This is a genomic window from Micromonospora sp. NPDC049114 (genome assembly GCF_040648635.1).
In the GTDB taxonomy this organism is placed as follows: Bacteria; Actinomycetota; Actinomycetes; order Mycobacteriales; family Micromonosporaceae; genus Micromonospora.
Genome location: NZ_JBEZEA010000001.1, coordinates 1544575 through 1600165, shown reverse-complemented (window position 1 = coordinate 1600165; position 55591 = coordinate 1544575). Strand labels below are relative to the sequence as shown.

At 72.2% G+C, this 55591-nt stretch carries 56 protein-coding genes and 1 pseudogene (2 of these 57 running past the window's edge); 34 read left to right on the top strand and 23 right to left on the bottom strand.

The features are described 5' to 3' along the window. The 4 genes from AB0B39_RS07650 to AB0B39_RS07635 all read left to right on the top strand — a co-directional run. Positions 1 to 387, top strand: partial view of a glycerophosphodiester phosphodiesterase family protein gene (locus AB0B39_RS07650; protein ID WP_357573755.1) — the 3' portion only. Its footprint begins 402 nt before the window's first position; the window shows 387 of its 789 coding nt (coding positions 403-789); the start codon falls outside the window, past its left edge; it ends in the stop codon at positions 385 to 387. A gap of 159 nt (positions 388 to 546) precedes the next feature. Then, positions 547 to 2001 carry an ATP-binding protein gene (locus AB0B39_RS07645; RefSeq protein ID WP_357573754.1) on the top strand — a complete coding sequence of 485 codons (1455 nt, stop codon included), beginning with the start codon at positions 547 to 549 and terminating at the stop codon, positions 1999 to 2001. Positions 2002 to 2062: 61 nt separating this feature from the next. Further along, positions 2063 to 2497, top strand: a complete 435-nt coding sequence (locus AB0B39_RS07640; RefSeq protein ID WP_234582698.1) for an ATP-binding protein — start codon at positions 2063 to 2065, stop codon at positions 2495 to 2497. A gap of 62 nt (positions 2498 to 2559) precedes the next feature. Beyond that, positions 2560 to 3447, top strand: coding sequence for a DUF5926 family protein (locus tag AB0B39_RS07635; RefSeq protein WP_357573753.1), 888 nt, complete (start codon positions 2560 to 2562; stop codon positions 3445 to 3447). Between the two features lie 18 nt (positions 3448 to 3465). On the opposite strand, the gene AB0B39_RS07630 is transcribed toward AB0B39_RS07635, so the two are convergent. Next, a complete protein-coding gene (locus AB0B39_RS07630; protein ID WP_234582637.1) occupies positions 3466 to 4683 on the bottom strand; it encodes an arginine deiminase in 1218 nt (405 codons plus the stop codon). 167 nt (positions 4684 to 4850) lie between these two features. Between AB0B39_RS07630 and AB0B39_RS07625 the strand changes: the two genes are divergently transcribed. The 5 genes from AB0B39_RS07625 to pheA all read left to right on the top strand — a co-directional run bounded on the left by AB0B39_RS07625 (position 4851) and on the right by pheA (position 8340). Then, on the top strand, positions 4851 to 5591 hold the full coding sequence (locus AB0B39_RS07625) for a hypothetical protein (protein ID WP_234582638.1): 741 nt from the start codon (positions 4851 to 4853) through the stop codon (positions 5589 to 5591). Positions 5592 to 5759: 168 nt separating this feature from the next. Beyond that, entirely contained in the window at positions 5760 to 6218 is a 459-nt protein-coding gene (locus AB0B39_RS07620; RefSeq protein WP_357573752.1) for a hypothetical protein, read from the top strand. Between the two features lie 75 nt (positions 6219 to 6293). After that, entirely contained in the window at positions 6294 to 6683 is a 390-nt protein-coding gene (locus tag AB0B39_RS07615; protein WP_357573751.1) for an ACT domain-containing protein, read from the top strand. A 66-nt stretch (positions 6684 to 6749) separates the two neighbouring features. Next, complete coding sequence (locus AB0B39_RS07610) at positions 6750 to 7373, top strand: hypothetical protein (RefSeq protein ID WP_357491810.1); 624 nt, start codon at positions 6750 to 6752, stop codon at positions 7371 to 7373. A gap of 10 nt (positions 7374 to 7383) precedes the next feature. Beyond that, on the top strand, positions 7384 to 8340 hold the full coding sequence (gene pheA, locus AB0B39_RS07605) for a prephenate dehydratase (protein ID WP_357573750.1): 957 nt from the start codon (positions 7384 to 7386) through the stop codon (positions 8338 to 8340). A 73-nt stretch (positions 8341 to 8413) separates the two neighbouring features. On the opposite strand, the gene AB0B39_RS07600 is transcribed toward pheA, so the two are convergent. From AB0B39_RS07600 to AB0B39_RS07590, 3 genes are all read right to left on the bottom strand, one after another. Continuing rightward, positions 8414 to 9136, bottom strand: coding sequence for an AIM24 family protein (locus AB0B39_RS07600; protein WP_234582643.1), 723 nt, complete (start codon positions 9134 to 9136; stop codon positions 8414 to 8416). A 175-nt stretch (positions 9137 to 9311) separates the two neighbouring features. Next, the gene (locus AB0B39_RS07595; RefSeq protein WP_234582699.1) at positions 9312 to 9659 is read right to left on the bottom strand and encodes a metallopeptidase family protein; all 348 of its coding nucleotides are present in this window, start codon (positions 9657 to 9659) and stop codon (positions 9312 to 9314) included. 273 nt (positions 9660 to 9932) lie between these two features. After that, positions 9933 to 10364, bottom strand: coding sequence for an OsmC family protein (locus AB0B39_RS07590; protein ID WP_007453754.1), 432 nt, complete (start codon positions 10362 to 10364; stop codon positions 9933 to 9935). A gap of 174 nt (positions 10365 to 10538) precedes the next feature. On the opposite strand from AB0B39_RS07590, the gene AB0B39_RS07585 reads away from it, so the two are divergent. The 3 genes from AB0B39_RS07585 (at position 10539) to AB0B39_RS07575 (ending at position 13156) form a co-directional block, all read left to right on the top strand. After that, entirely contained in the window at positions 10539 to 11264 is a 726-nt protein-coding gene (locus tag AB0B39_RS07585) for a hypothetical protein (RefSeq protein ID WP_357491806.1), read from the top strand. Between the two features lie 258 nt (positions 11265 to 11522). Then, complete coding sequence (locus tag AB0B39_RS07580) at positions 11523 to 12344, top strand: HAD family hydrolase (protein WP_357491804.1); 822 nt, start codon at positions 11523 to 11525, stop codon at positions 12342 to 12344. Beyond that, positions 12344 to 13156 (top strand): HAD family hydrolase, encoded by an 813-nt coding sequence (locus AB0B39_RS07575; protein ID WP_357491802.1) that lies wholly within the window; start codon positions 12344 to 12346, stop codon positions 13154 to 13156. Before AB0B39_RS07580 ends, AB0B39_RS07575 begins: the two co-directional genes overlap by 1 nt. Positions 13157 to 13165: 9 nt before the next feature. Here the strand turns inward: AB0B39_RS07575 and AB0B39_RS07570 are convergent, their stop codons facing one another. Then, positions 13166 to 13768, bottom strand: a complete 603-nt coding sequence (locus AB0B39_RS07570) for a bacterial proteasome activator family protein (protein ID WP_234582647.1) — start codon at positions 13766 to 13768, stop codon at positions 13166 to 13168. An 84-nt stretch (positions 13769 to 13852) separates the two neighbouring features. On the opposite strand from AB0B39_RS07570, the gene AB0B39_RS07565 reads away from it, so the two are divergent. Together AB0B39_RS07565 and AB0B39_RS07560 are read left to right on the top strand one after the other, a co-directional pair. Then, the gene (locus AB0B39_RS07565) at positions 13853 to 14650 is read left to right on the top strand and encodes an alpha/beta hydrolase (RefSeq protein ID WP_357573749.1); all 798 of its coding nucleotides are present in this window, start codon (positions 13853 to 13855) and stop codon (positions 14648 to 14650) included. 79 nt (positions 14651 to 14729) lie between these two features. Then, on the top strand, positions 14730 to 15917 hold the full coding sequence (locus AB0B39_RS07560; RefSeq protein WP_357491798.1) for an ABC transporter substrate-binding protein: 1188 nt from the start codon (positions 14730 to 14732) through the stop codon (positions 15915 to 15917). A gap of 75 nt (positions 15918 to 15992) precedes the next feature. Here the strand turns inward: AB0B39_RS07560 and ddaH are convergent, their stop codons facing one another. Continuing rightward, a complete protein-coding gene (gene ddaH, locus AB0B39_RS07555; protein WP_357491796.1) occupies positions 15993 to 16826 on the bottom strand; it encodes a dimethylargininase in 834 nt (277 codons plus the stop codon). Between the two features lie 59 nt (positions 16827 to 16885). Here ddaH and AB0B39_RS07550 point away from each other — a divergent pair, with 59 nt between their 5' ends. Next, positions 16886 to 17347, top strand: coding sequence for an Lrp/AsnC family transcriptional regulator (locus AB0B39_RS07550; protein ID WP_234582651.1), 462 nt, complete (start codon positions 16886 to 16888; stop codon positions 17345 to 17347). A 60-nt stretch (positions 17348 to 17407) separates the two neighbouring features. Continuing rightward, positions 17408 to 18364, top strand: a complete 957-nt coding sequence (locus AB0B39_RS07545; protein WP_357573748.1) for a zinc-binding dehydrogenase — start codon at positions 17408 to 17410, stop codon at positions 18362 to 18364. On the opposite strand, the gene AB0B39_RS07540 is transcribed toward AB0B39_RS07545, so the two are convergent. The 3 genes from AB0B39_RS07540 to AB0B39_RS07530 are packed head-to-tail and all read right to left on the bottom strand — an operon-like array spanning position 18361 to position 20456. Beyond that, positions 18361 to 19464, bottom strand: coding sequence for a hypothetical protein (locus tag AB0B39_RS07540; protein ID WP_357573747.1), 1104 nt, complete (start codon positions 19462 to 19464; stop codon positions 18361 to 18363). The two genes, AB0B39_RS07545 and AB0B39_RS07540, sit on opposite strands and share 4 nt — an antisense overlap. A 51-nt stretch (positions 19465 to 19515) precedes the next feature. Continuing rightward, positions 19516 to 19857: a DUF6457 domain-containing protein gene (locus tag AB0B39_RS07535; protein ID WP_357573746.1), complete on the bottom strand. Its 342-nt coding sequence runs from the start codon at positions 19855 to 19857 to the stop codon at positions 19516 to 19518. Continuing rightward, the gene (locus AB0B39_RS07530; RefSeq protein ID WP_357573745.1) at positions 19854 to 20456 is read right to left on the bottom strand and encodes an NTP transferase domain-containing protein; all 603 of its coding nucleotides are present in this window, start codon (positions 20454 to 20456) and stop codon (positions 19854 to 19856) included. Before AB0B39_RS07530 ends, AB0B39_RS07535 begins: the two co-directional genes overlap by 4 nt. 105 nt (positions 20457 to 20561) lie before the next feature. Between AB0B39_RS07530 and fdhD the strand changes: the two genes are divergently transcribed. Beyond that, a complete protein-coding gene (gene fdhD / locus AB0B39_RS07525; protein WP_357573744.1) occupies positions 20562 to 21428 on the top strand; it encodes a formate dehydrogenase accessory sulfurtransferase FdhD in 867 nt (288 codons plus the stop codon). A gap of 85 nt (positions 21429 to 21513) precedes the next feature. Here fdhD and AB0B39_RS07520 read toward each other — a convergent pair whose 3' ends face one another. Both AB0B39_RS07520 and AB0B39_RS07515 read right to left on the bottom strand, forming a co-directional pair. Continuing rightward, a complete protein-coding gene (locus AB0B39_RS07520; protein ID WP_234582657.1) occupies positions 21514 to 21750 on the bottom strand; it encodes a flavin reductase in 237 nt (78 codons plus the stop codon). After that, entirely contained in the window at positions 21747 to 22040 is a 294-nt protein-coding gene (locus AB0B39_RS07515) for a hypothetical protein (RefSeq protein ID WP_357573743.1), read from the bottom strand. The genes AB0B39_RS07520 and AB0B39_RS07515 overlap by 4 nt, the downstream gene beginning before the upstream one ends. Positions 22041 to 22237: 197 nt before the next feature. On the opposite strand from AB0B39_RS07515, the gene AB0B39_RS07510 reads away from it, so the two are divergent. Next, positions 22238 to 22987, top strand: coding sequence for a DUF5753 domain-containing protein (locus tag AB0B39_RS07510; RefSeq protein WP_357573793.1), 750 nt, complete (start codon positions 22238 to 22240; stop codon positions 22985 to 22987). Then, the gene (locus AB0B39_RS07505) at positions 22984 to 23178 is read left to right on the top strand and encodes a DUF397 domain-containing protein (RefSeq protein ID WP_357573742.1); all 195 of its coding nucleotides are present in this window, start codon (positions 22984 to 22986) and stop codon (positions 23176 to 23178) included. The genes AB0B39_RS07510 and AB0B39_RS07505 overlap by 4 nt, the downstream gene beginning before the upstream one ends. 208 nt (positions 23179 to 23386) lie before the next feature. On the opposite strand, the gene AB0B39_RS07500 is transcribed toward AB0B39_RS07505, so the two are convergent. The 3 genes from AB0B39_RS07500 to AB0B39_RS07490 form a co-directional block, all read right to left on the bottom strand. Then, complete coding sequence (locus AB0B39_RS07500; protein ID WP_357573741.1) at positions 23387 to 23785, bottom strand: hypothetical protein; 399 nt, start codon at positions 23783 to 23785, stop codon at positions 23387 to 23389. Continuing rightward, complete coding sequence (locus AB0B39_RS07495; protein ID WP_357573740.1) at positions 23782 to 24033, bottom strand: hypothetical protein; 252 nt, start codon at positions 24031 to 24033, stop codon at positions 23782 to 23784. The genes AB0B39_RS07500 and AB0B39_RS07495 overlap by 4 nt, the downstream gene beginning before the upstream one ends. A 61-nt stretch (positions 24034 to 24094) precedes the next feature. Beyond that, complete coding sequence (locus tag AB0B39_RS07490) at positions 24095 to 25141, bottom strand: DUF4192 domain-containing protein (protein ID WP_357573739.1); 1047 nt, start codon at positions 25139 to 25141, stop codon at positions 24095 to 24097. Between the two features lie 152 nt (positions 25142 to 25293). On the opposite strand from AB0B39_RS07490, the gene AB0B39_RS07485 reads away from it, so the two are divergent. The 5 genes from AB0B39_RS07485 (at position 25294) to AB0B39_RS07465 (ending at position 31996) form a co-directional block, all read left to right on the top strand. Continuing rightward, positions 25294 to 26208, top strand: coding sequence for a fructosamine kinase family protein (locus tag AB0B39_RS07485; protein WP_357573738.1), 915 nt, complete (start codon positions 25294 to 25296; stop codon positions 26206 to 26208). After that, complete coding sequence (gene moaA / locus AB0B39_RS07480; RefSeq protein WP_357573737.1) at positions 26205 to 27218, top strand: GTP 3',8-cyclase MoaA; 1014 nt, start codon at positions 26205 to 26207, stop codon at positions 27216 to 27218. Before AB0B39_RS07485 ends, moaA begins: the two co-directional genes overlap by 4 nt. Positions 27219 to 27221: 3 nt before the next feature. Next, entirely contained in the window at positions 27222 to 27476 is a 255-nt protein-coding gene (locus tag AB0B39_RS07475) for a MoaD/ThiS family protein (RefSeq protein ID WP_234582666.1), read from the top strand. A 13-nt stretch (positions 27477 to 27489) separates the two neighbouring features. Next, complete coding sequence (locus AB0B39_RS07470) at positions 27490 to 28740, top strand: metallophosphoesterase (protein ID WP_357573736.1); 1251 nt, start codon at positions 27490 to 27492, stop codon at positions 28738 to 28740. Between the two features lie 61 nt (positions 28741 to 28801). Continuing rightward, positions 28802 to 31996: a UvrD-helicase domain-containing protein gene (locus AB0B39_RS07465; protein WP_357573735.1), complete on the top strand. Its 3195-nt coding sequence runs from the start codon at positions 28802 to 28804 to the stop codon at positions 31994 to 31996. A gap of 33 nt (positions 31997 to 32029) precedes the next feature. Here the strand turns inward: AB0B39_RS07465 and AB0B39_RS07460 are convergent, their stop codons facing one another. Beyond that, positions 32030 to 32665: a prepilin peptidase gene (locus tag AB0B39_RS07460; protein WP_357573734.1), complete on the bottom strand. Its 636-nt coding sequence runs from the start codon at positions 32663 to 32665 to the stop codon at positions 32030 to 32032. Between the two features lie 109 nt (positions 32666 to 32774). Continuing rightward, entirely contained in the window at positions 32775 to 33752 is a 978-nt protein-coding gene (locus AB0B39_RS07455) for an EamA family transporter (RefSeq protein WP_357573733.1), read from the bottom strand. A gap of 489 nt (positions 33753 to 34241) precedes the next feature. Here AB0B39_RS07455 and AB0B39_RS07450 point away from each other — a divergent pair. The 3 genes and pseudogenes from AB0B39_RS07450 to AB0B39_RS07440 all read left to right on the top strand — a co-directional run. Continuing rightward, a pseudogene (locus tag AB0B39_RS07450) lies at positions 34242 to 34712 on the top strand (flagellar basal body protein FliL); the annotation flags it as partial. Positions 34713 to 35045: 333 nt separating this feature from the next. Beyond that, positions 35046 to 35501, top strand: a complete 456-nt coding sequence (locus AB0B39_RS07445) for a hypothetical protein (RefSeq protein ID WP_357573792.1) — start codon at positions 35046 to 35048, stop codon at positions 35499 to 35501. Positions 35502 to 35634: 133 nt separating this feature from the next. Beyond that, a complete protein-coding gene (locus AB0B39_RS07440) occupies positions 35635 to 36876 on the top strand; it encodes an ATP-binding protein (protein WP_357573732.1) in 1242 nt (413 codons plus the stop codon). A gap of 21 nt (positions 36877 to 36897) precedes the next feature. Here AB0B39_RS07440 and AB0B39_RS07435 read toward each other — a convergent pair whose 3' ends face one another. Beyond that, complete coding sequence (locus AB0B39_RS07435) at positions 36898 to 37446, bottom strand: N-acetyltransferase (protein ID WP_357573731.1); 549 nt, start codon at positions 37444 to 37446, stop codon at positions 36898 to 36900. Positions 37447 to 37580: 134 nt separating this feature from the next. On the opposite strand from AB0B39_RS07435, the gene AB0B39_RS07430 reads away from it, so the two are divergent. Then, the gene (locus AB0B39_RS07430) at positions 37581 to 38126 is read left to right on the top strand and encodes a DoxX family protein (protein WP_234582674.1); all 546 of its coding nucleotides are present in this window, start codon (positions 37581 to 37583) and stop codon (positions 38124 to 38126) included. A gap of 215 nt (positions 38127 to 38341) precedes the next feature. Further along, a complete protein-coding gene (locus AB0B39_RS07425) occupies positions 38342 to 39787 on the top strand; it encodes a glycosyltransferase 87 family protein (protein WP_357573730.1) in 1446 nt (481 codons plus the stop codon). Between the two features lie 4 nt (positions 39788 to 39791). Here AB0B39_RS07425 and AB0B39_RS07420 read toward each other — a convergent pair whose 3' ends face one another. From AB0B39_RS07420 to AB0B39_RS07400, 5 genes are all read right to left on the bottom strand, one after another. Further along, a complete protein-coding gene (locus AB0B39_RS07420; protein ID WP_357573729.1) occupies positions 39792 to 40220 on the bottom strand; it encodes a molybdenum cofactor biosynthesis protein MoaE in 429 nt (142 codons plus the stop codon). Further along, complete coding sequence (locus tag AB0B39_RS07415) at positions 40217 to 41473, bottom strand: molybdopterin molybdotransferase MoeA (protein WP_357573728.1); 1257 nt, start codon at positions 41471 to 41473, stop codon at positions 40217 to 40219. Before AB0B39_RS07415 ends, AB0B39_RS07420 begins: the two co-directional genes overlap by 4 nt. Positions 41474 to 41547: 74 nt before the next feature. Then, entirely contained in the window at positions 41548 to 42018 is a 471-nt protein-coding gene (locus AB0B39_RS07410) for a MogA/MoaB family molybdenum cofactor biosynthesis protein (protein ID WP_357573727.1), read from the bottom strand. Then, positions 42015 to 42506, bottom strand: a complete 492-nt coding sequence (gene moaC, locus AB0B39_RS07405; RefSeq protein WP_234582679.1) for a cyclic pyranopterin monophosphate synthase MoaC — start codon at positions 42504 to 42506, stop codon at positions 42015 to 42017. Before moaC ends, AB0B39_RS07410 begins: the two co-directional genes overlap by 4 nt. A gap of 260 nt (positions 42507 to 42766) precedes the next feature. Next, entirely contained in the window at positions 42767 to 45859 is a 3093-nt protein-coding gene (locus AB0B39_RS07400) for a BTAD domain-containing putative transcriptional regulator (protein ID WP_357573726.1), read from the bottom strand. Positions 45860 to 46391: 532 nt separating this feature from the next. On the opposite strand from AB0B39_RS07400, the gene AB0B39_RS07395 reads away from it, so the two are divergent. From AB0B39_RS07395 to AB0B39_RS07375, 5 genes are all read left to right on the top strand, one after another. Continuing rightward, a complete protein-coding gene (locus AB0B39_RS07395; protein ID WP_357573725.1) occupies positions 46392 to 48920 on the top strand; it encodes a bifunctional diguanylate cyclase/phosphodiesterase in 2529 nt (842 codons plus the stop codon). A gap of 99 nt (positions 48921 to 49019) precedes the next feature. Next, positions 49020 to 50360, top strand: coding sequence for a glycosyltransferase 87 family protein (locus AB0B39_RS07390; protein WP_357573724.1), 1341 nt, complete (start codon positions 49020 to 49022; stop codon positions 50358 to 50360). Positions 50361 to 50401: 41 nt separating this feature from the next. After that, positions 50402 to 51034, top strand: coding sequence for a phosphoribosyltransferase family protein (locus tag AB0B39_RS07385; RefSeq protein ID WP_357573723.1), 633 nt, complete (start codon positions 50402 to 50404; stop codon positions 51032 to 51034). A gap of 22 nt (positions 51035 to 51056) precedes the next feature. After that, entirely contained in the window at positions 51057 to 51440 is a 384-nt protein-coding gene (locus tag AB0B39_RS07380) for a zf-TFIIB domain-containing protein (protein WP_234582683.1), read from the top strand. Positions 51441 to 51552: 112 nt separating this feature from the next. Beyond that, positions 51553 to 52230, top strand: a complete 678-nt coding sequence (locus tag AB0B39_RS07375; protein ID WP_234582684.1) for a maleylpyruvate isomerase N-terminal domain-containing protein — start codon at positions 51553 to 51555, stop codon at positions 52228 to 52230. 15 nt (positions 52231 to 52245) lie between these two features. Here the strand turns inward: AB0B39_RS07375 and AB0B39_RS07370 are convergent, their stop codons facing one another. Beyond that, positions 52246 to 55591, bottom strand: partial view of a replicative DNA helicase gene (locus AB0B39_RS07370; protein WP_357573791.1) — the 3' portion only. Its footprint extends 626 nt past the window's final position; 3346 of the gene's 3972 nt are visible here — the last part of the coding sequence; its start codon lies beyond the right edge, outside the window; it ends in the stop codon at positions 52246 to 52248.

Here is a 55591-nt window from a genome sequence, read left to right as displayed (position 1 = left end):
CGGCGGCTGGTCGACCTGCTGCGGCGGTACGGGCTGGCCGACCCTGCGCCGGACGACCCGGTCCAGGTCACCGTCATGTCGTTCTCCCCGCTGGCGGTGCGACGGGTCCGGGAGCTGGCCCCCGCGCTGCCCACGGTGCTGTTGCTGGAGGTGCTGCCGCCCTGGCTGCGGCTGGGCCGACTGCCGTTCGGCACCCGCATCGCCGGGCCGGGCATCGGCCTGGTCCGGGCCCGACCGCGCCTGCTGCCCGCGCTGCGCGCCGCCGGCAACCAGGTGTACGTCTGGACGGTCAACGAGCCGGCCGACCTGGAGCTGGTGCTGGCCGAGGAGGTGGACGGGATCATCACCGACCGACCAGCGCACGTCCTGGCCCGCCGGGACCGCTGAACGGCCCTCGACGCCGAGCTGGCCGTGCAGCGTGCCGACCCCCGGCAGCGCCGGCACCTTACGCCTGCGCGACAACGCCGAGCTGGCCGTTCAGCGCGCCGACCGCCTGCGCGAGAACCGGGGGTGCCGAAAGCCGGACCGGCGGGGCAGACTCGGCACATGCCGGAGCGTATCGATTTTCCCGCTCTCCTCGCCGGCCAGGCCGCCGTGATCGAGATGATCAATTCTGGGGACGCGGGCCTACCGGTCCTCACCCAGCTCCTTCTGGTGACCCAACCGGCGCTCGGCGCGACCGGAATGGCGTTCGTCGAGTTCGGCCCGACCGGCGGCCGGGTGATCGCGGCCACCGGCGCGGCGGAGTGGGCGCTCGGCCGACCGCTCGCGGTGGACGACCCGGACACCGTCTGCCTGCTCTCCGGGCCACGGGTGAGCCAGGTCCGGGTGACCGAGCTCAACGGCAAGCTCGCCGCCGAGCTGGCCGGCAGCGGCTTGCGGCGGATGGTGGTGTCCCGGGCCGAGATCGGCGGTCACACCGTCGGCAGCCTGCACGCCCTCTACCCGGGCGACGACGACCCGGGCGCCGAGCAGCAGGGGGTGCTCGCCTACCTCGCCTCGTGCATCGCGCACATGTACGGCGACCAGAGCGGGCTGCCGGTGCACGGCGACGGGCCGGTGGTGGCGGCGCTCGCCGACGGGTTGGCGGTGGTCGACCGCGACGGCCACGTCCGGCTCTGGAACCCGGCCGCCGCCCAGGTCACCGGCCGGACAGCGGAGCAGGCGCTGAGCGGCCCGCTACCGTTCCCGTTGCCGCCTTCCGGCCAGGTCCGTGACCACCGGCTGCCGGACGGACGCTGGCTGCGCATCACCTCCGGCGACCTGCCCGGCCCGGGCGCGCTGCGGGTGGTCACCTTCCGCGACATCACCGACCAGCAGCGCCGCGATCACGACCGGGAGCTGTTCGTCGCGGTCACCAGCCACGAGCTGCGTACGCCGGTCACCGTCATCAAGGGGTACGCGGACACCCTCACCGACCACTGGGAGTCGCTGACCGAGGGCGACCGGCGACAGGCCGCCCGGGTGATCGGGCAGCGCGCCAACGAGCTGGCCCGGCTGGTCGACCGGCTGCTCTCCTCGGCGGCCGAGGCGGGGCCGGGGGACGACCCACCGACCCCGTTCGACCTCGGTGAGGCGCTGCGCGCCGCCACCGTGGACCTGCCGGCGGATCTGCGGCACCGGCTGACGCTGCGCCTCCCGGCCGACCTGCCCAAGGCGCTCGGCCACCGGCCCAGCCTGGCCACCGTGCTGACCGAGCTGGCGACCAACGCCGGCAAGTACTCACCGCCGGGCTCCCCCATCGAGATCACCGCCGGGGTGGACGGCCAGTTGGTCGCGTTCCGGGTCAAAGATCGGGGCATCGGCATCCGGCCGGAGCACGTGGAGCGGGCGTTCGACAGGTTCTGGCAGGGCGAGTCCGGCGACCGGCGCGGCTACCCGGGAGCGGGGCTCGGCCTCTATCTCGTCCGCCGGATCGTTGAACAACAGAATGGATGGGTATCCCTACGTCCGAGGACCGACGGCGGTACGGTCGCAGAGGTGCGGCTACCGCGCGGTTGACCGACGGTGGCGCGACGTGGAGGCGACGGTGGCAGCGGCAGTGAGGGATCGGGCGTGGTGCGTGGTGGTTCCCCACCACCCCGCCGGCGCACGGCTGGCACGACACCGGCTCGCCGGCGACCTGGCTGACGTCGTGGCCCCGGCGCTTCTCGCGGATCTGATCGCGGTGCTCGCCGAGCTGGTGGGCAACTCGGTCCGGCACGCCCGACCGCTGCCCGGCGGCGTGGTCCGGGTGGCGTGGCGGCTGCGGCCCTCGGCCGAGGGCCCCCGGATCCAGTTGCGGGTGACCGACGGCGGCGCGGGCACCAGCCCGCGGATCCGCACGGCCAACCCGGACGCCGCGGACGGGCGGGGTCTGCACATCGTGGCCGGCCTGGCGACCCGCTGGGGCGTCGAGCGGGACGGCATGGGCCAGCGCGTGTGGGCGGAGTTCGATCCACCCCGCACCTCGCGGCCCACCGCGCCCCCGCGTTCCGGCCTGGTGACGGCCGGCTGACATCGTCGGGCCGGGTGGGTCCGGCCCACGGTGGGACCGGCGGGGCCTTAGGCTGTGACGCCGTGAGCAAGCGTCGAAAGAGCCAGCGAACCGCCGCCGACACCGCGCCCCGGAAGGACAAGGTGCGGGACGTCTTCGTGCCGCGACCGTTCGAGGGGCTGGCCGACGAGGTCGAGTGGATCGCGCTGCGCGAACTGGTGCCCGCCGCGTCCGCGCCGCTGCGGCTGGCGCCGGCCCTCGTCGAGGAATTCGGGGAGCGGTCGGTCACGCTCGCCACGGTGCTGCCGATGGCCGCGCCCGCGGTGAGCAAGCCGGACGGCCGGGTGCTCATCGGTCTGCAACGCCACCAGCAGTCCGGCGACGTCTCCCGGGACCTGGCCGAGGCGCTGCTCTGCGCGCTGCGGGCCGAGCCGGGCGGCCAGGTGTCCGTACCACCGCTGCCCGGTCCCGGGCCGCGTCTGCAGGACATCCTGGTGGACGGCCCGCTGGAGGTCACCATGCACGACGGGTTCGAGTTCTGGCTCGACCCCGGCGCGACCGACGACCCGAGCGTCCAGGCGTCGCTGGAGCGGGCGAACGCCGCCATCTACCCGACCGTGCGGATGACCGCCGCGAAAGCCGCGTACTGGTGCCGGGTCCCGGAGAAGTCGCACGTGCGCTGGGTGCTGCCGGACGACGAGGACGCCGCCCTGGACGCGCTGGCCCGCCTCGGCGCGGCCGGCACGCTGACGCTCGGCGAGCAGACCAAGTTCGCCGGGATGTTCCGCGCGCACGGCCGGCTGGTGCCGGTGTGGGACCTGCCCGAGGAGACTCCGGCCGCCGAGTGGGAGGACCCGGTCGCGCAGTTCGCCAAGCGGTACGCCGAGGCGCTCGCCACCACCGAACCGCTGGACGCCGCCGGCCGGCGGGCCCGCCAGGGGCTGCTCGGCCGCCAACTCACCCTGCGCTGATCCCGGCTCGCTGCCCGTTCACCCGTTGACGGGCAGCGGGTCGCGGACGATCGGGCAGGACATGCAGCGCGGGCCTCCCCGGCCGGAGCCCAGCTCCGAGCCGGCGATCGGGATGACCTCGATGCCGGCCCGCTCCAACTGCGCGTTGGTCTCGGTGTTGCGCTCGTAGCCGACGCAGAGCCGGGGTGCCAGGGCGAGGGTGTTGTTGCCGTCGTCCCACTGCTCGCGTTCCGCGGTGACCGGGTCCAGGCCGGTGTCGATGACCCGGAGCTGGTCCAGGTCCATCGCGTCGGCGGCGGCCCGCAGGAAGGGCGCCGGGCCGTCCACGCGCGGGTCCTCGCCGTCCGCGCCGGCGATCACGGTGTACGCCGAGAGCGTGCTGGCGATGTTCGGGTACATCAGCACCGCGTCGGCGTCGACCATCGTGCACACGGTGTCCAGGTGCATGGTGGCGCGCTTCTGCGCGATCGGCACCACCAGGATGGTGTGGGCCAGCCCGGCGGCGAAGACCTGCCGGCCGAGGCGTTCGGCGCCGGCCGGGGTGGTCCGCTCGCCCACCCCGACCGCCAGGACGCCGGGTGCGAGCAGCAGGACGTCCCCGCCCTCCAGGTGCTCCAGGTTGGGGCGGTAGACGAACTGGGTGCCGGCGAAGCGTGGATGGTGGCGGTAGATGGCGTCGGTCAGGGTGGTCTCCCGGCGTCGGGCCGGCATGGCCAGGCTGGTGACGCCGACCCGGTCGCCGATCCACAGCGACGAGTCCCGGGTGAACAGCAGGTTCGGCAGCGGGTCGATGACGAAGTCGTGCCGGTCCATCAGGGTGTAGACCAGGCCGCCCGGCCGCTCCGAGCTGATCCGCAGTTCCTCGTGGGCGAGCCCGGCGGTGAGCACGTCGGCCAACGCGACCGGGTCCAGATAGGCGAGGTGGTCGGCGACCCGGGCGCGGAGCGTGTCGCCGAGGCGACGGGAGCGCAGCACCTCCTCGGTCAACTCGGCGCGGGCGTCCTCGACGGCCAGCGTCTCGGCCAGCAGGGTGGCCAGGTAGAGCACCTCGACCCCGCGCTCGCGCAGCGCGGCGGCGAACGCATCGTGCTCCTCCTGGGCGCGGCCGACCCAGGGGATCGCGTCGAACAGGAGCGAGTCGTTGTTGCGGGGGGTGAGCCGGGCCAGTTCCGGGCCGGGCCGGTGCAGCAGCACGGTGCCGAGCCGGCCGACTTCACTGTCGACGTAGTGGGTCACCCCCGCAGCGTAGGGCAGGGTTTGGCGGCATCCGAGAAAAGAACTGTGGATGAATATGGCATTCATCCACAGTCACTCCGGCGCTCCGGCTTGCCGAACACCCACAGTGGCAACGTAGGGTAGTGAGGACATAACTTCGAGGGACCTTTTGCCGGAGGTCGACGACGATGACTGTCTTTCCCGCACGACGAGCCGTACCGACCGCCAGGGCACTGCCGCCCATCGCGGTGCCCCACCCCCGCGTCGAGTCGCCCGGGGCTCTGGAGCCGGTCCGTCCCACACCGCTCGAATGGGCCCGCCGCCGCCGTGCCGAGCGGGGCGCCCGTCGACTGGAGGCGGCCGGAGCACGAGCGCTCGGCCAGCTCGACCATCTCGGGCCGGCCTGGCACGTCATCGAGTGGCCCCGCACCGACGTGGCGGACGTCCTGCTCGACCGCACCCAGGACGACCGCGCCGGGTTCCTCGCCATCGGGCCGAGCGGCCTGTTCGCGGTGACCATCGCCGACCACGGCCGGGCCCGGGTGCTCGTCGCCGGGGACGTCGTGCAGATCAACGGCAAGCGGCCTCCGTACGTCACCGAGGCCCGGCGGGACGCCAGGCGGGCCAGCAAGGCCCTCTCTGACGCGGTGGGGCTGACCATCCCGGTGACGCCGGTGCTGACCTTCGTGGGCTCCGGCGTGATCAGCGTCTACGGCCTTCCGAAGGACTGTCTGATGGCCACCCACCGGGAGCTGGATCGGCTCCTCGTGGCCGGTGGCAGCCGGATAAGCCCGGCCACGGCCGAGAAGCTGTCCCGGGTGGCACAGCACCCGAGCACCTGGCTGAACGGCACGTACCGTCCATCGGCCGACTACCGGTGGTACGACGAGGGCCGAACGGCCGCTGACAAGCCGGCCCACCGCCGGTAACGTCACCGGCGACGCCACGCGGCCCCGGTCCCCCACCTACCCCACCGGCTCCCGCGCCGTCGCCGGCCGCCCCGGTTCGAGCTGTGCGGTTCGGTGACCTGGTGCGCTCGGTGATTCCGTCGGCGACCGGCTAGCGTGGACAGTCCGTCGGTGGACATAGGAGGCGCGGTGGCCCACGTCGAACTCTCGCTCTCGGAAGTGTTCGTGCCGTCGGCGCGGGCCTCGACAGAGCTGGGGTCCGACAATGTCGGCCAGTGGTCCTCGACGGTCGGCCGGGCCGATGAGCCCTGCCTGCTGATCGACGCCGACACCCGGGTCGTGGCCATCTCCACCGCCGGCTGTGAGCTGCTCTGTCTGGGTGACCCGGCCGGCCTGATCGGGCGACCGCTGCTCGACGGCGGGCTGCGCCTGCTGGATTTCACCGCCAACCGGGGCGAGCTGACCGAGGCCGAGATCGACAAGATCCCGCCCCTGCTGGCGCTCTCCTCCGGCCGCCTCGCCCGTGGGCTGCTGCGGGTGCAGGCTGCCTCGGCGGACAGCTCCGACGCGACGGTCGACGCGATCTCCACCCCGGTCCTCACCAACGGTGCCGTGGCCGGCTCGCTCACCTTCTTCTCAGAGGTCTGACCTGCGGCGCAATGTGTCGTTCGCCGCACGCGCCGATGGCGGGACGGTCCCACACCCACGCCGTAAGGTGCCTTCATGCTCAATATCGATCTGCTGCCGGGGGAGTACGCCGTGTGCCGGTTGAGTGCCGGCGCCGCCCTGCCGGCCGCACTGTCGAGTGAGCTGGGCCGCGCCGACGTGGTCACGGTGAGCTGGACCGCCGACGGGATCTCGGTGATCTGCCCTACCGACCGGGTGCCCGCCAAGGCAGTGGTGGAGACCACCTGGCGTTGCCTGCGCGTCGTCGGCCCGCCGGGCGTGGACGGCACCGGCACACTGGCGGCGCTGGTCGACCCGCTCGCCGCGGCCCGGGTCAGCGTGGTCACGTTCTCCACCTTCGACACCGACTACGTGCTGGTGCCGACCGTCCGGTTGACCGAGGGCAGGGCCGCCCTGGAGCGTGCCGGGCACCGCGTCCTCGGCTGAGCTTCACCCGGCCGACCACTCGCCCTACGATGGGCTCGGCCACCCCGGCCGCAACGACGTTTCCCGATGTCCGAGGATCGGCCCGTGCCGTTCACCCCGCCCCGCCACCCGGCTCCCCCGACCCGGGCGACAACCGCCATCACGTCCGTGGCGGTTCGTGCGCTGCCAGTGGCCGGGGCCCTGCTGGCGCTCCTGGCCATCGGGGCGCTGGCCGGCTGCGGCGCCCCTCCCGAGCTGCACGACCCGGCCGGGCTGCCCACCGGCGCCGGCACCCCGACGGCACCCTCCTCGACCGGCGTCCCGACGGGCACGCCGTCCACCGTGCCAAGCGCCCCACCGGCCGTGACCCCGTCGGCCAGCCGGGAACCGGGCCTGGTCGCGACGGCCTGCCGGAACGGTCCGACCGGGCAGCGGGTGGTGCAACTGCTGAAGGGCCGGGCCTCGGTGCTCCCGGACAACGTGCGGGTCCGGGTCCGCACCGGGCCGCTGTGCGCCGCCGACTGGCAGTACACGGTGCTGGAGGTGACCGGGCACGAGGAACTTCAGGTCGTCACCCGGGGTCGGCCCGCCGCCCCGGAGCTGGTCACCGCCGGCACCGACGTGTGCACCATCGAGGTCCGCGCCACCGGGCCGGCCGGGATCCGTACGCTCGCCTGCGATGACGATCCGGCGGCCCGGCCGGGTGCGTAGTCTGGTCGACATGCCCGGAACACCGCCCACGCGTTTCGTCTACCTCGGCCCGGAGGGCACCTTCGCCGAGCAGGCCCTGCGCACCGTTCCCGCCGCCGAGCGTGGCACCCGGACTCCGGCCCGCAGCGTCGGTGAGGCACTGGACAGCGTCCGGGCCTCGGATGCCGACGCGGCGCTGGTGCCGCTGGAGAACTCGATCGGCGGGGCGGTCGGCGTCACCCTGGACGAGATGGCCGAGGGCGATCCGCTGGTGATCACCCGGGAGGTGATCCTGCCGGTCGAGTTCGTGCTCGCCGCGCGAGCCGGCACCGCGCTGTCGGCGATCCGCACGGTCGCGGCGCACCCGCAGGCGTCCACCCAGTGCCGGGGCTGGCTGCGTGACCACGTCCCCGACGCCGTGGTCGTCGACGTGCTCTCCAACGGCGCGGCTGCCGCCGGCGCGGGTTCCGGCGAGTACGACGCGGCGATCTGCGCGCCGATCGGGGCGGCCCGACACCGACTCGCCCTGCTCGCCGACAAGATCGCCGACCACCCCGACGCCGTGACCCGTTTCGTCCTGGTCTCCCGCCCCGGGCCGCCCCCACCGCCGACCGGCGACGACCTCACCTCGCTGGCCGTCTACATCGCCCACGACCGGGTCGGCGCGCTGCTGTCGGTGCTGATGGAGCTGGCCGTCCGCGGCGTCAACCTGACCCGGATCGAGTCCCGCCCGACCGGCGAGGCCCTGGGCCGGTACGTCTTCTTCCTCGACTGCACGGGCCACGTGGCCGACGTACGCCTGGGCGAGGCGTTGCAGGGGCTGCGCCGGGTGTGCGCCGACGTCCGCTTCCTGGGGTCGTACCCCCGGCATCGCTGGGTCGACGCGGCAGGCGAGCGGCAGGTGCCCGCGCCGGCAGGCCTCTCCGACGTCGACTACGCCGACGCGGCAGCCTGGCTGGCCCGGCTGCGCACCGGCGAGTTGAGCTGACCGGCCGAGCAGGCGCGCAACACGCGTACGGGCGCCCCGGTGCGACCGGGAGCGCCCGTACCCGCGTCGGTGGTCAGCTCAGCAGACCGCCGAGCAGACCGCCCTCCTGCTGCTGCTGACCGCTGCCCATGACCGGGGGCTCCTCGGACGGCTGCACCACCACGAAGCCCTGACCGGCGAAGCTCATCGTGAACGACTCGCCGGTGCGCCGGCCCAGCAGCGTGCCGAGACCGAGCTGCTCAGCCCGGTGGTAGCCGGTCTGGAGGTTGGCCGACCAGCAGACGGCGGCCTGCGGGTCGACGTACGTCGGGGCGTCCACGTTGAGGACCACCGGGGTGCCCTTGGTCGTGATGGCGATCCGGCCGTAACCGCTGAACACGCAGTTGAACAGGCCGGACGAGGAGGCCATGCCGGCGCCGCCGACCATCCTGATGTCGTACTGGAGGGTCGAGTCGAAGGCCAGCACGCTGGAACCGTTGATGGAGAGCGCGTCGCCCGGCTCCAGGTCGATGATGTGCACGTCCTTGGCCAGCTCGGCGAGGAAGACGTCACCCTGGCCGGTGACCTTCATCAGCGGGACGCCCTCGCCGGTGAGCTTCTGCTTGAGGAACTTGCCGAGCCCACCCGAGCCCAGCGCCTGGAACTGCACGTTGCCCTGGTAGGCGACCATCGACCCGACCCGGGCCATCGCCTCGCCGTTGAGCTCGATCTTCAACATCTTGGAGTTCTGTAGCCGCATGCCGGCCTGCGCGGACTCCTTCTCCAGATTCTCCGCCGAGAACAGCTCGCTGCGCATGAAAGGTGCCTCCTGAAACGGTCGCGGTAGCTGCACCGACGGTAGGCGACCAGGGCAACCAGGGGCCATCGGCCGAGCGGCGTGCCGCGCTCGGGCGTGGCGGTGAGCAGCGAACGGTCGCCGCGTGCGGCCAGGGAATCGCCGTGTGCGCCGGGGGTCGCCGTGTGCGCCCGGGTCAGCCCCAGCCCAGTGCGTGCAGTCGCGCGTCGTCGATGCCGAAGTGGTGGGCGATTTCGTGCACCACTGTCACCGCGACCTCGTCGACGACGTCCTCGTCGCTGTCGCAGATCCGCAGGATCGGACGGCGGTAGATGAAGATCCGGTCCGGCAGCACGCCGGAGTAGTCCCAGCCCCGATCGGTCAGCGCGTGCCCCTCGTAGAGGCCGAGCAGGTCGGGGTCGGTGTGCGGTGGGTCGTCCTCGACCAGGATCACCACGTTGCTCATCAGGCCGAGCAGTTCCTCGGGAACTTCGTCGAGGGCGTCAGCCACCAGCTCCTCGAAGCGCTCGCGAGTCATGTCCACCGGCACGGCGTCCATTCTGCCCGACGTCGCACCGGTCGGCCGGCTCACGCTCGGCCACGGCCGGGGCCGCGCTCGGCCACCCAGGCCGGGGCCGCGCTCGGCTGGCCCAGGCCGGGGCCGCGCTCGGCTGGCCCAGGCCGGGGCCGCGCTCGGCCACCCAGGCCGGGGCCGCGCTCGGCTGGCCCAGGCCGGGGCCGCGCGTTCACGAAAGAGAGCGGCCGCCCGGGAGCCGGGCGAGGCCCCTTCCGTGAACGTGCGGCGTACGTCGCTGGGTCAGGAAGCCAGGCGAGCGGTGAGGGTGATCTCGGCGCCCGGCGAGAGCAGCCGGGAGATCGGGCAGTTGGCCTTGGCGGCCTCGGCGAGCTTCTGGAACTCCGCCTCGTCGACCCCGGGCACCTGGCCGACGGTCTCCAGGTCGATCCGGGTCACGCTCATCCCGGCGTCGGTCTTGTCCAGGTGGACCTTGGCGGTGGTCTCGACCGAGGTGGGCGTCGAGCCGGCGTCGGCGAGGGCCTTCGAGAACGCCATCGAGAAGCAGCCCGCGTGCGCGGCGGCGATCAGCTCCTCGGGGTTGGTGCCCTCACCCTCCTCGAAGCGCGACTTGAAGGAGTAGTTGCCGGACAGGCCGCCCTTACCGGTGCGGACGGTGCCGGAACCCTCGGTGAGATTGCCCTGCCATTGTGCGGAAGCGGTACGGATAGGCATGAGGAGAACGCTAGCCGAAACGTGCCTCCCGAGCGACCGACCGGCACCGACGCCTGCCGTGCGATCCCCGTCACCCTGGCGGGAGGCGCGACGCGGGCGGCTTCGGCAACGGCACCAGCGCGGCCCTCTGTGCCATGATTCGACGCAGGCCCGCGACCGGCGGAAGGATGGCCGATGTCCGAGGAGCTGCCCATCCCACGGCAGGGCGACCCGTCCGACGGGTCGGCCGTGATCGAGTTCGGTGGCGACGAGCCCGCCACTGGAAGCCGCCGCCTCGGCTGGTCCCTGGCGGGTATCACCCGGGACCCCCGTCTGCCCCTGCTGCTCGCGGGGCTCGGCGCGGTGGCGGGGGTGGCCTCGCTGCTCGGCGAGTGGCTGGTGATGACCCTGCCGAACGGCGGCCCGGTCGGTTCCACCTCGATCGACGTGCCCGCCGGCGTGTCCGACATCGGCGGCTTCGGCATCGGCTACCTGGTCGGTCTGCTCGGGCTGGTCTGCACCGTGGCGCTGGCGCTGCGGGGCACGGCGGCCGTCCGGCCGAACGCCCGACTGGTCGGGTTCACCCTGAGCGGGGCGCTGCTGGCACTGCTGGTCGCGGCGACGGCGACGCTCGACGACCCCGGTCAGCGCAACTTCTTCTACGAGTCGGAGGACAACTTCCGGGTCGAGTACGGTCGCGGGCTGGTGATGGCGTTCGTGGCCTGCGTGCTGCTCGCCGCGGCCCTGCGGCTGGCCCCGAACACGCCGGCGGAGGACGACGGTTCCGCGTCCACGAGGGGACAGGGCTGGCACCGTCGGCACCTCGCCCCAGTCGAGAGGGAGGACGGCCCGCCCGCCCCGGCCGACCTGACCGTAACCGCAGCGCCCCCCTTCGCCCGCCCCCAACACCCCACCCCCTAACCCCTGACCCTGCACGAACCCCTCCCAACCGCGCCGATCTTGCACTTTCTGCCGGGACAGAAGGTGCATTGCACCGCAGATCGGCGACCGAAAGTGCAAGATCGCGGGGGCTGGGGGGCGGGGCTGGTGTTGGTGCCCGATTCGCCTGGAAGACATGGTTCGGGCCCGTTTCCCGAGGTACGGTTGCTGCCCGCCGTCACGCCGGGCCTCGCTTTCCTGGCCAGGGCAGGTGCGACGGCGGCGGGCGAAGGAGGAACGATGACCCGCCCAGGACTGCCCAAGCTGATCGCGACCGACCTCGACGGAACGCTGGTCCGCAGCGATGACACAGTCTCCGCGTACACCCATGGGGTGCTCGACCGGGTGCGGGCCGCCGGCATTCCGGTGGTCGGCGCGACCGGCCGCGGCCCCCGACTGACCGAGCTGACCCGCAACGACATCCGGGCCGCCGACTTCCTGGTGATGGCCGGCGGTGGACGGGTGGTCGACCAGAGCGACCCGACCGGTCCGGTAGTGCTGCGCGACGAGCGGCTGCCCGCCGAGGTGCTGGCCCGGCTGCTCGCCGACCTGGAGGCCGAGGTCGGTCCGCTGACCGTGATGGTCGAGGCGTCCGACGAGCACGACGCCCCCCTCTGGGGCGACTACCACGAGAGCTGGCCCTACCAGGACCGGTTCGAGGCGCGCAGCCGCGCCGAGTGCCTCTCCTGCGACGTGATCAAGGCGTTCGCCCGCACGGCCGACCACCACGTCGACGAGCTGCTCGCGGTGGCCCGCCGGATCGTCCCGCCGCAGGTCGCCACGCTCACCCAGGCCGGGCTCGGGTTCATCGAGATCTGCCCGCCCGGCGTGGACAAGGCGACCGGGCTGACCGTGGTGGCGCAGAGCCTGGGGGTCGACCCCGCGGAGGTCCTGGTCTTCGGCGACATGCCCAACGACCTGCCGATGTTCGAGTGGGCCGGCTGGTCCCGGGTCGCGGTGGCCAACGCGCACCCGACGCTGCGGGCCGCCGCCGACGAGGTGACCCTGCGCAACGACGACGACGGGGTGGCGGTGTACCTGGACCGGCTACTGTCCCGGTGATGCGAGACACCCCTGCGCTTGTCGCCACCGACATCGACGGCACGCTGATCCGCGACGACCGCACGCTCAGCCCGCGCACCGCCGACGTGCTCGCGCGGATCACCGCGCGAGGCACGCCTGTCGTCCTGGTCACCGGCCGTCCGGTCCGCTGGCTGAAGATGGTGTACGACCAGCTGGCCGCTCCGCTGCCGGCGGTGTGCGCCAACGGCGCCGTCGTCTACGACCCGGTACGTGACGAGGTGCTGCGCGCCGATCCGCTCGCGCCGCAGCACCTGGCGGAGGTGGCCGAGCGGCTACGCGCCGAGGTGCCCGACATCAGCTTCGCGGTGGAGATCCTGGACAGCCGGGAGATGCGGCACGAGGCGCACTACCCGCTGCGCTGGGACGCCGACCACGACCGGATCCGCCCGGTCGAGACGCCGGAGGAGCTGCTCTCGCTTCCTGCCGTGAAGCTGCTCGCCCGAGCCGGGGAGCAGGACCCGGACACGTTCGTCGAGCTGATCGGCGCGGCGGTGGCGGGGCTGGCCGAGGCCACGCACTCGTCGTACTCGGGCCTGGTGGAGATCTCCGCGGCCGGGGTGACCAAGGCGGCCGGGCTCGACTGGTACTGCGACCGGCTCGGTGTGGCCGCGGCGGACGTGCTGGCCTTCGGCGACATGCCGAACGACGTGCCGATGCTGAGCTGGGCGGGGCGCGGTGTGGCGGTGGCCAACGCGCACCCCGCCGTCCTCGCGGTCGCCGACGAGGTGACCGGGGCGAACTCCGAGGACGGCGTGGCGGCGTACCTGGAGAAGGTCTTCGGGGTGGACTGACCGGCCAGGTCAGAGGTACTGGCCGGTGTTGTGGCCCTCACCGCCGCCCGGCTGGCCGATGCCCGGCATCCCGGGCACCACGCCGCCCGGGCCGCTGGGCAGCGCCTGCCGCCCGCCGCGCATCTGCTCCAGCTGGACCCGCGCGGCCATCTGCTGGGCGACCAGGGCCGCCTGGATGCCGTGGAACAGGCCCTCCAGCCAGCCGACGAGCTGGGCGTGCGCGATGCGCAGCTCGCTCTCGCTCGGGGCCTTGTCCTCGGTGAAGGGCAGCGAGATCCGCTCCAGCTCGTCGCGCAGCTCGGGGGCCAGACCCTCCTTGAGCTCGACGATTGACCGCTCGTGGATCTCGCGCATGCGGTGCCGGCTGGCGTCGTCCAGCGGGGCCGCCTTGACCTCCTCCAGCAACTGCTTGATCATGCTGCCGATCCGCATCACCTTGGCCGGCTGCTCTACCAGGCGGGTCGGGTCCTCGCCCTGGCCCTCGTCGGTCTGCATGGTGCCGATCGGCCGGCCGTCCGGACCGACCACCACCACGGTGCCGGAGTGGCCGGAGTCGTCGGGGCCGGGCTGGTCGTTCTGCTCAGCGGAGCGCGCTTCGGTCATGGGGTCCATCTTTACCCAGTGGGCGCGGCCCATGCCGCCCGGGACCGACTCCCAGGGCCGAACCACCCGGGCGGGGCGCGCTACCGTCGCGCCATGTCTGCCGACCCACGCGCCGTGCTGACCCGGCCCGCGCCCGAGCCGGACCTGACGGTGGCGTACGGCGACCACCCGGACCAGGTGGCCGACCTGCGCCGCCCGGCCGGGGTCGGCCCGGCCCGGCCCCTCGTCGTCGTGGTGCACGGCGGTTTCTGGCGGGCCGAGTACGACCGCCGGCACACCGGCCCGCTGGCCGCCGCGCTCGCCGCCGAGGGCTACCCGGTGGCACAGGTCGAATACCGGCGTACGGGGCAGCCGGGCGGCGGCTGGCCCGGCACGTTCACCGACGCGCTGGCCGGCATCGCGGCCCTGCCGGGGCTGGCCACCGAGGCGCTGCCCGGTCGGGTCAGTGGGGCCGCGCCGATCCTCATCGGTCACTCCGCCGGTGGTCACCTGGCGCTGTACGCGGCGGCCACCGCGCCGTCGACGGTGAGCGGGGTGCTCGCACTGGCCCCGGTGGCCGATCTCGCGGCAGCGCACCGGCTGGATCTGGACTCGGGGGCGGTGGCGGCGCTGCTCGGCGGCGGCCCACACGACTTCCCGGACCGGTACGCGGCGGGCGATCCACGATCGTTGGTACCGATACGAACACGCACGGTAGTCGTGCACGGCTCTGCGGATCTGCAGGTGCCGGTGGCGATGAGCCGGGACTTCGTCGCGGCGGCTCGTGCCGCAGGATCCGATATTTCCCTTGTCGAGCTGCCCGGATGTGAGCATTTCGGGCTGATCGACCCGGAGTCTGCGGCGTGGCCCCGGGTGCTCGCTGTGTTGCGGTCCCTGCACGATGATCACTAGCCATTGACGCAGCGTCGCGGAGCAGGTAGAACGCCGGAGGGGCGATGTTCTGCCCTGCAACGCTCCTGGAAGGAACTCGGTGTCGCAGATGAATCGCAGGCGGGCGCTCCAACTGTTGGGCGCGCTCGGAACGGCCGGGTTCGCCGCCGCGTGCGGCTCCGACACCGACGGCAAGCCGGCCGCCGCCAAGAGCCCGATCAGGATCGGTCTGATCGCACCGAAGGCCGGCGGCTTCAAGTCCATCGGTGACGACATCACCAACGGCTTCCAGCTCTTCCTCGACCTGCACGGCCAGCAACTGGGCGGGCATCCGGTCGAGCTGTTGACCGCCGACGAGGGTGACAACGCCAAGACCGGCAAGGCCGCCGTCGACCAACTGCTCAAGCAGAACGTGCTGGCGCTCACCGGCGTGGTCAACTCGGCGGTGATGGTCGGCATCCGCGACACCGTGGAGGAGGCCCGGGTCCCGCTCATCGGCTCGAACGCCTCGCCGAGCAGCCTGCAGAGCGTCGTCTACATCTGGCGTACCTCGTACGTGCTGGACGAGGCCGGCCGGGCGCTGGGCCGTTACCTGCGCGACCAGCTACCGACGAACGGCCGGATCGCGATCATCGTGCCGGAGAACGTGGGCAGCCCGGACGTGGTGCGGGGCTTCCGGCAGGAGTTCGGCACCTCCGACGCGCGCATCGCCGACCCGGTGACCTACACCAGCCCGACCACGACGCCGGGCAAGGCCACCTACGTGGCGGACATCGAGAAGGCGCTGCGCAAGAAGCCGACCGCCGTCTTCTGCTTCTTCGCCGGCTCGGCCGCCGTGGAGTTCATCAAGCAACTGCGCGACCAGTTCACCGGGCCCGTCTACGCGCCCGGCTTCCTCACCGAGGGCACCGTGCTGGAGAGCCTGGACCGGGACGCGCTGGGCATCCAGACCGCGCTGAACTACTCGGCCGACCTGAACAACACGTCGAACCGGGTCTTCGCCTCCGCCTACCGCAAGAAGCACCAGACCACGCCGACCACCTACGCGATGGCGTCGTACGACGCGGCGCAGGTGCTCGACCAGGCGATCCAGCTGACCGGTGGGTCGCCCACCCCGCAGCAGGTCAACCTGGCGCTCGGCAAGATCGGCCAGATCGACAGCCCGCGCGGCATCTGGCAGTTCAACCAGCCGCGTACCCCGCAGCAGAAGTGGTACCTGCGCGAGGTCCAGCGCGACGGTCAGGTCATGTCGAACGTGCTGATCAACGAGTTGGCCACGCTCGGCTGAACGCCCACCAGAAGCAACAGCAGGGGCCGGCCTCCGACGGGAGGCCGGCCCCTGCCGTACGCGGCAGTGTTCGGGTCAGTGCCGCAGTTCGGCGATGCAGCACTTCACGCTGCCGCCGCCCTTCTTCAGCTCGGCCAAATCGACCGGCACCGGGTTGTAGCCGGCGGCCTTGAGCTTGCCGGCCAGCCGGGTGGCCTCGCTGTTGAGCACCACGTTCGCGCCGTCGCTGACCAGGTTCAGTCCGAAGGCCATCGCGTCCTCGTCGTCGGCGATCACCGCGTCCGGGAAGAGCTGGGTGAGCACCCGCTGACTGGCCGCGGAGAACGCGCCCGGGAAGTAGACGACGTTCGTGTCGTCGAGAGCGGCGAGCGCCACGTCCAGGTGGTAGAAGCGGGGGTCGATCAGGCGCAGCGACACGACCGGCCGGCCCAGCGCCTCCTGCGCCTCGGCGTGCGCCGGGATCTCGGTGCGGAAACCGTGCCCGGCCAGGATGAGCCCGCCGTGCGCCTCCGGCACGTACGCGAAGTCACCCTCACCCTCGTTGGTCTCGCTCGGCGCGACGAACCGCCAGCCCTGCTCCTCGTAGAACGCGTGGTGCGCGGCGGCCTCGCCGGCCCGCTGCTCGTGCTTGAACCGTGCCCCGTAGACGCTGCCGTCGACCACGAAGGCGCCGTTGGCGGCGTACACCATGTCGGGCAGGCCGGGCTCCGGCGTGAGCAGGTGCACCTCGTGGCCGAGGCCGACCAGCGTCTCGCGCAGGCGGTCCCACTGTTTGACGGCCAGTTCCCGGTCCACGGAAGTGGTCACGTCCATCCACGGATTGATCGCGTACTCGACCGCGAAGTGCTCGGGCGAGCACAAGAGATATGTCCGCTTTCGCGAGACTCGCTGCTGGTTCACGGTCACCAAGAGTAGGTACCGTTGAACTTTGGTAACAGCCACAACCATTGCTTCCCAGAGGCGGAACGTTGCAGATAGACGCCGTTGACCAGCGGATCATTGCGTTGCTCGTCGCCGACGCCCGCGCGTCGTACGCCGACATCGGCACCCGGGTGTCACTCTCCGCCCCCGCGGTCAAGCGCCGGGTGGACCGACTGCGCGCCACGGGGGTGATCAGGGGATTCACCGCTGTCGTGGACCCGGCGGCCGTCGGCTGGACCACCGAGGCGTTCGTCGAGCTGTTCTGCGCCGGTCGGACCACCCCGGCGCAGATCGGCGTGGCCGTCCGCCGGCACCCGGAGGTGGTCGGCGCGTACACCGTCTCCGGCGAGGCGGACGCGCTGGTGCACCTGCGGGCCGCCGACATCGCCCACCTGGAGACGGCGCTGGAACGGCTGCGCGCCGAGTCGTTCGTGACGTCCACCCGCAGCACCATCGTGCTGTCCCGGCTGGTCGAGTCCCCCGGCGTCGGGCCGTCCACCGGGGCTTGACCTCAAGCGCGGTTCAGGTGTTGGACTCGTGGCGGCCTGGCACGACACGAGGGGGACTCCATGCGGGCGATCTGGTTACGTGAATTCGGCGGTCCCGAGGTGCTGACGCCCGGGCCGGCGCCGGACCCGACGCCCGGCCCCGGCCAGGTGCTGATCGACGTCGCGCACGCGAACATCACCTTCATCGAGACGCAGCTACGCTCCGGTCGACCCGGGCCGTACCAGGTCACCCCACCGCTGATCCCCGGCAACGGCGTCGGTGGGGTGATCGCCGCAGTCGGGTCGGACGTCGACCCGGCGCTGACCGGGCGCCGGGTCGTCAGCGCCACCGGTGGCTCCGGCGGGTACGCCGAACGGGCGGTGGTGGACGCGTCCGCGCCCTTCGAGGTGCCGGCCGGGCTGGCGCTCGACGACGCGGTGGCCCTGCTGGCCGACGGACGGACCGCCACCCTGCTGGTCGAGGCGGCCGGCGTCCAACCCGGCGACCGGGTGCTGGTGGAGGCGGCGGCGGGCGGCGTGGGCAGCCTGCTCGTGCAGCTCGCGGCGCGCGCCGGCGCACGGGTGATCGGTGTGGCCGGCGGCGCACGCAAGGTGGACCTGCTGCCCGGCCTCGGCGCCGACCTGGCGATCGACTACCGCCTCCCAGGCTGGGCCGACCAGGTCCGGCACACGATGGGTGGAGTCGACGTGGTGTTCGACGGCGTCGGCGGGCCGACCGCCCGGACGGCGTTCGAACTGCTGGACCCGGGTGGCCGGATGGTCAGCTTCGGGTTGGCCAGCGGTTCGTGGTCGCCGGTCTCGGCCAAGGACGCCGCAGCCCGCCAGATCACGCTGGTCCGCACCGACGTGCCGCCCGCACGCATGCGGGCGTACACCGATCAGGCGCTCGCGGACGCGGCGGCCAGCCAGCTCCGGCCGCTGATCGGCCAGCGCTTTCCGCTGGAACGCGCCGCCGACGCGCACGCCGCCATCGAGGCGCGCGCGACGGTCGGCAAGACCCTGCTGGACGTGCTCTAGAGGTACATGCCGGTGCGGTGTTCCGACTCGTCGCGCCGGACCGGCTTGTCGCCCTCACCGAAGAACCGCTTGCCACCGAACTCGCCGTGCAGGCGGTCGTCCAGCTCGTCGGCGAGGCCGGTCATCACCTGCACCGCCAGCATGAGGTGCGTGGCCTGGAAGTTGCGGCCGAAGACCGGGATGGACGCCCAGACCGTGTCGTCGGCGCAGTAGAGGCGACCGATCGGCATCCGGTTGGTCAGCTCCGACAGCTTGACGTAGAGCCGTTCGGTCGGCTCGACCTCGGTGAGCACCGGCGAGAAGACGTCCACCAGGGATGGATCGTCCCGCACCCGCACGAAGACCATCGCCGAGCCGGCCCGGATGGTGATGTCGCCGTCCGAGTCGATCTGCAACCGCTCGGCGTCGGACTTCAGCATCGTCGACACGACGGTACGGACGCGATCCGCCAGATCGAGCACGTCGTCCCGCTCGACCTGCGCGGCGGCCGCCTCGGCCAACGCCTCCTGCAGGTCACCCTCGACGTCGGCGTCCGGCCCGAACTCGCTGCGCGCGGTGCCCAGCGGCCCCACAGTCAACGGCTCACCCTCGGCGTCGTGCACCAGGTAGACGAGGAAGGCCGGGTGCGGGGCGCCGTACACGTCGCGCAGCGTGCGGGACACCAGCGGGGCGATCCGACCGGCCTCCGCCGTCGTACCGTCCAGCCCGAACGAGCCGCCGGAGCCGGCCACCACCCCGGGCGGGGACCAGCCCAGCGCCACCATGTCCGCCACCGCGGCACGGTCCAGCCGGTAGCCCTGCGGCAGGGCGGCGTTGCCGACGGCCCGAGCGGAGAGCCCGCCGTCGCCGGTCACGTCGACGCTGATCGAGTAGACGGCGTCCCCCGTACCGGAGGCGGTGGGGTCGAGGGTCAGTTCGAGGTGCGCGCCGGCGGGCAACTCCCGCAGCCGCACGGCGAGCATCCGGGCGAACTCCCGCCACGCCTCCGTCACCTTGGCGCGCAGGTCGGTGGTGCTGGGCTCGTCGAGCAGGATCGACTCCGCCGGCTCGGATGTGCCGTCGGGCTCACCGTCCGGCGCCGAGGGGTGGTCAGCCGTCATGATCGCCTCCGTCCGTCCCGATCACCCTACCCACGCCGTCCGGGCGTCGAATCAGCCCGGACCGGGATCGGACACCACAGTCCTCGCGTCGTGGAGACGGCCTGGTCGCGGGGGCGCGGCGACGGGCGGGTCAGGAGGTGGGTCGTCGGGATCGGCGCCCAACCGGACCGGCCAGTCGGCCGCGAGAGCGCTGAGCCGGGCCGCGGCGTCCGCCGGGTCGGCACCCCTGCCGACAGCCAGTCCGAGCAGGTACGCGGTGACCGGCGCCCCCGGCCGCAACACCTGGTGGGCGACATCGCGGGCGAGGTCCAGCACCGCCGACGCGGGCACCTCGGTCGGGTCCAGACCCACCTCGGCACAGGCTGCCGTGACCCAGTCGTCCAGCACCGTCATCGCACCCACTCCTCCGCCCGGCGTACGTCCTCGTCAGTGTCGCAGTCGAACCAGGGCGGCGGACCGTCACCGGCCCACGGCACCTCCCCGACGGCGAGACCGGCCAGCAGCGCCCGTACCGGAGCACCCGCCAGGTTGCCGACCCGGTCGGCCGCCAGCCGGGCCAGCCCGGCCCGCAGCGCGGCGACACGCCACACCCCGCAGAGCGACTGCCGCCGGCCGTCCGTATCGACGAAGCACACCCCGTCGACCGATCGCTCCCGGTCGAGGTGGGTCAGCAGGTCGCCGATCGCGGCGCGGGTGAGCAGTGGGAGGTCGGCGGCGAGCAGCGCGACAAGCGTCGTGCCGGGATCGAGCAGTGCCAGCCCCGCCGCCGTCGCGGCGACCGGCCCGCCGCCGGGCGGCTCCTCCCGGGTGACCCGCACCCCGTCCGCGACACCGTCACCCGGGCCGACCAGCACGCGCGGCGCGGCATCGTCCACGGCGGCCAGCACCCGGTCACGCATCGACCGGCCACCGACCGGGAGCGCGGGCTTGTCCACCCCGCCCATCCGTCGGGCGGCCCCACCCGCGAGCACCACGGCGGCGTACGTCCCCATCCGGTCACGGTAGCGGGGCCGGATGCCCGGTGCCGGCAAGCGCCGACGGGTGCGTGATGACCGGCGGCCGTGCGGGTGTGCCGGGCCGGGGTGCAGGATGGCGGGATGGGACGGGCGACTGACCGACGGGGCGTACTGCGGATCGACCTGGACGCGGCGGCCGACGGGCGCGCGGCCGTCCGACGGCCGGACACTCTGGCCGTGGAGGAGCCGCTGGAGATCCGGGTCGGTGCGGCGGGCCCGGGCCGGCGAAAGCCGCTCGCCGTCACCATGCGCACCCCCGGCGACGACCTGGACCTGGCGATCGGGTTCCTGCTGACCGAGGGGCTGATCCGGTCCACCGACGACGTGCTGACCGCCCAGCTCTGCGCCGGCGCGGAGACGCCGAACACGTACAACGTGGTGGACGTGGTGCTCGCCCCCGGCGTGCCGGAACCCACCACCGATCCGTCCCGGAACTTCTACACGACCAGTTCCTGCGGTGTGTGCGGCAAGGCGAGCATCGACGCGATCCGGACGCGGTCGCTGTTCGACGTCACGGCGGACCCGCTCACCGTGCCGGCGGCGCTCCTCGCCGAACTGCCCGACCGGTTGCGTGCCGCCCAGCGCGGGTTCGACCGCACCGGCGGGCTGCACGCGGCGGGCCTGTTCACCTCGGCCGGCGAGCTGGTGGTGCTCCGCGAGGACGTGGGCCGGCACAACGCCGTGGACAAGGTGATCGGCTGGGCCGTGCGGGAACGCCGGCTGCCGTTGACCGGGCACCTGCTGCTGGTGTCCGGCCGGGCCAGCTTCGAGCTGACCCAGAAGGCGTGGATGGCGGGCCTGCCGCTGCTGGCCGCGGTGTCCGCGCCGAGCACCCTCGCCGTCGAGCTGGCCGAGGAGGCGGGCATGACGCTTGTCGGCTTCCTGCGCGGCCCGACCATGAACGTCTACGCCGGCCCGCAGCGGATCACGGTCGACCAGCCGGCCTGAACCTCAGCGGCCGGTTCGACCAGGTCCAGCCCTGGTCGCCGGGCCGACCCCCGAGGTGGCCACGGATCCCGCGTCGAGGTGCGGGCTACCGGGCCTGGGCCCAGCCGATGAAACGTTCAGTCAGGCCAGCCGGTGGCGTGCCACCGTGCAGCTCGGTGAGGTGTTCGGTCGCCTCGGCCTGTAGCGCCGTCAGGTGCTCGATCAACTCGTCACGGCGACCGCGGTACTGACCGAGCAGGCGCAGTTTCGCGGCCGAGCAGGGCCAGGCGATCCCGCAGGTGCGGCAGCGCCACGTCGGCTTGAGCAACTGGTGTTCGGTCATCTGACAGCCCGCACCGGGTCACGCCGAGTCGCCTGGCGGCTGGTCGGCCCGGACCTCAGCAGGCCGACCCCTTCGCGGAGCACGAACAGCTCCCGCTTGGCCCGTGCCTCGCCGTTGGGTCCCAGCTCGTACGCCTCGATCCAGGTCCAGCCGTGGTAGGTGTGGCGGTCGGTGAGTTCGCGGATGACCCGGACCGTGATCGGCCGGACGAACTGCGGGCTCGCGGCGCGGGTCAGGCGAACAAGGTCGCCGGCCTTGAGCGGTGGCGGGTTCGTGGGTTTGGGCGGCATGGTCCCCCTCCTCGTTGGGAGGGGCCGCCCCGGAGTGCTCGCCCGCGGGGCGGCCCCGACACGAACGCGACCGCCGGGTCTCGGGGGGTCCCTGCCGGCCGCGCCGTTCGGAAGGAACACTTCCAAGGGTTGTCAGCCGAATACACTGCGTAGCAATATCTCCTGTGGACGTCTGGGACGTACGGGAGGGGTGGCGGATGAACCGCGCAGTCGCCGAGGCGATGTCAGCATCCGGCCTGACGGCGGACAGTCTCGCCGCTGAGATCGGGGTGGATCCGAAGACGGCGGCCAAGTGGGCGAACCCGGGACGGATTCCTCAGACGCGCCACCGGTCGAAGGTCGCGGCGGTCCTCGGCCGCGACGAGATGGACCTGTGGCCCGACCTGTTCAAGCGGCGCGAGCCGGCATGGTTCCGACCCTGGACTGACATCGAGCGCGAGGCCGTCGGGCTGCGATATTACGAATCGGCGGTCGTTCCGGGCCTCCTGCAGACCGAGGCGTACGCCCGCGCCGTGCTGAGCAGCGGGCTCTGGGCCGACGACGACCTCGCGGCGCACGTGGAGACCCGGCTGCGCCGGCAGAACGTCGTCTTCGATCGACCCCGTCCACCGCTGACCGTCTTCGTCATCGACGAGGCGGCGCTACGCCGGGGAAGACCCGACATCATGGCCGAGCAGCTCGATCATCTGATGGTGCTCGCCGAACGGCCGGCCGTGATGATCCATGTGCTTCCCCTGACTGCCGGGCTCCACCCCGGCCAGGCTGGACCGTTCGTCATCGCCAGCACGCCGGACGGCGGCGACGTCGGCTACCTCGACGACCAGGCGGCCGGGCGCCTCAGTAATGACGTTGCTCCACTCTGGGCGGTCTGGGATAGCGTGAGGTCGTTAGCGCTACCGCGAGACCTGACCATCGACCTGATGAGAGCGCGAGCATGGATGACGTGAGCGGCGCCCGTTGGCGCAAGAGCACCCGCAGCAGCTCGAACGGTGGCAACTGCGTGGAGGTGGCCGACAACCTGCCCAGCATCGTGCTCGTCCGCGACACGAAGGACCGGGCCGGCGGCACTCTGGCGTTCCGGCCGGTCGCCTGGGCGAGCTTCGTCGATCTGGTGAAGGAGATCGGCCCGGTCGGCTGAGCCGGTCCGCTGCTGCCGTTGGGCAGCCCTGCCGCCACGCCCATGGTTGATCCGCTCCAGCTCGGCGATATGGGGGCATCCCGACCGCCGGACACCCCAATATCGGCGACCTGGAGCGGACCAATCGGTCGGCCGTCTCTGGCGCACCACGCGCTGCCGACGGCGACGAGGTCCACCGCCGAGCATCAAGCGATCACCTTGTCACCCGTCAGGCCAGGTCGAGGATGCTCCAGTTGGTTGGCAGCACCTTCGCCGCGACCTTGGGCTGCGCGGTCGCGTAGTGCGCCTCGTGTCTGACCGCCGCACGGGCGGCCTGACCGGATGCGATGTCGCCGTCGACGGCGCGGGCCAGCGTGCCCACGACTCGGGCGTCGTCGGGATCGAGCGGCAGCAGGCGTATCACCGGGGCAGTCATCATCAGGCCCAGCAGCGCCGCCTCGATCTCGTCGCCCGCGTCCGCGAATGCGACCGCCAGGCAGGCGGCGGGGATGGCCACCTGCCGCCCCTCATCGGCGACCTCCAGCATCAACTCCCCCACCGAGACATTGCCCTTGAGGTAGGCCGTCAACGCCGACGCGTCGAACACGGCAGCAATCTGATCGCTCATCCGGCGTCTCGCAACATCCGGCGCCCCTCCGCGAGAGCGTCCGGCGGAATGGGGGCCGCCAATCGCTCGCGCCACCGCGCCCGGCCCGCCTCGGTCACCTCGATGCCAGCTCGCCGCAACACCTCGTCGAGGTGCACACGGGCCATCTGGACCCGTACCGCGGCAGTGATGGCGGCCGAGACGTTGGGCTGCTGGTCGAGCCACTCCGCGACGTCGTCGGGGAGGCTTACGGAGCGCTTCACTGTCACATCCGCCAGCCTATCAATTCCAGTAGCACCAGCGGTGCTACCGCGCGCGCGGCGGGACCCGTCAGCGTCGGCCACGTCGGCTCCGCCTGCGGGGGCGCACCACGCCGGGCATCCCTACCGACGGCCAGCCGTCCAGCTCGGAGGGCGGCACACCGCGCCGGAGCAGGTCGTCCAGGAGCAGGGCCAGCGAGTAGTCCGGGTGCAGGCTCAGCGTGCGCTCCAGCGCGACCGCCGCCAGCGCCCCCTGCCCCGCCCGCCAGGCCGCGAAGGCCAGCAACGCGCCCGGCGCGGCGGTCAGCTCCGGCTCGGCCCGGCGCAGCACGTCGGTCCAGAGTGCGATGTCCCGGTCACGACCGTCGGTGCGCTCCCAGGCGTGATCGCGCACCGGCAGGTGACCCAGCAGCAGACTCAACCAGGCCACCTCGTCGTCGTCGAGGCGCTCGCCGCGCCGCTGGCGGCGTTGCGCCTCGCGGACCGCCGCCACCCCGGCGGAGCGCAGCGCCCGCCCTCCGAGCAGGTCGCTGGCGGGCGCCTGCTCGACCAGCTCGACCAGTCGCCGTTGCGCCCGCACGGTGGCCGCGTGCAGCGCGTCGCGGACCGGGCCGTCCACCGGCGCCACCTGCGCCACCAGGGCCGCCCGGTCGGGGAGGGCGACCTGACCGGCGAACACGGCCGACGCGGTCACCGGGTTGGCCGTCGGGTCGTAGCGCCGGCCCTCGGGCGGGCAGCAGTCGGCCTCGGTGCACAGGTACGACCACCACCGGCCGTCGGTCACCCGCAGCGCGTCGAGCACGTCCAGGCCGGCGCCGGTCAGGGCGGCGCGTACGGCGTCCACGCTCGGCGTCACCCGGTCGGGTGGTCCGTAGCCCACGACGGTGGCCGCGTCGGCGCCCTGTCGAGAGATCACTCCGGCCAGGTGTCGGGCACGGTCGACCGCGTCCGTGGACGGTTCGGGCAGGTCGGCGCGGGCGGCGAAGATGATCTGCCGGCCGCGCAGCGCGACCGCGACCACGCTGTCGGCGGGATGGAAGCCGAGCAGGTACGGCACGGCGGCGATCAGGTCGGCGGGCGAGCGGACGGAGAGCTTCGCGCGTTCGGTCGAGGTCATGCAGGAAGGCTGCGTCCGGCCTGCGGAGGCTTCCAGACCCTGTGGATGACACGCAGCTTATCCACAGTTACCGAACGTATTGCCGCAGGTGGACGCGTTCTGATGTGCGCACACGACACCGCCGTGTCATGGGCGGCGGCTACCGTGCGCTGATGGACCTGGCGTACCTGCGCGCTCATCCGGCACACCTGCCGACGTTCCGGACCCATCAGCGACTCCGCGAGACGCCGGTCGCCGGGGGAGACATCTGCGCCGCCGCCCGCCTCACCCTGGACGACGGTCACTCGGTCTTCGCCAAGTCCTGGCCGGAGCGGGCCGACCGGCCGGTGCCCGAGGGCTTCTTCGCCGCCGAGGCCGCCGGGCTGCGCTGGCTGCGGGAGGCCGACGCGATAGGCGTACCCGAGGTGATCGTGGCGTTGCCCGACCTGCTGGCGCTCGACTGGGTGGAGCCCGGCGAGCCGACGCCGGCGGCTGCCGAACGCCTCGGTCGGGAGCTGGCGGCCCTGCACCGGGCCGGCGCACCGACCTTCGGTGCGGAGTGGGCCGGCTTCATCGGGGCGCTCGGGCAGGACAACACGCCCGACGACGGTCCCTGGTCGACGTGGTTCGCGCGACGCCGGCTCGCCCCCTACCTGCGGCTGTCGGTCGACGGCGGTGCGCTCAGCAGCGCCGACGCCGCGCTGGTCGAGCAGGTGATCGGCCGGGTCGACGAGTTCGGCGGGGACGAGCCGCCCTCCCGCATCCACGGCGACCTGTGGCCGGGCAACGTGCTGTGGGGCGTCGACGAGCGGGCCTGGCTGATCGACCCGGCGGCGCACGGCGGCCACCGCGAGACCGACCTCGCCCAACTGGCGCTGTTCGGCGGCGTCGCGCACACCGATCGGGTGCTTGCCGCCTACCGGGAGAGCTGGCCGCTGGCCGACGGTTGGCGCGACCGGGTGCCGCTGCACCAACTGCACCTGCTGCTCGTGCACACCGCGCTGTTCGGCGCGGGTTACCGCGATGCGGTCATCGAACTCGCCCGAGCCGCCCTGGGCAGCGTCGAGCGCGCTACGGTCGACCGGTGAGTGTCGCCCCACGAACCGACGGCGTCCTCGTCGACCGGTACGGCCGGGTCGCACGGGATCTGCGCGTGTCCCTCACCGACAAGTGCAACCTGCGGTGTACGTACTGCATGCCGGCCGAGGGGCTGCCCTGGTTGGCCGGGCCGGAGCTGCTCACCGACGAGGAGATCATCCGGCTGGTCCGGGTGGCCGTCGAGCGGCTCGGTGTGACCGAGGTGCGGTTCACCGGTGGGGAGCCGCTGATCCGGCCCGGGCTGCTCGGCATCGTGGCAGCGGTCGCCGCGCTCGACCCCCGCCCACGGGTCTCGCTCACCACGAACGGCATCGGCCTGGACCGGTTGGCGCCCGCGCTGCGTACGGCCGGCCTGGACCGGGTGAACGTCTCGCTGGACACGCTGGACCCGGCCCGGTTCACCCAGCTCACCCGCCGTCCCCGCCTCGACGCGGTGCTGGCGGGGCTCGCCGGGGCGGCTGCCGCCGGGCTCAACCCCGTGAAGATCAACTCTGTGTTGATGCGCGGTGTCAACGAGGACGAGGCGCCGGCCCTGCTCCGCTTCGCGCTCGACCACGGCTACCAGCTGCGGATCATCGAGCAGATGCCGCTGGACGCGCAGCACGGCTGGGACCGCAGCACGATGGTCACCGCCGAGGAGATCCTGACCTCCCTGCGTACCCGTTTCGATCTCAGCCCTGACCCGGCCGAACGCGGCGCGGCACCGGCGGAGACCTGGCTGGTCGACGGCGGCCCGGCCCGGGTCGGCGTGATCGCCAGCGTGACCCGGCCCTTCTGCGGCGACTGCGACCGCACCCGGCTGACAGCTGACGGCCAGATCCGCGCCTGCCTGTTCGCCACCGAGGAATCCGACCTGCGGGCGGCGCTGCGCGGCGGCGCGACCGACGACGAGGTGGCACAGCGGTGGCGCACCGCGATGTGGGGCAAGCGCGCCGGGCACGGCATCGACGACCCCACCTTCCTCCAGCCGACCCGGCCGATGTCCGCGATCGGGGGCTGACCCGTGCAGCCGAGACCGCTGACCGTCCGCTACTTCGCCGGCGCGCGCGCCGCAGCCGGCCGCGCCGAGGAGGTCACCGCCGCAGGCCGGTCACTCGACGACCTCACCACCGAACTGGCCCAGCGGCACGGTGACCGGCTCGCCGCCGTGCTGCGGGTGGCCAGTTTCCTCGTGGACGGCGTCGCCTGTCATGATCGTCGGGCACCCCTGCCGGGCGGGGCCACGATCGATGTCCTGCCCCCGTTCGCGGGCGGCTGAGGGGGGCGCACACATGTTGGCGGTTCTGGGGTTCATGGGCGTCCTGGCGCTGGTCACCGGCCTGATCCATCTCTACCTCTGGAAGCGTCTCATCCGGGACACCACCACGCCGGGTCGCTGGCGGCGGGTCGGCGGGATCGTCGCCCTGGTGCTGGCGGTGCTCGTGCCGGCCACCCTCGTCGGCACGCAGGCCGGCCTGTACTGGCTCGCCTGGCCCGGCTACCTGTGGCTCGCGGTGATGTTCTACCTGCTGGTCACGCTCGTCGTGCTGGAAGTGCCGATGCTTGTCGTCCGGCTGGTGCTGCGCCGCCGGGTGACCGCCGCCGAGCCGACCACCGCCGCGCCCGAGCCGGTTCTCGTCGGGGCCGCCGGGCCCGCCGATCCGCCGGCCACCGGCGCCGTCGCGACACCGGACCACGACCCGGCCCGCCGTCTGCTGCTGGCCCGCGGAGCCGCCATCTTCGCCGGCCTCACCGCCACCGGCATCACGGGGTACGGCGTCCGCACGGCACTCGGCCCGCCCCAACTCGACCGGGTGCAGATCCCCCTGCGCAAACTCCCGCGCAGCATGGACGGCCTGCGCATCGCCACCGTCTCGGACATCCACCTCGGCCCGCTGCGCGGGCGGGCGCACACCGAGCGGATCGTCGCCGCGATCAACCGTCTCGACGCGGACCTGGTCGCGGTCGTCGGTGACCTGGTCGACGGCTCGGTCGCCGAACTGGGGCCGGCCGCCGCGCCGCTTCGCGACCTGCGCTCCCGGTACGGCAACTTCTTCGTCACCGGCAACCATGAGTACTACTCCGGCGTGGAGGAGTGGGTCCAGGAGGTGGACCGTCTCGGCCTACGGGTGCTGCAGAACCGTCGACAGGAGATCCAGGCCCGGGGCGGTGTGCTCGACCTGGCCGGCGTGAACGACCTGAACGCGGACCCGGCGGGCACCGGCCTCGCCGCCGGTCCGGACTTCGCCGCCGCCCTCGGTGACCGCGATCCGAGCCGCCCGGTCGTCCTGCTCGCCCACCAGCCCCTCGCCGCGAAGCAGGCGGCCAGCTACGGCGTCGACCTGCAGCTCTCCGGGCACACCCACGGCGGGCAGGTGGTGCCGTTCAACCTGGTCGTCAAGCTTCAGCAGCCGGTGGTCAGCGGCCTCGGCGAGGTCGACGGCACGAAGGTCTACGTGACCAACGGCGCCGGTTTCTGGGGCCCGCCGGTGCGGGTGGGCGCCAAGCCGCAGATCAGCCTCGTGGAGCTGCGCTCGGCATAGCGGACGTCACGTCCGCGCGTGGCGGAAGGCGGGCCGCGCGGCGGGCGTGACAGGATGCGGCGTGCCCCCGTTCAGCGCCGTACCCCCCGGTGGCCGTTCGCCCTTCGTCGCGGACCTGCACATCCACTCGAAGTATTCGCGCGCGTGCAGCCGTGACCTGACGTTGCCGACCCTCGGCTGGTGGGCGCGGCGCAAGGGCATCGCCCTGCTCGGCACCGGCGACTTCACCCACCCCGCCTGGTACGACCACCTGACCGAGACGCTGCGCCCGGCCGAGCCCGGGCTCTACCGGCTCGCCCCGGAGGCGGAGCGCGACATCGCCCGCCGGCTGCCGCCGCGACTCGCCGGCACTACCGACGCCGACGCGGTCCGGTTCATGCTGAGCGTGGAGATCTCCACCATCTACAAGCGGGACGACCGGACCCGCAAGGTGCACCACCTCATCTACCTCCCCGATCTGGAAGCGGTGGCCCGGTTCAACACCGCGCTCGGCCGGATCGGCAACCTCGGCTCCGACGGCCGGCCGATCCTCGGCCTGGACTCGCGGGATCTGCTGGAGATCACCCTGGAGGCGAGCCCGGACGGTTATCTCGTCCCGGCGCACATCTGGACGCCGTGGTTCTCGGCGCTCGGCTCGAAGTCCGGCTTCGACGCGATCGCCGACTGTTACGCCGACCTGGCCGAGCACATCTTCGCCGTGGAGACCGGCCTCTCGTCCGACCCGGCGATGAACTGGCGCGTCGGCAGCCTGGACGGCTACCAACTGGTCTCCAACTCGGACGCGCACTCGCCGCCGGCCCTGGGCCGGGAGGCCACCGTGCTGACCGCCGAGCGGGACTACTTCGCCGTCCGGGAGGCGCTGCGCACCGGTGACGGCCTGGCCGGCACCATCGAGTTCTTCCCGGAGGAGGGCAAGTACCACGCGGACGGGCACCGGCTCTGCGGGGTCAACTGGTCCCCGGAGCGGACCCGGGCCGCCGGAGGGCTCTGCCCCGAGTGCGGCAAGCCGCTCACCGTGGGCGTGCTCAGCCGCATCGAGGAGCTGGCCGACCGACCCGACGGGCACCGCCCGGCGCACGCCCGGGACGTCACCCATCTGGTGCCGCTCGCCGAGATCCTTGGTGAGATCAACAAGGTGGGCGCCCGGTCGAAGAAGGTCGAGGGGAAACTCAACGACCTGCTCGCCGCGCTCGGCCCCGAGTTGGAGATCCTGACCACGACGCCGTTGTCCGACATCGCGCAGGCCGGCGGTGACGTGCTCGCGGAGGGCATCGGGCGGCTGCGGCGTGGCGACGTACGCCGGGTGCCGGGTTACGACGGCGAGTACGGCGTGATCACCCTGTTCGACCCGGCGGAGCTGGGCACGGGCGCGGGCACGGCACAGGAGACGCTGTTCGACGTACCCGTGCCGGCGCAGCGGCAACCCGCGGAGCCGGCGGCCAGGGCCACGGCCAAGCGCCCGGCGGCGGCCAAGGCGGAACCGAAGCGCAAGCCGGCCCCGGCGCCCGCGCCGCCGATCGCGTCGCCACCGTCACCGCACGAGCCGTTCGAGCCGATGCTCTCCGGTATGGAGGAGGTCGGCACCGGCCTGCTGGACCGGCTGGACGCCATGCAAAGGGTGGCGGCATCCGCGCCCGGCGGGCCACTGCTCATCGTGGCCGGTCCGGGCACCGGCAAGACCCGGACGCTGACCCACCGGATCGCGTACCTGTGCGCGGAGCTGAACGTCTTTCCCGAGCACTGCCTCGCGATCACGTTCACCCGACGGGCGGCCGAGGAGCTGCGGCACCGCCTCGACGGTCTGCTCGGCCCGGTCGCCGAGGACGTCACCGTGGGCACGTTCCACGCGCTGGGGTTAACCATCCTGCGGGAGAACGCCGACGCGGCGGGCCTGCCGGCCGGTTTCCGGATCGCCGATGACGCCGAGCGGGCGGCGGCGCGGTCGGAGGCCGGCGACGACACAGCCGCCTACACGGCGCTGCTGCGCAAGCAGGACCTGGTCGACCTGGACGAGCTGGTGAGCCTCCCGGTGGAGCTGCTGCGGGCCGACCGGAAGCTGGTCGAGCGGTACCGGGACCGCTGGCGGTGGATCTTCGTCGACGAGTACCAGGACGTCGACGAGGTGCAGTACGAGCTGCTGCGCCTGCTCAGCCCCGCCGACGGCAACCTCTGCGCGATCGGTGACCCGGATCAGGCGATCTACTCGTTCCGGGGTGCCGACGTCGGCTACTTCCTGCGCTTCTCCGAGGACTTCACGGACGCCCGGCTGGTCCGGCTCAACCGCAACTACCGCTCGTCCGCGCCCATCCTGGCCGCCGCCGTGCAGGCCATCGCGCCGTCCTCGCTGGTGCGGGGCCGGCGGCTGGACCCGGCCCGACTCGACCCGGAAGCCCCACTGGTCGGGCGGTACCCGGCGGCGTCGGTTGCCGAGGAGGCCGACTTCGTGGTGCGTACCGTCGACGAGCTGGTCGGCGGCCTGTCCCACCGTTCCCTGGACTCGGGCCGGATCGACGGCCGGACCACCTCGCTCTCGTTCTCCGACATCGCCGTGCTGTACCGCACCGACGCGCAGGCCGCCCCGATCGTGGACGCCCTGACCCGGGCCAACATCCCGGTGCAGAAGCGCTCGCACGACCGGCTGCGGGACCGGCCCGGCGTGGCGGCCATCGCCCGCGAGCTGCGGCACGCCGACGGGCTGGCCGGCTCGCTGGCCGCCCGGGTGCGCCTGGCCGGCCAGGTGGTCGCCGAGCGTTTCGCGGTGCCCACCCTGGACGGCGCCGGCAGCACGGTCCGCCCCGACGACGTCCGCTCGGCGGTGGACCTGCTGACCCCGCTGGCCCGCCGCTGCGGCGACGACCTGGAGGCGTTCCTGTCGCAGTTGGCCACCGGCGCGGAGGTGGACGCGCTCGACCCGCGTGCCGAGGCGGTCACCCTGCTCACCCTGCACGCCGCGAAGGGCCTGGAGTTCCCGGTGGTCTTCCTGGTCGGCGTCGAGGACGGGCTGCTGCCGCTGCGCTGGCCGGGCTCGACGCCCGACGAGGACGCGGTAGCCGAGGAACGCCGGCTCTTCTTCGTCGGCCTGACTCGGGCGCAGGACCGGCTGTACGTCAGCCACGCCGCCCGCCGGACCCGGCACGGCACCGAACGTGACTGCGCACCCTCGCCGTTCCTGGGCACGATCGACCCGGGCCTGTTCGAGCGGTTCGGCGAAACCGAGCCGCGCCGCCCGAAGGACCGCCAGCTCCGGTTGATCTGAGCGAGCCACCGCCCGCGCGACAGTGACCTGGGGTCAGCTCACGAGCGCGGCCAGCCACGTGCCCGCCAGCAGGGCCGGGCCCAGGGGCAGCAGGGTTTCGCGGCGGACCTTGCGCGCCGCCAGCAGGCCGAGGACCAGGATCCCGTGCAGCAGATGTGGCAGGAGCAGCCCGGTGAGCAGGGCGTCGCGGCCCAGCCAGCCCAGTGGCAACCCGAGGACGGCGGCGAGTTTCACGTCCCCGAAGCCGAGCCGGGATCCCGGCAGCAGGGCCAGCAGCACGTGCGCCGCGCCGGAAACCGCCGCACCGACAAGCGCGCCGACCAACCGCCCGGGAGTGCCGGCCAGCAGGGCCGCGCCGGTCAGGCCACCGAGGGCCAGCAGGCCGGCCGCCGCGACCATCGGGTCGGGTAACCGCAGACAGGCCAGGTCGACCACGGCCAGCACCAACCCCACCGCCGCCACCGCGAGGAGGACCGGCAGCGCCGGATCGTCACCCTGGGCGACGGCGAGCCCCAGGAACACCGCGGCCGCCAACGGCGGACCGAGCCAGGCCCGCGCGTCGCGTCGAGGCCGCGGCGGCAGGGTGGTGAAGCGCCGCGCCACCGGGGGTACGACGAGCCCGACCACCCCGCCGAGCAACACCACCCCCACCAGCACCGCTGCCGACATCTGCCGGACGCTACCGGCGGTCGCCCGACCGCGCCGTCCCCGATCGCGGTTCCGCGCCTGTCCGGCGCGAGCGTTCCGCGCCCGTCCGGCGCGAGCGTTCCGCGCCCGTTCAGCGCGAGCGTTCCGCGCCCGTCCGGCGGGGACGTTCCGTGCTCACCACAAGCGCCACCCCGGCGACGATGACCGCCCCGCCGAGCAGCACCCGCGGGGTGATCGGCTCGGCCACCAGCAGCGCCCCGAGCGCCACCGCGACCGCCGGATTCACGTAGGCATACGTCGAGACCAGCGAGATCGGCGCGTTCTGCAGCAGCCAGACGTACGCGGTGAAGGCCACCAGCGAGCCGGCCACCATGAGATAGCCCAACGCCAGCCAGGACCGGGTGCTCACCGCCGCCGGGTGGAACTCGCTCAGCTCGCCCCGGCCGGCGGCGACAACTGCCAGCGCCACCGCGCCGGCCACCATCTGGTACGCAGTGCCGACGAACGGGTCGGCGGGCACCCCGATCCGTCCGGACAGGAACGACCCGACCGACCACGCGACGGCTCCCGCCACCACCGTCAGCGCGCCGACCAGCGGCACCGCGTCCGCGCTGCCGGCGGGCAGCACCAGCAGGACCAGGCCGACGAAGCCGAACGTGACCCCCGCGAACGTCCAGACTCCAGGCCGGTCGCCGGTGGCGGAGCGCAGCAGGACCACGAGCAGCGGCACGGTCGCCACCAGCAGCGCCGCGATCCCGGACGGCACCGCCACCCCGGGCGGCCCGGACTCGGCGAGCACCACCAGGCCGTTGCCGCCGGCGAGCAGGAGCACACCGACCAGCGCGGCGGAGCCGAGCTGCCGACGCTGCACGCGAAGCGCGCCCGGCCCTCGGCGCAACCGCAGCACCACCGCCAGCACGACGCCGGCGACGGCGAACCGCAGGGCGGCCGACAGCAGCGGCGGCATCGTCTCCACCGCGACCCGGATGGCCAGATAGGTCGAACCCCACAGCAGGTAGACCACGATCAACGCGGTCCAGACCAGGGTGGGCGCGGCGGCGGCGCGGCGGCCGGGCAGGGCGGCGGCGCTCGGTGAAGATGAGCTCATCGGTGGACCACGCTACGGTGACCTCGGAGTCGGCGTCGCGCATTGGTGGCCGGCCTCTCACCACTCGTGCAGGAGGGCGGCATGACGAACTACGGACCACCGGGTGAGGGCTTCCGAGGCCCGTGGCGTGGGCAACGGCCCGACGAGACGCCCGGCCGGCCGCCGCAGCAGCCCTACCCGTCCGGCCCGGAGCCCTACCCGCCGACGGTTGCGTCCTACCCGCCCGCCCCTGCGGAGCGCCCCGGGTCCTACGGCGACGGTCCGTACGGCGGCGAACCGGCGAGGCCCTACGGTGGCGGCCCCTCGTACGGCGGCGAGCGCGGGGCACCGTACGGGGCTGAGCCGTCCGGTGCGCCCTACGGCGGCGGACGGTACGGCGGGGAGACCGAGGCGCCGTACGGTGGCGCGTACCGGCCGGCCGAGGCGCATCCCCCGTACGGCGGGGAGCCGTACCGGCCCGACGACGGCCCGTACGGCGGTGACCCCGCACCCGTCCCGCCCCGACGCGGCAGAGGGCCGCTGATCGCTGTGGTGGCCGTCGTGGTGGTGCTGGCGCTGGCCGGTGGCGGCGCGTACTGGTTTCTCGGCCGGTCCGATGACCCTGCCGCTCCGGTGGCCGCGCCGACCGGTTCGGCAGGTGTCGGGGCGCCGAGCGCGGCCGGGACCGAGCCGGCCGAGCCGGTGCCGAGCGCTGCCGCGCCGGAGTCGTCGGCCGACCCGCGGTTCGTCAAGGTCGGCCAGTGTGTGCGCAACGACGGAACGGCCGGCGGCAAGCCCAAGCTGCTGATCAGCGGCTGCACGGCGAAGTCGTACGAGGTGCTGCGCCGGATCGACGGCGCGACCAGTGGCGAACGCGACGCCGAGGCGAAGTGCGCCAAGGTCGAGGGCTACACCAACTGGTACTTCTTCGACAGCGAGCTGGACACCCTCGACTTCGTCCTCTGCCTGAAGCAGCGCTGACCACCCACCCCTGGGGATGAGATGACGACCAACGGACCATCGGGTGCCGGGCAGCCGGACGACCCGTACCAACGCCCGCCGATCGGGCCCGACGGCCCGTCCCCGGTCGACCCGACCGTCCCCCAGTGGGGCACGCCGCCACCGCAGCCACCGCAGTGGGACGCGCCGCCGCCGCAGCCGGCGCAGTGGGGTCCGCCGCCGCAGCCGGCGCAGTGGGGCCCGCCGCCGCAGCCCTCGGAATGGGACGCACCGCCGGGGCCGTTCCCACCCGCCGGGCCCGGCCCCGGCCAGCCGGCGGCGCCGTGGCCTGCGCAGGCGCCCGGCGGGTACCCGATGCCGCCCGCCCCGCCGGTGAAGAGGAACGGCGGCAAGATCGCCCTCATCGTCGCGCTGGTGGTCCTGCTCGTGGTCTGCCCGTGCCTCGGCCTCTTCGGCTGGGCGGCGTTGAAGGCCGCCGACAGCGACAGCGACTCTGCCGCGCCAGCTCCGTCGCTGAGCGTCCCCGTCGTCCCGCCGGGTCTGCCCAGCGACGCCCCGAGCCCCGTCCTGCCGTCCCCGGACGAGGAGGAGTTCGCCAAGGGGGACTGCGTGGTCAACGACGGCAGCGAGGACGACGCGGACCTGCGCAAGGTGCCGTGCGGCCCGAACACCTACCAGGTGCTGCTGCGTATCCCGGCGACCACTGACGGGGACCGGTGCGCGACGCTCGCGCCGCAGGCGACCGCGAACTACGTGCACGACAACGCGATCGACGTGTTCGATTACGTGCTCTGCCTGAAGAAGCGGTAATCCTCACGGAAACTAGGGCTGTCTAGCGTGGACGCTAGACAGCCCTAGTTTTGTCTCGACGGTCGCAACACGCCGGTAGCCTCATCTATCCATATCTAGCTTCGCAGCTAGAGGGCCCGATACTCTGCGATGCGTGGATCCGGTCCGCAATCCGTACGCCCCCGGCGCCGGGCAGCGCCCGCCCGAACTCGCCGGGCGGGGGCGGGAGCTGGACGTCTTCGACATCGTGCTGGAACGCATCGCCCGCGGGCGTCCCGAACGCAGCCTCATGCTCACCGGTCTGCGCGGCGTCGGTAAGACGGTCCTGCTCAACACCCTGCGTTCCCAGGCGATCAACCGACTCTGGGGCAGCGGCAAGATCGAGGCCCGGCCAGACCAGTCACTGCGCCGGCCGGTCGCCGCCGCGTTGCACATGGCGATCCGCGAACTCGCCCCCCGGCACCGCGCTCCGGACCGGATCGACGCCTTCCTCGGGGTGCTCAGGGCGTTCGCCCAGCGGTCCACACCGACCGGCCGCGCCGGGGCGCCGTCGAAGCTGCGCGACCGGTGGCAACCCGGCATCGACGTGCCCGCCGCCAGTGGCCGGGCCGACTCCGGCGACATCGAGATCGACCTGGTCGAGCTGTTCACCGACGCCGCCGCCGTGGCCAGTGACGTGGGCACCGGCGTCGCGCTCTTCATCGACGAGATGCAGGACCTCGGCCCGGAGGACGTCTCCGCGCTCTGCGCCGCCTGCCACGAGCTGTCCCAGATCGGCGCCCCGCTGATCGTCGTCGGCGCCGGGCTGCCGCACCTGCCGGCCGTGCTGAGCGCCGCGAAGTCGTACTCGGAACGGCTCTTCCGCTACCAGCGCATCGACCGGCTCGATCGGATCGCCGCCGACCAGGCGCTCTGCGCGCCGGCCGAACGCGAGGAGGTGGAGTACGAGCAGAAGGCGCTCGACCTGCTCTACGAGAAGTCCGGTGGCTACCCGTACTTCGTCCAGGCGTACGGGAAGGCGACCTGGGATCATGCGCCACGGTCACCGATCACCGCCGCCGACGTCCGGGTCGCCGCCCCCGAGGCCGAGGCCGAGTTGGCGGTCGGCTTCTTCGGCTCCCGGTTCGAGCGGGCCACCCCGGCCGAGCGCGAGTACATGCGGGCGATGGCCACGCTGTCCCTGGTGGAGGGCGAGTCCGGTGCCGCGCCCCGCGACGACATGGACGCCGCGGTGCCCACCTCCGAGATCGCCCGCGCTCTCGGCCGGAAACCGGCCAGCCTGTCCCCGGCCCGCGACGCGCTGATCAAGAAGGGGCTCATCTACTCCGGTGAACGGGGCACGGTGGCCTTCACCGTTCCGCACTTCGGCCGGTACCTGCGCACCCAGCCAACCTGACCGCCGCGCCCGCAGAGGCGTTCAGACCCTCGACCAGGGTGCCGGGAAGACCACCTCGCCGCGCGGCGGCGGACCCTCCTCACTGGTGGCCGGCGGCAGCACCAGCGCCTGCCAGGGCTCCCCGAGCCCGGCCCACGGGCTGGTGAGGCCCAGCTCCGCGGCCGGCCCGAAGCCGAAGCGGCGATAGAAGGCCGGGGCACCGAGGACCACGACCACCCGCTCGCTCAGCTCGGTGGCGGCGTCCAGAGCGGCCTGCACCACGGCGCTGCCGTGCCCGACCCGCTGCCGGTGCGGTGCGACCGCCACCGGCCCGAGCGCCAGGGCGGGCGCGACGGCACCGCGATCGGGTCGCACCCGCACCCGGGTGAGCAGCGAGTATCCGACCACCTCGCCGCCGTACTCGGCAACCATTGCCAGCTCGGGCAGCCAGGCGTCGGTGCCGCGCAGGTCATCGACCAGCCCCACCTCCGGCGGCGTCTGCACCTCCGGGCGGGCGAACGCCGAGGCCAGCACCCGACGCACCGGGCCGGCGTCGGCCGGGCCTTCGGGGCGGAGCCGCAGCGTCGTCACCCGCGCGACGTTACCCGTGACGGCCTGTCCATCAGCGATGGTCGCTCGAATCGGCGTGGCGTACGTGCACACCGACCGATCCGGATCCGGCGGTTGCCGGGGTAGCAAACGCCCCGACGGGGTATGACTGATCCATGACGCCCGTACGCTCCCTCGCCCGCGCCATGCTGAGCGGCATCTTCGTGGTCAGCGGGTACCGCAACTTCCGCAACCCCCACCGGCTCGCGGAGACCGCCAAGCCGGTCACCGACCGGGTCGCGCCGCTCCTGCAGAAGGCGCACCCGAACTTCCCCACCGAGACCGAGACGTTGATCCGCCTCAACGCGGCGGTGCAGGTCGGTGCCGGGCTGATGCTGGCCACCGGGCGGTTCAGCCGGCCCGCCGCGCTGGTCCTCGCCGGGACGCTGGTGCCGGTGACCCTCGCCGGGCACCCGTTCTGGAACAACGACGACCCGATCGCCAAGAACAACAACGAGATACACACCCTGAAGAATCTCGGGCTCTTCGGCGGCCTCCTGCTCGCCGCCGCCGACACCGGTGGCAAACCGGGCATCCGCTGGCGTACGGGTCACCGCATCGGCCACTCTCGACGTTCCATGCAGCGCGCCGTCCGCACCGCCCGCCGCGAGGCCCGGATCGCCGTCCGGTCCGCGGCCACCGCGCGTCGACTCCCCGGCTGACCTGCCTCGATCTGCGTCGGTGTCACCCCCACCCCCCGCTAAGGCCACGAATTACCTGAACCACCCGGTAGGCGTTAACGCGGTGGAAATGTCAAAAACATGTGTGGGATCGGACACGGTCGCATAACGCGGGAGGCACTGACGTGAGGCGCCGTTCTAGGCTCCGTGCAGGACCTGGACGGGTAGGACGACCTTGGTACGGGGGTGGCCACGCCATGCCGACGACTGTCGGTAGACGGGCGGACCGCCTCGCCCCAGTTCAACGCATGACGCGGGGGATCGATCGCAGGAACGTCGTACGGGGCGCCATCGTGGCCGCCGTCGCCTATGCCGCATGGCTCGCCATCGGTGAGTTCGGGCGACCGTACAACTTCTTCGACATGAAGATCTACCACGGTGCGGTGGTGTGGTGGGCGAGCGGTCATGAGCTCTACGAGTTCATCGCGCCCGGCACCACGCTCGGCTTCACCTACCCACCGTTCGCCGGGCTCGTCATGCTGCCCATGGCGCAGCTGCCGATCGACGCGGCGGGGATGGTCAACGCCCTCGCCAGCATCGCGGCGCTGACGCTGGTGCTGGCCGGCCTGCTACGCCCCATCGTGGACCGGCTGGCCTGGCCACTGTGGTTCACCGTGGCGCTGGCGGTGCCGCTCGCGCTCGCCATCGAGCCCAGCCGGGAGACGCTCGGCTACGGCCAGGTCAACCTCCTGCTGTTCGCACTGATCATGGCGGATCTGATCGGGCTGCGGTGGCGCTCGCGCCGAGGCACCCACTACGCCGCGACCGACGGCCCGCTGCTGCGCTTCCTCTACGGTGGCGCCTGGGCGGGCGCCGGCATCGGCCTGGCCACGGCGGTGAAGCTCACCCCCGCGCTGTTCATCGCCTACCTGCTGATCACCCGCCAGTGGCGGGTGGCGGCCACCGCGATCGGCACCACTATCGGCGTGACGATCGGGACCTTCGCGATCGTCGGCGACGAGTCGCGGACGTACTTCGGCAGCGTGCTCTGGCAGACCGAACGGGTCGGCGCCGCCGACATGACGCCGAACCAGTCGCTCGCCGGCCTGCTGGCCCGGCTGTACGACTCGATCGAGACCCCCGGGCTGCTCTGGCTCGCCTTCTCGGTGCTGATCCTGGCGGTGGGTCTGTCCCGGGCCGCCAGCTCCCGCGCCGACGGTGACGAGCTGACCGCGTTCACGCTGGTCGGCCTGACCGCCAACGTGATCAGCCCGATCTCCTGGACGCACCACCTCGTCTGGGTGATCCCGGCGATCATCGTGCTGGCCGACGCCGCCATCCGTCGACGGGAGGCGAGCAGGGGTCTGGGGCAGCGTACCGGTCAGGGCGCGGCGTTCGGTGGCCTGAGCGGGCTCAACGGTCTTCGCCCGCCGATCTGGTATCCGACGCTTACCGGGTTCCGGCACGGTGTCGCCGCCCTCGGCCTCTACCTGCTCTTCCTGATCTCCCCCATCTGGCCGTACGAGCACCAACTGCCGGAGGTGTCGCACTACCAGGACGGCTTGTTCGGGGCGCTGATGGAGAACTCGCTGGCCCTCGCGCTGATCGTGCTGGTCGCGGCGCTGCCCTGGCGGCCCGGCGCCGAGCCGGCGTTCTACGGCGAACGGCTCGGCCGAGCCGTGGCGGTCAACGGCCGCCGCTGAGCGGTCAGGGGCAGTTGACCCATTCCTCGGTGCCGTCGGCGAAGACCTGCCGTTTCCAGATCGGCAGCCGGGCCTTGGCCTCGTCGACGAGCCGGGCGCAGGCCGCGAAGGCCGCGGCGCGGTGCGCGGTGCTCACCGCGGCGACCAGCGCCACGTCACCGATGGCCAGCGGCCCGACGCGGTGCGAGACGGCCACCGCGTAGACGTCGGAGTCGGCGGCGATCTCGGCGGCCACCTCGCGCAGCACCTGCGCGGCGCTCGGGTGCCCCTCGTACTCCAGGCTCACCACCGGACGCCCGTGGTCGTGGTCGCGGACGACGCCCTGGAACGAGACGACCGCGCCGGCCCGGCGCTCGGCGACCGCCGCCTCGTGCGCGGCGAGGTCGAGGGGCTGGTCGGTGACCTCGACGACGGTGATCGCCGGCGCGGTCACGACGCCCGCTCCCCGGGCAGCAGTGGCAACGGCACGATCGGCACCCGATCGCCCTGCGCACCGTTGGTGCCCGGTCGGATGACGGCGAACCCGTCAGCGCCCGCGAGACCGCGCAGCATCGCCGACCCGACGTGCCGCACCGGGTGCGCGGTGCCGGCCGCCCGGTCCAGGCGGACCAGCGCCAGATGGGTGTGGTCGCCGCGCCCGGGCACCGCCTCGGCCAGTGTGGCGTGGGGCAACACCGGCATCGAACGACCCTGGAGCCCGGCGAGCAGCGGCGCGACCAGGGACACCAGCGCGACGATTGCGGACTGCGGGTTGCCCGGCAGGCCGGCGACGAACCGGACCCGTCCGTCGTGATCGGCCAGCCGGGCCAGCAGCATCGGGAAACCGGGCCGGACCGCCACCGTGTTGACCACGTAGTCGGCGCCCAGCGCCTCCAGGGTCGGATGCAGGTGGTCGACCGGGCCGTGCATCGTGCCACCTGTGGTGCAGACCAGGTCGGCGTTGGTCAGCGCCGCGCGCACCGCCGCCACGTGCGCGGGCAGCGTGTCGGCCACCGGGCCCACCATGTCCGAGGGGCGGACGTGGCAGCCGTAGCGACGTAGCCACGCGGGCACCGCCGGGCCCAGCGCGTCGCGCACCCGGCCCGCACCAGGCGGTCCGGCCGTGAGCAACTCGTCACCGAAGACCAGCAGCGCGGCACGCGGCGCCCGCCGGACCCGCAGCGTGTCGTGCCCGCAGGAGGCGGCCAGGCCGATCACCGCCGGGTCGACAGGCGTGCCGACCGGCAGAAGCTCCTCATCGGCGTACGCCTCCTCGCCCGGCTGCCGCCACTCCGGCGTTGGCCGGGGCGTGCCGCTGACCAGGCCGTCCGTGACGGTGGACTCCTCGATGCGCAGCACGGCGGAGGCGCCCTCGGGGACCATGGCCCCGGTCGCGATCTCGACTGTCGTGCCGTCCTCGGTGAGTGGCGCGGGGGTGTTGCCGGCCAGCACACGCCCGACGACGCGCCACGGCCCGCCGCCGCGCACCGCCCAGCCGTCCACGCTGGAGGTGGGGAACGCGGGCAGGTCGGTGCGGGTGGTCAACGGCTCGGCCAGGGTCAGCCCGTCGGTGTCGACCAGCGGTCGGGCGACGGCGGGCAGCGCGGCGGCCAGACCGACCGCGTACACCCGGGACCGCGCCTCCTCCCACCCTGCCGGTGGGGGCGCGACGACCCGGTCCGCGGTTGGTGCGGCTTTCGTGCTCATCGACCGAGCCTATCGGGGCGGACCGACGTCCGTCGGGCCTGGGCGCGGACGGGCGGTGGGCGCCGGCGGACCGATCAGTGGTCGCCGCCGCGAAGTTGGTCGACGGCGTGGCCGAGGATCGGCCCGAGCACTGCCAACCCGTCCCGGGCGCCGCCGGTCGAGCCGGGCAGGTTGACCACCAGCATCCGGCCGGCCACCCCGGCCAGGCCCCGGGACAGGGCCGAGGTGGGCACCCGCTCGCGACTGTGCGACCGGATCGCCTCGGCGATGCCGGGGATCTCGTAGTCCAGCAGAGCGCGGGTCACGTCCGGCGTCCGGTCGGACGGGGTGATCCCGGTGCCGCCGCTGGTCAGCACCACGTCGACGCCGTCGTTGAGGGCGGCCCGCAGGGCGGCGCCGACCGGTTCGCCGTCGGGCACCACGACCGGCTCGTCGACCTGACAGCCCAACTCGCGCAGACCCGAGACGAGCAGCGGGCCGCTGGTGTCGGCGTAGACACCGGCGGCGGCCCGGTTGGACGCGACGATCACCCGGGCCCGGATCACGGCCGGTCCTCCGGCCGGATCCACTCGCCGGTCTTGCCGCCCTCCTTGCGCAGCACCCGGACCGCCTCGACCGACGCCGCCGGATCAACTGCCTTGACCATGTCGATCAGGGCCAGGCCGGCGACCGCGACAGCGGTGAGCGCCTCCATCTCGACGCCCGTCCGGTCCGCCGTGCGGGCGGTGGCGGTGATCTCCACCGTGTCCGCGGTCAACCGCAGGTCGACTGTGACACCGTGCAGGGCGATCGGGTGGCAGAGCGGGATCAGATCCGGAGTGCGCTTGGCCCCCATGATGCCGGCGAGCCGACCGACCGCCAGCGCGTCACCCTTGGGCAACCCGTCGCGGTGCAGCAGGTCGACAACCTCGGGCGTGGTGCGCAGACGGCCCGCCGCGACGGCCACCCGGCCCGTCACCGGCTTGGCGGAGACATCGACCATGCGGGCCGCGCCGGCACGGTCGACGTGGCTGAGCTGCGCGGGTTCGGTCACGGCCGTGAGCCTATCGGTGCGGTACGACGCATCGGCGCTCGGAAGGGGCGGCGGCCCGGCACCCGCCGGGTGCGACAGCGCTCAACCGGACCGCGCCCCTGCCTCGCTGGACCCGCCGCCGAGGTCGCTGGGGGGACCTGACGGCGGGCGCGTGTCGACGACCCGGTTCTGCCCACGGGCAGAACCTCCCCCGTTCGTCGATACGCTCGAAAAGCTACCGGGCCCGGCGATAAGAAATCGATAAGCGACGTTCGCCCAGGTCAACGCCCCACGTCGACGAGGGCTGAACCCAGTTCGGCGAGGCGGCGCTCGACATCGAGGCGCTCCGGTACGCCCATCCGGCGGAAGATCGCCAACGCCCGCTCCCAGTGCCGCCGGGCCTCGGTCGGGTCGACGGCACTGAAATGCTCCGCGAGGCCCGCCAACGCACGCCCCTGCTCGTGCGGGTGGGCGATCCGCGTCGCCAACCGCAGGGCCTCGCGATGCATCTCGGCCGCCTCGCGGTCAAGCCCGCGTGCCCGCAGCGTCCGGCCCAACTCGTTCAACGCCGCGGCCTCGATGTGCCGCTCGCCCGAACCGACCGCGAGGGCCCGCCCCATCTCATGCTCCTGCTGGGCCTCCGCCAAACGACCAAGACCGCGGTAGGCGATGCCGAGGTCGAGGCGTACCTCTGCCTCGCCGTATCGGTGGCCGGTGCGGTCGCGAAGCGCCAGCGAGGCCCTGAGGATCCTGATCGCCTGATGGAGGTCTCCCATCCGGGTGCGTACCGCTCCGATATGGCTGAGAGCGTTGAGGACGTGGAACTCGCTCGAGTTGGTTCGGGCCCAGGCCAGGTGACGCCGGTGTATCCATAACGCCTCTTCGTAACGACCCAGTGACGTGAGGGCTATGCCGACATTCGGTAACGCGTTCGGAGCTCCTGCGTTGCCGTAGCCCCGGTAGTCACGCAGCTGTTCCATACCGAGTGCCACTGCCTCGCTCAGATTGCCGCTCCAGTAGTGGACCGGGGCGAGATTGGCCTGGTAGCGAGCCGTGTTCAGCACGTCCCGGGATTCCTTGGAAAGCTCGACCGCGCGGGTCAGGTGTTTCAGGGCTTCCCGGTTGTCGCCGGTCCGGACGTAGGCGGAGGCCAGGTAGTTCTGCATCAGCGCCGTCGACTCGACGTTGCCCGTCGCCTCTGCCGCTGCCAGCCCCTGCTGGTGGGTCGTGATGATGTCCTCGAAGTATCCGCGGATGTAGCAGAACCGCCACAGGGCGCGAGCCAGCCGCCAGGCGTGCTCGTAGAAGCCCGACTCATGCGCCGACGCCACCATCGTCACGAGGTCCGCCCGCTCGGCCTCCAACCACTCGACGCTCGGCTCGCCAAGAGCCTCCAGCAGTTCAGGCCTGCCGAATGGAAGGTGACTGACCTGGCTTCCGATGACGACGGGCTCGATGATCTCAGCAATCCGCAGAGCCGCCGCCAGGGTGAAGTCGAGCAGTTGGGCCAGGGCCGACCGGCGGTCCCGCGCCGAATCGACGTACAGGCACAGCTCGACGGAGTATTGACGCATCAGGTCGTGCAATCCGTACTGCCGGGAGTTCAGATCCTCCACCAGGTGCCTGTCGGTGAGGTCGTCGAGAGCCGCGTGGGCTTCCGCCACCGTCAGCCCGGTCAGTGCCGCGACCGCCGTTGGGCTGAACCGGCTACCGGGGTACAGACCCAGAAAGCGGAAGACCCGCTTGGTCGACTCGGGGAGAGGTTCGTAGGAGGCGGCGAACGCGCCGGTGACTGTGCTGTTCTCCCCGGCCAGATGGAGGAGAACCGACGCCGCGCCGGCCATCTGTGCCGCGAGATCCGCCAACCGCCAACCACGTCGGTGCGCCAGCCGGGCGCCAGCCAGCCGAATCGCCAGAGGAAGATGGCCGCACCGTCGGACCACCTCGACCGCTGCTTCCGGCTCGGCGTCGACCCGCTCCCGCCCCACACTCAAGGCCAACAGGTCGACGCCCTCCCGAGACGACATGACCGGCAGGGACTGCGACGCGCCGAGGTCCGGGTGGGTGAGTCGGCGTCGAGACGTCACCAGCACGACGGCGGTGGGCTCGATCGGCAGAAGGGGCAGGATCTGGTCGCTGCTGGCGGCGTTGTCCAGAATGATCACCGACCTTCGGCGGGCCAGCTCGCGTCGCCAGAGTTCCGTCCTGTCGTCGAGGTCAACCGGCACCCGCTCGGGCGGCACCCCAAGCTGGCGGAGGAGGACGACAAGAGCCGACGCCGGTCCAACCAGGTCTTTCTCGCCATGCCCCCGCAGGTCGACGTACAGACGGGCATCCGGGTACCGGTCGCTCAGCCGGCGGGCCAGGTGCACGGCGAGTGTTGTCTTGCCGCTGCCGGCCATTCCGTCGATGACGTGCACGGCCGGGACGCGCTCCTCGACACGCCGTGTCTCCGCCAACAGCCTGGCCACGACGGCGTCCCGACCAACGAAGTCGGTGACCGAACGAGGCAAATGATCCACCACTGGGGGCAACTGCTTCGTCGTCGAGTCACCCGCCGGTGCCGGTGCGGACACAGCGCGGCGCCCAACCGCGCCTTTGCTCGGGCCGGGGACGTCGGGTACCGGGCTCGGCGCCTCGGCGAGGATCCTGCGCCGCAACTTTTCCAGGCTGGCCCCCGGGCTCACTCCCAACTCCGTCATCAGATGCCTGCGAATCTCGTCATACGCGACAAGCGCCTCCGCGTTGTCACCGCGCTCGTGCAGGGCCCGCATGAGAAGGAGGTATGTCGGCTCTCGGAGCGGATGAAGTGCAGTCACCGCCCGCAGTGACGGAATCGCGAGGTCATCCCGCCCGGATCGCAGATGAACCTCGGCGAGGAGTTCCACGGCCAGAAGACGCTCCTCCTCCGCAGCGACGGTTCGAGCCGTCAGGACGGGCCCAAGCGGGACGCCGGCGAGCATGGGACCCTGCCACCGCGCCAGTGCGCGGCCCAACAGTTCCGACGCACGCGAGAGGTCGCCAGCGCCCAGAGCGTCCCGGCCAGCGCAAAGCTCGTCCTGGAAGCGGAAGACGTCGATCACATCCGGCCGCAAGGCGAGTCGATAGCCGTCGCCCTGCCGCACGAGAGTCGCGTCCGCGAGCGCTAACGTCTCGAACTCCCGGCGAAGATTGGCCGCATAGGTCCGCACATTCGCCACAGCGGAACACGGAGGACGATCGGCCCACAGCTCGTCTATGAGGCTGGCCAACGTCACCAACTGGCCTGGCTGGACCGCGAGCATCGCGAAGATTACCCGTTGTTTGGGCGTGCCCAGGTGCAACTTGTGGTCGGCAAGCAGCACCTCCAGGCCACCCAGCAGGTTGATCTCCACCGGCCCTCCGAATTCGCGTCTATCGGTGTCTAGCTGATCACACTGGGGAAGGTTAACGGTGGTCAGAATGCAGGCCAATCCTCCAACGAGACACCTCAAATCCACACCGACCAGACGACGGAGCGCAGATTCTGTCCAACCGGATTGATCGGAGCCCAAACTGACGGATGAGGCTGGACGCGCACCGTCGCCAGACTGTGGGGGGACGGAGCAATGCCGATAGCCTCTCAGCAGCGCGCGCGCAAGCTGCGGATCACCAGTGCAGCACGACCGCGCTCCGCTCAGGTGGCATGGACAGACCGTCACAAAGGCCGCCGGCTTGGCTAATGTTGCGTATACCGACATTTATCGCTACTAAAACTGCCTAACTCCTCTTAGGCTCCCATCACAAGAACGGATCCGGAATACGGAAACGGCCGGACGAGTGGAGGGAGCATGCAATGCGCGGCAGCGACTGGATGTGACAGCGAGGTGGCACCACGCGGTAAGCTCCCGTCGTCAACACGTAACTGTCGGCGACGACAGGAGCTTCATGAGCCGGGTGTCACCGCAGAATCCCAGGACGGATCGACGGCTTTCGCTGCTCGTTGGTCTCGTCGTCGCAATGGCAATCGTTCCCACAGGCCTCGCTGGCACCGACGTGTTGACCCGTCCACCCGCCTCGGTAGGCGACGGGGCGACGATCGTGGCGCTGATCTTCATGACTGCGCTTGGCACGATCGTCATGGCACCCATCCGAATCCGCTCGACCACACATGCCATCACCTGGGTCGAGACGGCGGTCGTCATAGGACTCGCCGTAGCGCCACCCTCCTGGGTGGTGCTGGCAACGGGGGCCGGCGTCGGTGTGGCGTCAGCCATCATGAAGCTGCCGATGATCAAGGCGGCCTTCGGAGTCAGCAAGAACGTTTTGGTGGCCGGCGGGGCGAGTGTCGCCGCACTGGCCGTTGACTGGCAGTGGCCCTCGGCCAGCGTGGTCGATCTGGCCACCCTCCTCGGTGCGATCTACCTGGTAGCGGCACTCCTCGACGACCTGCTCGCAATCCCGGTGATCGCGCTGGCCACCGGGACACCTGTCTCCCGTCAGTTCTTGAACAACCTCGACCTGCGGATCGCCGGCTTCGGCGTGCGGTTCATCGTGGCTGTCTGCACGCTACTCATCCTTCGCGAAGACCCCCGACTACTGCTTGCCGTCCCCCCACTGATGTTGAGCCTGCACCTGGCCTACTCCGCGCGCATCCGAGGCCGCACCGAGCAGCAGGCGTGGCAGCGGCTCGCCCGCACCACCGACGCGCTCAACGTGGTCGACCTGGACGACGTGCTCACCACCGCCGTCACCCAGGCCGCCGAGTTGTTCTCCGCCGACGAGGTCGAGATCGAGCTGCGCGACGGCGGTCGCACCGTTCGGGGCGGCACCGGCGGCATCGCCTTCGACGGGCCGACCGGCACGCCCACCGACGTGGACGGCACCGTCGTGCCCACCCCGCTGGAGGGCCACGACCGCTCCGTCGACGTCGGCATCCTGCGCCTGCGCTTCCGTGGGCCGGTGCAGCTCTCCGAGCGGGAGCAGTACACGCTGCGCACCTTCGCCTCGGCGCTGTGCACGGCGGTCCGCAACGCCCAGGCGTACGCCGAGCTGGCCCGTGTCGCCGACGAGCACGCGTACGCCGCCACCCACGACGCGCTCACCGACCTCGCCAACCGACGGCACCTGCTCGACCAGGGCACCGAGCATCTGAGTGCCCGGCACGCGGACGGGGTGACCGCACTGGTGTTGATCGACCTCAACCACTTCAAGGAGGTCAACGACACCCTCGGCCACGCCGCCGGCGACCAGGTGCTGGTCCAGGTCGCCGACCGGCTGCGACGCGCCGCCGCCTCCAGCGATCTGGTGGCACGCCTCGGCGGGGACGAGTTCGCCGTACTCCTGCGTGGGCTACCGGCCCCCGCGGTGGCCGCGCACCGGGCCGAGACGCTGCTCGCCGCCCTGCACGAGCCGTTCGAGCTGGACGGCATGCGCATCAGCGTCGAGGCCAGCGGCGGGATCTCCGTCGCCCCGGCCAGTGGCGGCATGGCCGAGCTGCTGCGCCGCGCGGACGTCGCGATGTACCAGGCGAAACGAGCCGGCCAGCGGATCTCCACGTACGCCCCGACCCGGGACACCGCAGACCTGAACCGCCTCACCCTCGGCGGCGACCTGCCCCGGGCCGTCGCCGACCACGAGTTCATCGTCAACTTCCAGCCGATCGTGGACCTCGGCACCGGCGAGGTGACCAGCGCGGAGGCACTGGCCCGCTGGCACCACCCCACCCACGGGCTGATCGATCCGCTGCGCTTCCTGGAGGCGGTGGAGCGTTCGGGAATGCTGCCGGCCTTCGCCGAGGCGATCCTCGACCAGGCACTGATCGCCGCGGCCAACTGGCGCGACGCCGGCTTCGACGTACCGGTCGCGGTCAACGTGTCGCCGCGCAGCCTGCTCGACGCACGCTTCCCCGGCTCGGTGCTGGCCCGACTGCGTGCCCACGACCTTCCGCCGGACCGGCTGGTGCTGGAGCTGACCGAGACGTTGACACTCAGCCAGCTCGACGTGGTCGACCGGGTGCTCAGCCGGCTACGCGACGAGGGCGTGCGGTTGGCGCTTGACGACTTCGGCACCGGCTACTCCTCACTCTCCCTGCTCTCCCGGATCCCGGTGCACGAGCTGAAGATCGATCGCAGCTTCGTGACGACCATGGAGAGCTCGGCCGAGGCCGCGGCAGTCATCCGCTCCACCCTCGACCTGGGCCGCAGCCTCGACCTGGCGGTGGTGGCCGAGGGCGTGGAGAGCGAGCCGCAGCGACGTGCCCTCTGGGAGTTGGGCTGCGTGGCCGGCCAGGGCCACCTGTTCGCCCGGCCGATGCCCGCCGGCACCCTGCTCGCCGCGTTGCAGCGCGGGTCGGGCGGCCAACCCGGCACTCTGGCGCCACCGCTGCACGACACCGGCGCGGTGATCCGGCTGAGCCAGACCCGCCGTCAGGGCGGGCGTTCCCGCCCCGACCGCCTTCCGCACCTGCCCGCCTGAGCGGGGCACGAGCACGACATGCCGCCGCCGGTGTGACCGGCGCCGGCCGGAACCCCGCGGGCAACCGGGTGAGCAGCGAGGTCTGCCAGACTGGCGCTCGTGATCGCCGACGCCCCGACCGCCAGCCGCAACCGCTGGCGGACGTTCGACACCGCCGCCGGCGGGCTCGCCCTCGACCTGGTGCTCTACGCCGTGTCGGGGGTCTTCGCGGCGATCACCGCGCTCACGTCGACCCTGCTGCCGCACCGCGCCTGGGGTGCGGTCGCCGCCGTCGGCTACCTGGTCGCGACGCTCGCGGTGATCGTTCAACTCCTCCTGCGTCGACGCGACCCGGCGACCCGACTGGCCGGCCTGCCGACCCGCTGGGCGGTGACCGGTCTCGTGTGGGCGAGCACCGCGCTGCTACCCGCGCTCTGGCAGAGCGTCGAGCGGGCCACCGGACGCGCCGACCGCGCGCAGGAGGAGGTGCTGGTCGTCGAGCAGGCCGGCACCCGCCTGCTGGAGCACGGCACGCCGTACCTCGGCCGAGACGCGATCGCCGCCCTGCCGGCCGGTGAACAACTGCTCGGATACACGCCGTACCAACCGGGCATGGCGCTGTTCGGCCTGCCCCGGGCACTCGCCGACACCTGGTGGACCGACGCCCGGGTGTGGTTCGCGGTGGGCACGGCGCTGGCGCTCGCCCTGGCCGTGGCCGCCCTGCGCGCCGCACGCGGCACCGCCGGCGGTCCTCTCGTCGGGGCGCACCCGTCCGACGCCGCGCTGCTGCGGGGCGTGCAGGCCGCCACCGTCCTGCCGATCTGCGCGCTCACCCTCGCCACCGGCGGCGACGACATGCCCGTACTCGCGCTCTGCCTGCTGGCCCTCGCCCTCGCCGCCGCCGGTCGGCCCGGCCGGGCCGGCCTCGCGGTCGGACTGGCGGGCGCGCTGAAGCTGTTCGCCTGGCCGATCGCCCTGGTCCTGATCGTCTGGGGTCTGACCAGGCGAGCCGGAGCCCGCGTCGCGGCCGGCGCGATCGGGTTGCCCGTCGCCGCCCTGCTCCCCGCCCTGCTGGTCGACCGCGACGCGCTGACCGAGAACGTGCTGCGCTTCCCGCTCGGGCACGGCCTGGTCACCAGCCCGGCGCAGTCTCCGTTCCCCGGTCAGCTGATCGCCGCCACGCTCCCCGGTGGCCGGCTGATCGCCGCCGCCCTGCTGGTCGCGGCCGGCGTGGCCATCGCCGTCCGACTCGCGCGCCGCCCGCCGGACACGGCCGCCGCCACCGCGCTGATCTGCGGGTACGGACTCCTCGCCGCAATCGCTCTGATGCCGTCCACCCGATTCGGGTACCTGCTGTACCCGCTGGCCCTGCTCACCTGGGCTCCCGCCCTGCGCAGCCCCGACACCGCACCGACCACCCCGGCGCCCGATCCCGTGCCCGGTCGGGCCACATCGGTCTAACCGGCGGGCGAAACGCCGCCACACGGCGTACACCTGAAGACATGACCACCTACCGCGACCGCGCCGAGGCGGGCCGGGTGCTCGCCGAGCGGCTCACCGCCCTCGTCGGCGAACCGGACACGGTAGTCCTCGGCCTCGTCCGCGGCGGCGTACCGGTGGCCCGCGTCGTCGCCGAACGGCTCGGCGCCCCCCTCGACGTGCTGGTCGTCCGCAAGCTCGGCATGCCCTGGGCCCGGGAGGTCGCCTTCGGGGCGCTCGGCCCGGGCGGGGTGCAGGTGCTCAACGACGCGATGGCCAGCCGCCTCAGCAGCGACGACATCGCCGAGGTCAGCCGCCGCGAACAGGTCGAGTTGGAGCGCCGCGAGCGGCTCTACCGGGGCGGTCGTCCACCGCTGGACCTCACCGGCCGCGTCGCCGTGATCGTCGACGACGGTCTGGCCACCGGCGCGACCGCCCGCGCGGCAGTCGAGGTCGTCCGCCGGCTCGGCGCCCGCCGGGTGGTGGTGGCCGTGCCGGTCGGCGCGCAGGAGGCGTACGAGCTTCTGGCCGCCGAGGCCGACCAGGTCGTCTGCGCGCAGCGCCCTTCGGATTTCGGCGCGGTGAGCGTCTACTACGACGACTTCCACGAGGTCTCCGACGACGAGGTCACCGACGCGCTCACAGCAACCGCTTAGCTCGACCAGGTACCGTCGGGTGATGAATAGCCTCACCTGTCCCAAGTGTCACGGCGAAATGCGTCAATACGAGCGCAGCGGTGTCGTCATCGACCAGTGCGGGGAGTGCCGGGGCATCTTCCTCGACCGCGGCGAGTTGGAGAAGCTGTTCGAGGCAGAGGCCAACTGGAGCCGCCAGCAGGCCGGCGGCCCGCCGCCGCAGCCCGTTCAGCAGCCGGGCGGCTACCCGCCGCCGCACGCCCCGGCGCAGCACCAGCCCGGCTACGGCGCGGTTCCCCCGCCGCCGCCCCCGCCGCCCGTTCACGGCTACCCGCCGGCGCCTGCCTACGGTCAGCAGCACCAGGGCTACCACGGGCACTACCGGCACAAGAAGCGCAAGGGCTTCCTCGACGAGATGTTCGGCTGAGCCCGACCGTCATCCCAGGTGACGGGCCTCTGGGTCACGGCTGTGACTCAGAGGCACGTCACCCGTGGCCCGTAGGTTGGCGGCCGGGGTGCGTTCTGCGAGGCTGCATCGCATGACCGAGATCCGGCCGGACGAGGCTCTCGCCCAGGCGTACGACGGCATCACGGCGGTGGTCGACGGCCTGGACGACGCGCACCTGCAACGAGCGACCCGCTGCCAGGGCTGGCTCGTCGCGGACCTGCTGCTGCACGTGCTCGGCGACGCCCAGCGGGCCCTCGTGGCCCTGGCCAGCCCCGTCGACGGTCCCGCCGACGTGGACGACGTGTCCTACTGGCGCGGCTTCCCGGGCGGCGATGACCAGGCCGCCCGGCACGCCTGGTGGGTGCGCCGGTCGGCGTCCGCCTTCGACCTGCCGATCGGCATCGTCCGCCTCTGGAAGGAGACCGCGCCGGCGGCGGTCCGCGCCGCCGCGTCGGCGGACCCCGAGGGGTACGTCACCACGCAGGGGCACGTGCTCCGCGTACCGGATCTCCTGGCCACCCTGACCACCGAGGCCGTGGTGCACCACCTGGATCTGACGCCGGAGCTGCCGGAAGCGCCGCCACCCGGCCCACTGGCGGTACGGGTCGCCGTCTCCACGATGGACGGCCTGTTGAGCGACGACGCGGTCCGCCCCGCCGGATGGGACGACAACGAGTTTCTCCTGAAGGCCACCGGCAGGATCCCGCTCACCGACCGGGACCGACTGGAGTTGGGTGAGGCGGCGGGCTGGTTCCCCCTGCTCGGCTGACCGATCCGGTACGCCTCAGCCGATGGCCATGTCGACAAAGCGGGACAGGTGCAGCTGGGCCGCGACCGTCACCGTGTCGGTCGGCCCATTCCGATGCTTGGCAACAATAAAATCCGCCTCTCCCGCCCGCGGCGACTCCTTGTCGTAGTAGTCGTCGCGGTGCAGCAGGATGACAACATCGGCATCCTGCTCGATCGAGTTGTGGGTGGCGATGCCGTTGGCGATGAAGTTGTGCTTCTCAAGCACGGTCGCGTCGAACACCTCCTGCTCACCGATCGACTCGATGGACACGATCGAGTCCCAGAAGATGTCGTTGGTGGCGTGTAGGTCCAGGTCCGCCGCGTCGAGAACGCCAGCAATGGCCGCCAGCCGGGAGCGGCTGGGGGCACGCTTCCAGAGGGTGCTGCCGCAGAACTGGGTACCGATGGCCTTCGCAAACTCGCGGTGGGACATCCCCTGCTCGACCAGGATCCCCTTGACCCTGGCCCACACCTCGCGCGGCACCGTGTCGACGTTTGTGTTGCTGTCCATCGCCTCCAACGAGGCAAGGAGAGCGGCACAACCCTCCGACCGTTGCCCGTGGACGCCAATCTCGCGCAGGAACCTCAACTGGTCGTCGCGCCCGGAGATGTCGAGTGTGTACTGCGGACGATGACCCGCTACTGGAACGTCCTTCAGCCGGGCTGTGATGCCGTACCTCAGGAGCAGTCGAGAGATGTCCTCAAGCATTCGTCGGCTCGTGGACGCGAAGTAGACGCGTCCGCCGCGACCTGACTTGTTGACGGTCGCCGACCCGTCCGTCGACCAGAGGTGGCGCAGGAATGTAGTGATCTGCTCCTTCGGTAGGCTGAAGAGAGGCGGGGGGAGGAATTTCTCGTGTGATCTGAGGCCGAAGAGCCCCAAGCTGTCCAGCCACTCCGCGATCGGGTTACGTCGACCACGCGCCAGTCGGTAAGGAGCGGGCAGGCGAAGCGTGGTCACTCTGGCCGCCGGGTAGTCGTCACGCACGGCGCTGATCCCGAAATGCTTCGCCGCGTCCGTCACCGCCTGGAGGTTCAGCTCATCGCAACTCGCGTAACGGATCGGCTGCCGGCGCACGAAGGAACCATCGCCGAGGAGATGCGCCAACATGACGACCTCGGCCTCGTCCCACGGCCGGACGGCCATGGGAGGTGGCAGGTGTCGCGGCGTAGCGATGCGGTCTCCCGGCGAGAGTTCGCCCAGGGGCACCCATCCGGTGAATGCTAGGAACGGGTGGTTGGCTGTGGCGTCAATTCGCTTGCCCGAAGCGAGGGTCAAACGGAAGACCTCGCGGGTGCCACTAGGAAAGACGTGGGTCATGGTGCGCGGGGTGTAGCGAAGGCCCTCATCCAGTGCCCAGACCGGGATGTCCTTCGCGCTGTTGGCGAGCAGCTCACCGAGCGTGATTTCGCTGTTGTCGTCCGCCCGTATCAGCCGGGTATCAGCCGTGAGACACCCAGATTCCCGCAGATCGGACAGCTGGGGGCGCTTGTCGGTGCGCTGCTCGGGGCCACGGTTCAGCTGACTCACCGCGATGACCGGGCACTCGACCTCCTTGGCGAGCAGCTTCAGGCCACGGGAAAGGTCCGCGACCTCCTGCTGCCGGCTCTCGGTGCGCTTCGGCGAGGTCATCAGCTGGAGATAGTCGACGACGATCATCTTGAGGTCGTGTCGCTGCTTGAGCCGGCGAGCCTTCGCCCGAATCTCCATGAGGTTCATGCTCGGGGTGTCGTCGACGAACAGCGGCGCCTCACTGATCTCACCCATGCACCGGGCCAGCTTGGTCCAGTCGTCGTCGGAGAGCTGCCCGCTGCGCAGCACGTGCAGCGGCACTCGCGCCTCGGCCGAGAGCAGTCGCATGACGATCTCGACCTTGCTCATTTCGAGCGAGAAGATGGCGGCGGCCTGGTTAGCACGAATAGCAGCATTTCGGGCAAAGTCCATACTTGCCGTGCTGTTGTGGGTGGGAATCATCGCCCGGCTGGCCAGGTAGAGATGCTCGGGGTTGTCGACCGTGACGCACCGGACCGGCACACTCGGCACCTGACGTACGTCAACGATGTACCGCGAGGTCGTCCGGACGTCGGAGGTGCTCCGGCGACGTTCGACGTGCGCGTCCTGCTTGCGCTTGAGCCGGAAGACGACGTCGGGGGTGGAGAAGTTCAACGTGTACGCGATCGACGACTCGTTTGTGCGGCCGCGCACCTGCTTGGTGTTGACCGTGCAGCGGTAGCCGAGGCTGACGATGAGTTCGCGTACGTCCTCCGCCAGTCGCTTCGAGGTCGACGTGTACTGCAGGTTACCGGTGGGGGCGACGGTGCCGTCGGTGTCCATCAGGCCAGCCAGCAGCGCCCGGCGCTGCGCCTCGGAGGCGCGTAGGTAGGCATCAGGGATGTGTTTGTCGGCCGCTACCCCGATCTGACGCAGCAGCCCGAGGAAGGAACCGTTGCGATGCCGGCAGTCCGCACACTTCCTGGTCGCCGGATTCTCCACCAACGCTCTGGTGGAAACGCCGCAGTCCGCGCAGACGCCGTCCGCCTGAGCAACCGGCGTGGGCTGCAGCAGAACGGTGTAGACCATCGGCCCGCTGGGCCGCACGGCGAAGCCGTCCGCCTCGACGTGCGTGAGCATGTCCGGATCTGCGGTGGTGAAGCGGCTGGCGCCGGTGTGCCCGTCCCCGAGCCATGCCCCCAACGTGTAGGGCGGAACCAGCAGATCGCGTTCCGGGAGTTGGAGGGGGGCGCAGTTCTGTACGGCATGGTTGAGCCGTCGGTCGGCGGTGTCAGTACGCAGCGTGGCCGCGATCTCGGCAGTGGTGACGACGCCATCATGGTCGACCCGGCTGCCTGCGTTGACCTCCCGCTCAGCCCGTTCGAGAAGCGCTGTCACCAGCGGACCGGCCGGGTAGGCGGGCGCAGTCCAGTTCCTCGTCTTGCCGTTGCGGACGATCGGGCGGCTGATCCGGCCGGTCGACCCGACCTGACGCGCGACGGTGTGCAGGACGTGCCGGAACTCCGGCCCGACCTGCTCGAGCGTGTCGAAAAGGGTGATCGGCTGATTTCCCGCGGCGCCGAGCGTCTCGCGGGCCGCACGCAGGTTGGTCAGCGACGATTCGGGCCAGTGCCGCGTCCGCCGCGCCGGGCTCTGGCGACGGCTCGCTCGGGTGGTCGTCTTCCACAGGTGCTCCGCGTCCGCCACGATGACGGTGCCGTCGGAGAACTCCACCTCATAGCAGGGACGGTCGTGCATCACGTCGAAGGCGCGTGTGACAGTGGTCGGGGAGCCGTCCGCCGCCAGTAGTTGATCGCCCGCCTTGACCTCACCCATCGTGGTCCAGCCG

Coding starts and splice junctions, on each gene's coding strand:
- AB0B39_RS07520 (WP_234582657.1), bottom strand. CDS start 21,750: ATGACCGAACACCAGTTGCTCAAGCCGACGTGGCGCTGCCGCACCTGC.
- AB0B39_RS07575 (WP_357491802.1), top strand. CDS start 12,344: ATGCGAGACACCCCTGCGCTTGTCGCCACCGACATCGACGGCACGCTG.
- AB0B39_RS07395 (WP_357573725.1), top strand. CDS start 46,392: ATGAGCCGGGTGTCACCGCAGAATCCCAGGACGGATCGACGGCTTTCG.
- AB0B39_RS07415 (WP_357573728.1), bottom strand. CDS start 41,473: ATGAGCACGAAAGCCGCACCAACCGCGGACCGGGTCGTCGCGCCCCCA.
- AB0B39_RS07490 (WP_357573739.1), bottom strand. CDS start 25,141: ATGACCTCGACCGAACGCGCGAAGCTCTCCGTCCGCTCGCCCGCCGAC.
- AB0B39_RS07470 (WP_357573736.1), top strand. CDS start 27,490: ATGTTGGCGGTTCTGGGGTTCATGGGCGTCCTGGCGCTGGTCACCGGC.
- AB0B39_RS07510 (WP_357573793.1), top strand. CDS start 22,238: ATGAACCGCGCAGTCGCCGAGGCGATGTCAGCATCCGGCCTGACGGCG.
- AB0B39_RS07545 (WP_357573748.1), top strand. CDS start 17,408: ATGCGGGCGATCTGGTTACGTGAATTCGGCGGTCCCGAGGTGCTGACG.
- AB0B39_RS07610 (WP_357491810.1), top strand. CDS start 6,750: ATGTCCGAGGATCGGCCCGTGCCGTTCACCCCGCCCCGCCACCCGGCT.
- AB0B39_RS07540 (WP_357573747.1), bottom strand. CDS start 19,464: ATGACGGCTGACCACCCCTCGGCGCCGGACGGTGAGCCCGACGGCACA.
- AB0B39_RS07565 (WP_357573749.1), top strand. CDS start 13,853: ATGTCTGCCGACCCACGCGCCGTGCTGACCCGGCCCGCGCCCGAGCCG.
- AB0B39_RS07430 (WP_234582674.1), top strand. CDS start 37,581: ATGACGCCCGTACGCTCCCTCGCCCGCGCCATGCTGAGCGGCATCTTC.
- AB0B39_RS07625 (WP_234582638.1), top strand. CDS start 4,851: ATGACTGTCTTTCCCGCACGACGAGCCGTACCGACCGCCAGGGCACTG.
- AB0B39_RS07570 (WP_234582647.1), bottom strand. CDS start 13,768: ATGGACCCCATGACCGAAGCGCGCTCCGCTGAGCAGAACGACCAGCCC.
- AB0B39_RS07590 (WP_007453754.1), bottom strand. CDS start 10,364: ATGCCTATCCGTACCGCTTCCGCACAATGGCAGGGCAATCTCACCGAG.
- AB0B39_RS07535 (WP_357573746.1), bottom strand. CDS start 19,857: ATGACGGTGCTGGACGACTGGGTCACGGCAGCCTGTGCCGAGGTGGGT.
- AB0B39_RS07615 (WP_357573751.1), top strand. CDS start 6,294: ATGCTCAATATCGATCTGCTGCCGGGGGAGTACGCCGTGTGCCGGTTG.
- AB0B39_RS07530 (WP_357573745.1), bottom strand. CDS start 20,456: ATGGGGACGTACGCCGCCGTGGTGCTCGCGGGTGGGGCCGCCCGACGG.
- AB0B39_RS07380 (WP_234582683.1), top strand. CDS start 51,057: ATGAATAGCCTCACCTGTCCCAAGTGTCACGGCGAAATGCGTCAATAC.
- AB0B39_RS07385 (WP_357573723.1), top strand. CDS start 50,402: ATGACCACCTACCGCGACCGCGCCGAGGCGGGCCGGGTGCTCGCCGAG.
- AB0B39_RS07455 (WP_357573733.1), bottom strand. CDS start 33,752: ATGAGCTCATCTTCACCGAGCGCCGCCGCCCTGCCCGGCCGCCGCGCC.
- AB0B39_RS07500 (WP_357573741.1), bottom strand. CDS start 23,785: ATGAGCGATCAGATTGCTGCCGTGTTCGACGCGTCGGCGTTGACGGCC.
- AB0B39_RS07515 (WP_357573743.1), bottom strand. CDS start 22,040: ATGCCGCCCAAACCCACGAACCCGCCACCGCTCAAGGCCGGCGACCTT.
- AB0B39_RS07425 (WP_357573730.1), top strand. CDS start 38,342: ATGCCGACGACTGTCGGTAGACGGGCGGACCGCCTCGCCCCAGTTCAA.
- AB0B39_RS07375 (WP_234582684.1), top strand. CDS start 51,553: ATGACCGAGATCCGGCCGGACGAGGCTCTCGCCCAGGCGTACGACGGC.
- pheA (WP_357573750.1), top strand. CDS start 7,384: ATGCCCGGAACACCGCCCACGCGTTTCGTCTACCTCGGCCCGGAGGGC.
- AB0B39_RS07585 (WP_357491806.1), top strand. CDS start 10,539: ATGTCCGAGGAGCTGCCCATCCCACGGCAGGGCGACCCGTCCGACGGG.
- fdhD (WP_357573744.1), top strand. CDS start 20,562: ATGGGACGGGCGACTGACCGACGGGGCGTACTGCGGATCGACCTGGAC.
- AB0B39_RS07445 (WP_357573792.1), top strand. CDS start 35,046: ATGCCGCCCGCCCCGCCGGTGAAGAGGAACGGCGGCAAGATCGCCCTC.
- AB0B39_RS07600 (WP_234582643.1), bottom strand. CDS start 9,136: ATGCGCAGCGAGCTGTTCTCGGCGGAGAATCTGGAGAAGGAGTCCGCG.
- AB0B39_RS07460 (WP_357573734.1), bottom strand. CDS start 32,665: ATGTCGGCAGCGGTGCTGGTGGGGGTGGTGTTGCTCGGCGGGGTGGTC.
- AB0B39_RS07485 (WP_357573738.1), top strand. CDS start 25,294: ATGGACCTGGCGTACCTGCGCGCTCATCCGGCACACCTGCCGACGTTC.
- AB0B39_RS07645 (WP_357573754.1), top strand. CDS start 547: ATGCCGGAGCGTATCGATTTTCCCGCTCTCCTCGCCGGCCAGGCCGCC.
- AB0B39_RS07580 (WP_357491804.1), top strand. CDS start 11,523: ATGACCCGCCCAGGACTGCCCAAGCTGATCGCGACCGACCTCGACGGA.